At 71.2% G+C, this 53,689-nt stretch carries 48 protein-coding genes, 3 tRNA genes and 1 other RNA gene; 21 read left to right on the forward strand and 31 right to left on the reverse strand.

The window, feature by feature from the left end:
• On the reverse strand, positions 1 to 1,057 hold a 1,057-nt coding region (locus DC432_RS10120), incomplete at its 3' end, for a glutamine synthetase family protein (protein WP_133177920.1).
• A 22-nt stretch (positions 1,058 to 1,079) separates the two neighbouring features.
• Positions 1,080 to 1,280, reverse strand: coding sequence for an SPOR domain-containing protein (locus DC432_RS10125; protein ID WP_165801240.1), 201 nt, complete (start codon positions 1,278 to 1,280; stop codon positions 1,080 to 1,082).
• Between the two features lie 96 nt (positions 1,281 to 1,376).
• Between DC432_RS10125 and ppgK the strand changes: the two genes are divergently transcribed.
• On the forward strand, positions 1,377 to 2,162 hold the full coding sequence (gene ppgK, locus DC432_RS10130) for a polyphosphate--glucose phosphotransferase (RefSeq protein ID WP_108320074.1): 786 nt from the start codon (positions 1,377 to 1,379) through the stop codon (positions 2,160 to 2,162).
• 12 nt (positions 2,163 to 2,174) lie between these two features.
• Here ppgK and DC432_RS10135 read toward each other — a convergent pair whose 3' ends face one another.
• From DC432_RS10135 to DC432_RS10160, 6 genes are all read right to left on the reverse strand, one after another.
• Positions 2,175 to 2,465: a hypothetical protein gene (locus DC432_RS10135; RefSeq protein ID WP_133177917.1), complete on the reverse strand. Its 291-nt coding sequence runs from the start codon at positions 2,463 to 2,465 to the stop codon at positions 2,175 to 2,177.
• 247 nt (positions 2,466 to 2,712) lie between these two features.
• Positions 2,713 to 3,045, reverse strand: a complete 333-nt coding sequence (locus DC432_RS10140) for a hypothetical protein (RefSeq protein WP_133177918.1) — start codon at positions 3,043 to 3,045, stop codon at positions 2,713 to 2,715.
• On the reverse strand, positions 3,042 to 3,449 hold the full coding sequence (locus DC432_RS10145; protein ID WP_116537796.1) for a hypothetical protein: 408 nt from the start codon (positions 3,447 to 3,449) through the stop codon (positions 3,042 to 3,044). The genes DC432_RS10140 and DC432_RS10145 overlap by 4 nt, the downstream gene beginning before the upstream one ends.
• A 152-nt stretch (positions 3,450 to 3,601) precedes the next feature.
• Positions 3,602 to 3,962: RNase P RNA component class A (rnpB, locus tag DC432_RS10150), an RNA gene on the reverse strand.
• A 46-nt stretch (positions 3,963 to 4,008) separates the two neighbouring features.
• Positions 4,009 to 5,715, reverse strand: coding sequence for a bifunctional 3'-5' exonuclease/DNA polymerase (locus tag DC432_RS10155; RefSeq protein WP_116537797.1), 1,707 nt, complete (start codon positions 5,713 to 5,715; stop codon positions 4,009 to 4,011).
• Between the two features lie 15 nt (positions 5,716 to 5,730).
• Positions 5,731 to 6,459, reverse strand: coding sequence for a zinc ribbon domain-containing protein (locus DC432_RS10160; protein WP_116537798.1), 729 nt, complete (start codon positions 6,457 to 6,459; stop codon positions 5,731 to 5,733).
• A gap of 100 nt (positions 6,460 to 6,559) precedes the next feature.
• Here DC432_RS10160 and DC432_RS10165 point away from each other — a divergent pair.
• Positions 6,560 to 6,632, forward strand: a tRNA-Val gene (locus tag DC432_RS10165).
• Positions 6,633 to 6,714: 82 nt separating this feature from the next.
• Here the strand turns inward: DC432_RS10165 and DC432_RS10170 are convergent.
• On the reverse strand, positions 6,715 to 7,410 hold the full coding sequence (locus DC432_RS10170; protein ID WP_116537799.1) for a DUF1345 domain-containing protein: 696 nt from the start codon (positions 7,408 to 7,410) through the stop codon (positions 6,715 to 6,717).
• A gap of 263 nt (positions 7,411 to 7,673) precedes the next feature.
• On the opposite strand from DC432_RS10170, the gene aceE reads away from it, so the two are divergent.
• From aceE to DC432_RS10200, 6 genes are all read left to right on the forward strand, one after another.
• Positions 7,674 to 10,400: a pyruvate dehydrogenase (acetyl-transferring), homodimeric type gene (aceE, locus tag DC432_RS10175; protein ID WP_116537800.1), complete on the forward strand. Its 2,727-nt coding sequence runs from the start codon at positions 7,674 to 7,676 to the stop codon at positions 10,398 to 10,400.
• An 85-nt stretch (positions 10,401 to 10,485) separates the two neighbouring features.
• A complete protein-coding gene (locus tag DC432_RS10180) occupies positions 10,486 to 11,697 on the forward strand; it encodes a PucR family transcriptional regulator (RefSeq protein ID WP_116537801.1) in 1,212 nt (403 codons plus the stop codon).
• Positions 11,698 to 11,917: 220 nt separating this feature from the next.
• Positions 11,918 to 12,838: an ACP S-malonyltransferase gene (locus DC432_RS10185; protein WP_116537802.1), complete on the forward strand. Its 921-nt coding sequence runs from the start codon at positions 11,918 to 11,920 to the stop codon at positions 12,836 to 12,838.
• Positions 12,835 to 13,839 carry a beta-ketoacyl-ACP synthase III gene (locus DC432_RS10190; protein WP_108320053.1) on the forward strand — a complete coding sequence of 335 codons (1,005 nt, stop codon included), beginning with the start codon at positions 12,835 to 12,837 and terminating at the stop codon, positions 13,837 to 13,839. Before DC432_RS10185 ends, DC432_RS10190 begins: the two co-directional genes overlap by 4 nt.
• A 67-nt stretch (positions 13,840 to 13,906) precedes the next feature.
• Complete coding sequence (locus DC432_RS10195) at positions 13,907 to 14,155, forward strand: acyl carrier protein (RefSeq protein ID WP_108320051.1); 249 nt, start codon at positions 13,907 to 13,909, stop codon at positions 14,153 to 14,155.
• A 68-nt stretch (positions 14,156 to 14,223) separates the two neighbouring features.
• Positions 14,224 to 15,462, forward strand: coding sequence for a beta-ketoacyl-[acyl-carrier-protein] synthase family protein (locus DC432_RS10200; protein WP_116537803.1), 1,239 nt, complete (start codon positions 14,224 to 14,226; stop codon positions 15,460 to 15,462).
• Positions 15,463 to 15,626: 164 nt separating this feature from the next.
• On the opposite strand, the gene DC432_RS10205 is transcribed toward DC432_RS10200, so the two are convergent.
• The 3 genes from DC432_RS10205 to DC432_RS10215 form a co-directional block, all read right to left on the reverse strand.
• Positions 15,627 to 16,130, reverse strand: a complete 504-nt coding sequence (locus DC432_RS10205; RefSeq protein WP_108320047.1) for a DUF3145 domain-containing protein — start codon at positions 16,128 to 16,130, stop codon at positions 15,627 to 15,629.
• Between the two features lie 129 nt (positions 16,131 to 16,259).
• Complete coding sequence (locus DC432_RS10210; protein WP_116537804.1) at positions 16,260 to 17,129, reverse strand: hemagglutinin; 870 nt, start codon at positions 17,127 to 17,129, stop codon at positions 16,260 to 16,262.
• A 176-nt stretch (positions 17,130 to 17,305) separates the two neighbouring features.
• On the reverse strand, positions 17,306 to 17,893 hold the full coding sequence (locus DC432_RS10215) for a hypothetical protein (protein WP_116537805.1): 588 nt from the start codon (positions 17,891 to 17,893) through the stop codon (positions 17,306 to 17,308).
• A 145-nt stretch (positions 17,894 to 18,038) separates the two neighbouring features.
• Here DC432_RS10215 and DC432_RS10220 point away from each other — a divergent pair, with 145 nt between their 5' ends.
• A complete protein-coding gene (locus DC432_RS10220) occupies positions 18,039 to 18,713 on the forward strand; it encodes a response regulator transcription factor (protein ID WP_116537806.1) in 675 nt (224 codons plus the stop codon).
• Complete coding sequence (locus tag DC432_RS10225) at positions 18,710 to 20,143, forward strand: sensor histidine kinase (protein ID WP_165801242.1); 1,434 nt, start codon at positions 18,710 to 18,712, stop codon at positions 20,141 to 20,143. Before DC432_RS10220 ends, DC432_RS10225 begins: the two co-directional genes overlap by 4 nt.
• 146 nt (positions 20,144 to 20,289) lie before the next feature.
• Here the strand turns inward: DC432_RS10225 and DC432_RS10230 are convergent, their stop codons facing one another.
• Positions 20,290 to 20,631 (reverse strand): ATP-dependent DNA ligase, encoded by a 342-nt coding sequence (locus tag DC432_RS10230; RefSeq protein ID WP_207770799.1) that lies wholly within the window; start codon positions 20,629 to 20,631, stop codon positions 20,290 to 20,292.
• A 304-nt stretch (positions 20,632 to 20,935) separates the two neighbouring features.
• On the opposite strand from DC432_RS10230, the gene DC432_RS10235 reads away from it, so the two are divergent.
• From DC432_RS10235 to DC432_RS10245, 3 genes are all read left to right on the forward strand, one after another.
• Positions 20,936 to 22,339, forward strand: coding sequence for a hemolysin family protein (locus DC432_RS10235; RefSeq protein ID WP_116537807.1), 1,404 nt, complete (start codon positions 20,936 to 20,938; stop codon positions 22,337 to 22,339).
• Positions 22,336 to 23,358: a CNNM domain-containing protein gene (locus tag DC432_RS10240; protein WP_116537808.1), complete on the forward strand. Its 1,023-nt coding sequence runs from the start codon at positions 22,336 to 22,338 to the stop codon at positions 23,356 to 23,358. The genes DC432_RS10235 and DC432_RS10240 overlap by 4 nt, the downstream gene beginning before the upstream one ends.
• 186 nt (positions 23,359 to 23,544) lie before the next feature.
• Positions 23,545 to 24,363, forward strand: coding sequence for an SDR family oxidoreductase (locus DC432_RS10245; protein ID WP_116537809.1), 819 nt, complete (start codon positions 23,545 to 23,547; stop codon positions 24,361 to 24,363).
• A 181-nt stretch (positions 24,364 to 24,544) separates the two neighbouring features.
• Here DC432_RS10245 and DC432_RS10250 read toward each other — a convergent pair whose 3' ends face one another.
• Both DC432_RS10250 and DC432_RS10255 read right to left on the reverse strand, forming a co-directional pair.
• Positions 24,545 to 25,441, reverse strand: coding sequence for a zinc-ribbon domain-containing protein (locus tag DC432_RS10250; protein WP_207770800.1), 897 nt, complete (start codon positions 25,439 to 25,441; stop codon positions 24,545 to 24,547).
• Between the two features lie 132 nt (positions 25,442 to 25,573).
• A tRNA-Ile gene (locus DC432_RS10255) sits at positions 25,574 to 25,647 on the reverse strand.
• Positions 25,648 to 25,781: 134 nt separating this feature from the next.
• On the opposite strand from DC432_RS10255, the gene DC432_RS10260 reads away from it, so the two are divergent.
• Positions 25,782 to 26,237 (forward strand): hypothetical protein, encoded by a 456-nt coding sequence (locus DC432_RS10260; protein WP_116537810.1) that lies wholly within the window; start codon positions 25,782 to 25,784, stop codon positions 26,235 to 26,237.
• Between the two features lie 81 nt (positions 26,238 to 26,318).
• On the opposite strand, the gene DC432_RS10265 is transcribed toward DC432_RS10260, so the two are convergent.
• A complete protein-coding gene (locus DC432_RS10265; protein WP_243393094.1) occupies positions 26,319 to 27,284 on the reverse strand; it encodes a DMT family transporter in 966 nt (321 codons plus the stop codon).
• A gap of 41 nt (positions 27,285 to 27,325) precedes the next feature.
• Between DC432_RS10265 and def the strand changes: the two genes are divergently transcribed.
• On the forward strand, positions 27,326 to 27,892 hold the full coding sequence (gene def, locus DC432_RS10270; protein WP_116537811.1) for a peptide deformylase: 567 nt from the start codon (positions 27,326 to 27,328) through the stop codon (positions 27,890 to 27,892).
• A gap of 50 nt (positions 27,893 to 27,942) precedes the next feature.
• Here def and DC432_RS10275 read toward each other — a convergent pair whose 3' ends face one another.
• From DC432_RS10275 to DC432_RS10290, 4 genes are all read right to left on the reverse strand, one after another.
• A complete protein-coding gene (locus DC432_RS10275) occupies positions 27,943 to 29,247 on the reverse strand; it encodes a glutathionylspermidine synthase family protein (protein WP_116537812.1) in 1,305 nt (434 codons plus the stop codon).
• On the reverse strand, positions 29,247 to 29,621 hold the full coding sequence (locus DC432_RS10280) for a tRNA-dihydrouridine synthase (RefSeq protein WP_116537813.1): 375 nt from the start codon (positions 29,619 to 29,621) through the stop codon (positions 29,247 to 29,249). The genes DC432_RS10275 and DC432_RS10280 overlap by 1 nt, the downstream gene beginning before the upstream one ends.
• Before the next feature lie 93 nt (positions 29,622 to 29,714).
• Entirely contained in the window at positions 29,715 to 30,644 is a 930-nt protein-coding gene (gene glsA, locus DC432_RS10285) for a glutaminase A (protein ID WP_116537814.1), read from the reverse strand.
• A 55-nt stretch (positions 30,645 to 30,699) separates the two neighbouring features.
• Positions 30,700 to 33,168 (reverse strand): acyltransferase, encoded by a 2,469-nt coding sequence (locus tag DC432_RS10290; protein ID WP_243393095.1) that lies wholly within the window; start codon positions 33,166 to 33,168, stop codon positions 30,700 to 30,702.
• A 136-nt stretch (positions 33,169 to 33,304) separates the two neighbouring features.
• On the opposite strand from DC432_RS10290, the gene DC432_RS10295 reads away from it, so the two are divergent.
• From DC432_RS10295 to DC432_RS10315, 5 genes are all read left to right on the forward strand, one after another.
• Positions 33,305 to 33,823, forward strand: coding sequence for a DUF2231 domain-containing protein (locus DC432_RS10295; RefSeq protein ID WP_116537815.1), 519 nt, complete (start codon positions 33,305 to 33,307; stop codon positions 33,821 to 33,823).
• Positions 33,824 to 33,978: 155 nt separating this feature from the next.
• The gene (locus DC432_RS10300) at positions 33,979 to 35,535 is read left to right on the forward strand and encodes a serine/threonine-protein kinase (protein WP_116537816.1); all 1,557 of its coding nucleotides are present in this window, start codon (positions 33,979 to 33,981) and stop codon (positions 35,533 to 35,535) included.
• Between the two features lie 166 nt (positions 35,536 to 35,701).
• A complete protein-coding gene (locus DC432_RS10305) occupies positions 35,702 to 36,730 on the forward strand; it encodes a LacI family DNA-binding transcriptional regulator (protein WP_116537817.1) in 1,029 nt (342 codons plus the stop codon).
• A 117-nt stretch (positions 36,731 to 36,847) separates the two neighbouring features.
• A complete protein-coding gene (locus DC432_RS16625; protein WP_207770801.1) occupies positions 36,848 to 40,999 on the forward strand; it encodes an endo-1,4-beta-xylanase in 4,152 nt (1,383 codons plus the stop codon).
• A 137-nt stretch (positions 41,000 to 41,136) separates the two neighbouring features.
• Positions 41,137 to 42,222, forward strand: a complete 1,086-nt coding sequence (locus DC432_RS10315) for a hypothetical protein (RefSeq protein WP_116537819.1) — start codon at positions 41,137 to 41,139, stop codon at positions 42,220 to 42,222.
• Positions 42,223 to 42,267: 45 nt separating this feature from the next.
• On the opposite strand, the gene DC432_RS10320 is transcribed toward DC432_RS10315, so the two are convergent.
• From DC432_RS10320 to recO, 8 genes are all read right to left on the reverse strand, one after another.
• Positions 42,268 to 42,343: transfer RNA gene (locus DC432_RS10320), tRNA-Asn, on the reverse strand.
• Positions 42,344 to 42,405: 62 nt separating this feature from the next.
• On the reverse strand, positions 42,406 to 43,179 hold the full coding sequence (locus DC432_RS10325; protein ID WP_116537820.1) for an ATP-binding cassette domain-containing protein: 774 nt from the start codon (positions 43,177 to 43,179) through the stop codon (positions 42,406 to 42,408).
• A 46-nt stretch (positions 43,180 to 43,225) separates the two neighbouring features.
• Positions 43,226 to 45,067 (reverse strand): DNA primase, encoded by a 1,842-nt coding sequence (dnaG, locus tag DC432_RS10330; RefSeq protein ID WP_116537821.1) that lies wholly within the window; start codon positions 45,065 to 45,067, stop codon positions 43,226 to 43,228.
• Positions 45,067 to 46,401: a deoxyguanosinetriphosphate triphosphohydrolase gene (locus tag DC432_RS10335; RefSeq protein WP_116537822.1), complete on the reverse strand. Its 1,335-nt coding sequence runs from the start codon at positions 46,399 to 46,401 to the stop codon at positions 45,067 to 45,069. Before DC432_RS10335 ends, dnaG begins: the two co-directional genes overlap by 1 nt.
• Entirely contained in the window at positions 46,391 to 47,557 is a 1,167-nt protein-coding gene (dusB, locus tag DC432_RS10340) for a tRNA dihydrouridine synthase DusB (protein WP_116537823.1), read from the reverse strand. Before dusB ends, DC432_RS10335 begins: the two co-directional genes overlap by 11 nt.
• Positions 47,558 to 47,638: 81 nt before the next feature.
• Entirely contained in the window at positions 47,639 to 48,322 is a 684-nt protein-coding gene (locus DC432_RS10345) for a DsbA family oxidoreductase (RefSeq protein ID WP_116537824.1), read from the reverse strand.
• Between the two features lie 49 nt (positions 48,323 to 48,371).
• A complete protein-coding gene (locus DC432_RS10350) occupies positions 48,372 to 49,175 on the reverse strand; it encodes an isoprenyl transferase (RefSeq protein ID WP_116537825.1) in 804 nt (267 codons plus the stop codon).
• Entirely contained in the window at positions 49,172 to 49,900 is a 729-nt protein-coding gene (gene recO / locus DC432_RS10355) for a DNA repair protein RecO (protein WP_116537826.1), read from the reverse strand. The genes DC432_RS10350 and recO overlap by 4 nt, the downstream gene beginning before the upstream one ends.
• Positions 49,901 to 49,973: 73 nt before the next feature.
• Between recO and DC432_RS10360 the strand changes: the two genes are divergently transcribed.
• Positions 49,974 to 50,681 carry a trimeric intracellular cation channel family protein gene (locus DC432_RS10360; RefSeq protein ID WP_116537827.1) on the forward strand — a complete coding sequence of 236 codons (708 nt, stop codon included), beginning with the start codon at positions 49,974 to 49,976 and terminating at the stop codon, positions 50,679 to 50,681.
• 9 nt (positions 50,682 to 50,690) lie between these two features.
• On the opposite strand, the gene DC432_RS10365 is transcribed toward DC432_RS10360, so the two are convergent.
• The 3 genes from DC432_RS10365 to DC432_RS16420 all read right to left on the reverse strand — a co-directional run.
• Positions 50,691 to 51,479: an MOSC domain-containing protein gene (locus DC432_RS10365; protein WP_116537828.1), complete on the reverse strand. Its 789-nt coding sequence runs from the start codon at positions 51,477 to 51,479 to the stop codon at positions 50,691 to 50,693.
• A gap of 84 nt (positions 51,480 to 51,563) precedes the next feature.
• Entirely contained in the window at positions 51,564 to 53,324 is a 1,761-nt protein-coding gene (gene leuA, locus DC432_RS10370) for a 2-isopropylmalate synthase (protein ID WP_116537829.1), read from the reverse strand.
• A 150-nt stretch (positions 53,325 to 53,474) separates the two neighbouring features.
• The coding region (locus DC432_RS16420; RefSeq protein ID WP_165801243.1) for a GNAT family N-acetyltransferase at positions 53,475 to 53,689 on the reverse strand (215 nt) is incomplete at its 5' end.

The raw sequence follows: 53,689 nt of genomic DNA on the forward strand, positions 1-53,689 counted from the left end.
GCATGAGCGCGTACGACAGGTACGGGTTGGCCGCGGAGTCCAGGGCGCGGTACTCGACGCGCGTCGACTGTCCCTTGTTCGGCTTGTACAGCGGCACGCGCACGAGCGCGGAGCGGTTGTTGTGGCCCCAGCAGATGAAGCTGGGGGCCTCGTCGCCGCCCCACAGGCGCTTGTACGAGTTGACGAACTGGTTGGTGACGGCCGAGATCTCGTTGGCGTGGCGCAGCAGCCCCGCGATGAAGTGACGGCCCACCTTGGACAGCTGGTACTGCGCACCCTCTTCGTAGAAGGCGTTCATGTCGCCCTCGAAGAGCGACAGGTGCGTGTGCATGCCGCTGCCGGGCTGGCCGCTGATCGGCTTCGGCATGAAGGTCGCGTAGACGCCCTGTTCGATCGCGACCTCTTTGACCACCGTGCGGAAGGTCATGATGTTGTCGGCCGTGGTGAGAGCGTCGGCGTAGCGCAGGTCGATCTCGTTCTGGCCGGGGCCGCCCTCGTGGTGGCTGAATTCGACCGAGATGCCGAGGTCCTCGAGCATGCGCACCGACCGGCGACGGAAGTCGTGCGCGGTGCCGCCGGGGACGTTGTCGAAGTAGCCCGCCGAGTCGACCGGCTGCGGACGGCCGTCCGCGCCCAGCTGCGACGACTTCAGCAGGTAGAACTCGATCTCGGGGTGCGTGTAGAACGTGAAGCCGGCGTCGGCTGCCTTGGCCAGTGTGCGCTTGAGCACGTGGCGGGGGTCGGCGACGGCGGGTTGACCGTCGGGCGTGGTGATGTCGCAGAACATGCGCGCGGTCGGGTCGATCTCACCGCGCCACGGCAGGATCTGGAAGGTCGTGGGGTCGGGGTGCGCGAGCAGGTCGGACTCGTACGAGCGCGTGAGGCCCTCGATCGCCGATCCGTCGAAGCCCAGTCCCTCGGTGAACGCCCCCTCGACCTCGGCCGGGGCGATCGCCACCGACTTCAGCGTGCCGACCACGTCGGTGAACCACAGGCGCACGAACTTGACGCCGCGCTCCTCGATCGTGCGCAGGACGAAATCGCGCTGCTTGTCCATCGTCATCCCTCGTTTCGGTGGGTCAGCGAGCCGAGCTCGAGCCCCAGTCGTCCTGTGCCTCTTCGTCGGCCCACTGCTTCGCGCGCTTCTTCATCAGCTCGGGAGCGGCGGCCGCCTCTTCGGCGGTGTCGAACGGGCCGGCGCGATCGATCGCGGGCGACTCGAAGCCCTGCTCGACCTTGCCGGTCTCGAGGTTGTACCAGTACTTCTTGTCGTCGCTCACGATGGCTCCTCACCTGGGTCGTGCGTCCCGGCGCAGAACGCCGGTGCTCCCCCGATCCTACTGATGCCGACCGTGCGGCTGGATAGGCTGAGGGGTATGGCAACGAATGCGTCGCGTGCGGTCGGAGTGGACATCGGTGGAACCGGCATCAAGGCCGGGATCGTCGACCTGGATGCCGGGGAGCTCATCAGCGACCGGGTCAAGGTGTCCACCCCCGCCGGAGCCGAACCCGCCGACGTCCTCGCCGCGGTGAAAGAGGTTCTCCAGACGCTCGAGGCGCCGGCGGATCTGCCCCTGGGAGTGGCCTTCCCCGCGATCGTGAAGGGCGGACGCACGCTGTCGGCCGCGAACGTGTCGAAGGCGTGGATCGGCTTCGAGGCCGAGAAGTTCTTCGAGCAGGGGCTGTCGCGCGACATCCACTTCGCGAACGACGCCGATGTCGCCGGCATCGCCGAGGTGCGGTACGGCGCGGCCAAGGGCGTCGAGGGCCTCGTCATCCTGACGACGCTCGGTACGGGCATCGGCTCGGCCATGATCTACGACGGCGTCCTCGTCCCGAACAGCGAGCTCGGCCACCTGCAGCGCGCCGGTCACAAGAAGGATGCCGAGCACTTCGCCGCCTACTCCGCGCTGGAGCGCGAGGAATTGTCGTGGGAGAAGTGGGCCAAGCGTCTGCAGTGGTACTACGACTACGTCGAGTTCCTCTTCAGCCCCGACCTGATCGTCGTGGGCGGCGGCGTGTCGAAGCACTCCGAGCACTTCTTGCCGCTGCTGAAGCTGCGCGCGCCGATCGTCCCGGCGAAGCACCGCAACAACGCGGGCATCATCGGCGCGGCCTCGCTCGCCGTGCCCGTTCCCGAAGCGCTTCCCGCGGTCAAGTAGGCCGCGTCGCCGTCACGCGGCATCCACCTGGCGCACGCTCACGGCGTTGCGCCAGACGACCGGCGCCCAGTGCCCGCCCTCGCAGGGCACCTCGAGCATGACGACCCGGTCGTTGCCGCCCGTCGCCCACGCCGGCTCGCGCGTGGCCGCGCGGTTGGGCCAGGTGATCCACGCCCACACCGCGCGCTTGTCGGCGTACCACTCGATCGGGCGCGAGCCCCAGGTCTCGGGCTGCAGCGTGCAGGGGGCGATGGATGCCAGAACCCGCGCGACCATTTCGTCGCTGACTCTCGTCGACCCCATGCACCGGACCCCTTCCCCGGCCGAGTCCGAGTGTAGAACATATGTCCGACACTGAGGTGGGGTGTGGACTCCCCGCCTCGACGAAGGTGACCCCCCTGGGCGCAGGGGGCGCACAGGAGGGTCTGCAGGGTATTCGGCGCGCGGCGGCGATCGGGTTGGACGGGTGCGTTGTGCGGCCAGAGATATCACCCCAGGGACGGTTCGATTTCGTCCCGAGTTCGGCGCCGTGATGGTCGCGGCCATCCCGTCAGGGCATCGTCAGCGTCTTCACTCCGTCGCCGTTTGCGGGGGTCGACAGCGCCTGCGTGTAATAGGCCTCTTCGAGCGGAATGCAGATTCCGATGAGAATCCATTCCGATTCCGTCTGCGCGAGATCGTCGTAGTCGTTCCAGCGGTGATCGCCGCGTTTCTCGGGGAGCGGCACGTACAGACGGAAGGAGCCCGCGTACGGATGCTCCGCCGTGAACTCGACCGTCACCCCGCCGGAATCCGGTGTCAGGCGGGTCAGGTGAAAGGCTCGCAGATACTGGCCGGGCCCGAAGCTGTCTCGGAGGGGCGTGAGGAAATCGAGTTGCGTCACCCGGCGACCTCCCGGACCCAGGCCGGGCAGACCGTTGGCCCTTCGCAGTACGCGGTGATGACGCCGCGGGGCGCACCATCGTTCAGTCTTACGTCGCTCATCACTACCCGCACATCCATCGACCGCGCAGGAGACGCAAACTGGCCGAGACTTTGTGCAACTGATTCTTCCGGCTCGGCGCCGAGCAGGTCGTCTTGAATGTCCTGCCCGACCTTCTCGGCGTTTTCGATGAGTTCGCCCACAGGCATGGTGTCTCCGATTTCGGAATCGGCCAATCCCATGACTGTGACTGTGGTGGGGTCTTCCACGACCACGTCAGTGGGATCGAAGTCGGCGGCGTGACTCGGTGACGCGGCGGCAGGGGCCGTGGCAACGGCGACGGCGAGGGCAAGGGCTGCGGACATTTCACGCGGAAACACTCCGAACCAATCCTTCCGCGAGCCCCGAGCGGGCTCGCATCAGCGAGAAGCTAGCGACGATCCCGAGCCCCTCTCCTGCCGCCCGGCTGAACAGCGCGCCGTGAGTCGCAAGGAGCCGCGAACTGCTGCATGAGGGGCGAATGGGCCGGCCTGTACGCCGGGTTCTGTCCGGGGGCGTGAGCCCCGTGGACGGTCATCTCTCTCGGCGACACGTTGCCGTGCCGCTCCAGCGGCCTACCCGGGGACTCGGCGAGCCGCGTCTGCATCCCCTGTCTGGCCTTGCTCCGGACGAGGTTTACCTGGCGGATCGTGTCACCACGACCCCCGGTGGTCTCTTACACCACCCTTTCACCCTTACCCGCGCGAGGCGGGCGGTCTGCTCTCTGTGGCACTGTCTCGCGGATTGCTCCGGGTGGGTGTTACCCACCGTCCTGCCCTGTGGAGCCCGGACGTTCCTCGGCACGGGCGACCCCGTGACGCGACCGTCCAGCCGACCCATTCGCGAGGTCGAGTCTACCGGCGCGGCGCGGGCGCCTCCGACGGCTCACCCCTTCGCGGCGGTGTCGCCGATGCGCAGGTCGAGGGGGAAATCGATGGGGAACGTCCCGAACAGCAGGCGCCCCGCCGTGGCGGCGGCCTCACGGACCGCGTCGGCGACGGCATCCGCCAGCTCCACGGGGGTGTGCACGACGATCTCATCATGCAGGAAGAACGCGAGGTGGGGTCGGCGCGCGAACACCGGACCGGACGCCACGGCCGCGGTGACGGCATCCGGAACCGAGAACCCCGCCAGGCGGGTGCGCAGGTCGGCCAGCCACGCGAGCGCCCACTCCGCGGCCGTGCCCTGCACGACGAAGTTGCGGGTGAAGCGTCCGCGGTCGCGGGCGGACCGACGCGCGCGCGTCTCGTCGATCCCGGATGCCGCGGACGCGCTCGCCTGCGATTGCAGCAACCGCCATGTTTCGCCGGCGGCCGGAGAGGTGCGACCGAGCCACGTGTGCACCACGCCGCCGTCTTCTCCTGTTCGCGCGGCCTCGTCGACGAGGGCCATCGCCCGGGGAAAGGTGCGGCGTAGGCGCGGAAGGAGCCGGCCGCTCTCGCCGGTCGTGGCGCCGTACATCGCGCCCAGCATCGCGAGCTTGGCCTCGGCGCGGCTCGCCACCGCGCCCCTCTCGACGATGCCCGCGTACAGGTCGCGACCGGCCGCGGCCTCGGCGAGGGCGGTGTCGCGCGCCATCGCCGCGAGCACGCGCGGTTCGAGCTGGGCGACGTCGGCGGTCACGAGCGTCCATCCCGGATCCGCGCGCACGGCGGTGCGCAGCGCACGCGGAATCTGCAGCGCCCCTCCCCCGGACGACGCCCATCGCCCGGTGACCACCCCGGCGGGGACGTACACGGGGCGGAACCGATCGTCGCGCACCCACTCGTCCAACCATGCCCAGCCGTTCGCGGTGTACAGGCGCATCAGCTTCTTGTAGGCGATCAGGGGCGCGACGGCGGGGTGATCATGCTCGGCGAGCTCCCATCGCGACGTCGACTGCACGAGCAGTCCCGCGCGGTGCAGCGCGCGCAGGAGCTTCGGCTGCGAGTCGAGCGACACGGAGGCATCGCCGAGCGCAGCGCGGACGGCCTCGGCCGCCCGCTCGATCCGCACGGGCGGGCCACCGGGGCGTCGTGAGCCCAGCTCGCGTTCGAGCAGCGCTTCGTGCGCGGCGCGGCTGTACGGGACGCCGGCCGCATGAAGCTCGGCGGCGATGAGTGCGCCCGCGGACTCGGCCGCGCACAGCAGGCGCAGGGCCCCCGCCGAGGTGCTGTCGCGGATGACGGCGAGCTGACGTCCGTATTCGGCGGTGGCCGCGTCGACGCTTTCGGGGATCCCGGATGCCGCTTCGCCCAGGTCGAAGAGCGTGTCGCCGGTCGCGGTGGTGGAGGCGGCGGCATCCCATTCGACATGCGTGCGCAGGCCGTGGTCGTCGGTCACCGAGACAGCGTCGCGCAGGATGCCGTGCACCAGCCGCAGGTCCCAGGCTCGCGCGACGCGCACACCGGCGTCGAGCAGTCGCGGTGCGAGGCTCGCGCTGTCGGCCCACACCCATCGGATGTCGCCCTGCGCCTCGCGTGCGGCGACGGTCTGCGGGAGTCGGTCGGTCGGAACCTCGACGGAGGTCGTCGGCGCGCCCGTGGCATCCGTGTCGACGAGGGCGAAGAGGTCGCCGCTCGTGCGCCCGATGACGACCGTGTCAGACGGCACGGACGCCCGTGGGGGTCATCGCGATTCTTCGGTGCGCACCAGGATGGCGCCGCACTCGGGGCAGAACACGACCTCGTCGGTCTGGGCGCGGCGCACGGTGGCCAAGTCGCTGGGCGGCAGCACCATACGGCAGGCTTCGCACGCGCCGGCGCGCAGCAGGCCCGCGCCGTTGCCGCGGGAGGACAGACGCTCGTACAGGCCGAGCAGGTCGGTGGGGACGGCGGCCGCCACCGCGTCGCGGTCACGGCGTGCGCCCTCGAGGCGCGTGGTAGCGTCGGCGACGGTGGACTTGGCGTCGGCGCTCAGCTGGGCGCCCTGCGCGTTGGTCTCGGCGATGAGCGCCTGCTGCTCGGCGACCGCGGCGTCCGCGGCCTCGAGGCGTTCCATGAGCGCAATCTCGATGTCTTCGAGGTCGCCCTTGCGGCGCGTCAGCGACGCCAACTCGCTCTCGAAGCCCTGCGCCTGCTTCGGGTTGGTCGACGCCGCCAGGCGCTCGGTGTCGCGCGCGATGCGGGCGTCGACGACGGCGACGTCGGACTCGAGGCGCTTCAGCTCGGCGGTGATGTCGTCGCGCGTGTTGGCGCGCGCCGACAGCTCTTGCGTGAGCGTCGCCCGCTGCGCGATGAGCTCGCGCACGCGCTCGGCCTGCGGCGGGTTCGCCGCAACGCGCTCGTCGCGGCGGATGCGGGCGTCGAGGTCGGCGAGATCGAGCAGTTTGCGCTGGTCGGCGGGATCGGCATTCACGTGCTCAACGCTACCCCGGGCCTCCGACATCCGCGGCACGCCCGTGCCCCGTCCGGTGGCGTGGTCCGACGGACGCGCGGCGGTAGACTCATGGCATCCAGGGCCTTTAGCTCAGCTGGTAGAGCGCCACGTTTACACCGTGGATGTCGTCGGTTCGATCCCGGCAGGGCCCACCTCACGTCACGACGCCGGGATGCATCCCGCGCTCACTGCCGCCCCACCCCCCATCGCCTTCGGGCGCCGCAGAGGGCCCGCTCAGCTCAGGATGTTCACGCTGCGCGCGATCACCAGCGCCAGCAGCACGAAGCCCGAGATCGCCTGCACCATCATGAAGAGCTTGGCGCGGCCGGTCAGGGGCATCACGTCGGTGGGGCTGAAGGCCATCGCGTTGGATGCCGAGAAATAGAGGTAGTCCACGTACCCGGGCGCCCAGTCCGCGACGTCCGACGAACGGCGCGCGACCTCGCTGACGGCGTCGCGGTCGGAGTCCTGCGGGAACTGGAAGTCCGCCGCCGGCAACTCCGCGCGCGCGTCGCGGCGACGGGCGATCGGCCCCCCGCGGTCCATCTCCCAGTACACGACCGCGTAGCCGATGACGTTGATCGCCCAGACCTGCGCCGCTCCGAGCAGCGTCGCCGCTCCGCTGCCCTCGCCGCGCAGCAGCTGCTGCAGCAGCAGCACGAGAGCGATCTGATTGGCGACCAGCAGCAGCGCGGTGAAGGCGATCGCGAAGCCGCGCCCGATGCGCGACGGCCGGGTCAGTCGCGACGGGTTGGTCACCACCATCGGGATCACGCACAGCGCGCCGACCCCGACGACGACGTACCTCAGGATGCCGGATGCCTCGCTCGGCAGGAAGGCGTATAGCCCCGCGCCGACGGCGAGGGCGATCAGCACCGGCCACCGGTGCTCGGGGCGGGTGCGGAACCCCGCGGCGTCCTGGGTGCTCACGGGCTCAGGCTAGACCTCTCGGAACGTCCCTCCCCCGGCCGCGGGGAGGTCCCGGCATCCGTCATCGGGAGTTCGCAGGTGGCGCTCGACATCTCGACATCGAGTGGACGGGGCGACGCGATCGCCGCGGCGTCGCCCGCGCGCATCCGATGTCGGCGCGACTCGCTAGGCTGGACGTTGGTTGATTGTGCGGAGCGAACAAGGGTTGCCGCACTCGTATGGCGATTCTCTGGCATGACCTGCCAGACGACGAAAGGTCTTCCGTGACTGTTCACGACCAGGATCCGTATTCGCAGGGGCCGCAGGACAGCGACCCGGAAGAGACCGGGGAGTGGCAGGAATCCCTCCGCCAGCTCGTCCAGGCCAAGGGTCCGGCTCGCGCTCGCGAGATCATGCTGAGCCTTCTCAAGGGCTCGAAGGAACTGCACCTCAACGTGCCGATGGTTCCGACCACCGACTACATCAACACCATCTCGCAGAAGAACGAGCCCGACTTCCCCGGTGACGAGGAGCTCGAGCGCCGCTACCGCAAGTGGATCCGCTGGAACGCCGCGGTCACCGTGCACCGCGCGCAGCGCCCCGGCATCGGCGTCGGCGGCCACATCTCGACGTACGCCTCGTCGGCGGCGCTGTACGAGGTGGGCTTCAACCACTTCTTCCGCGGCCTCGACGACCCGTCCGGCGGCGACCAGATCTTCATCCAGGGCCACGCCTCGCCCGGCGCCTACGCCCGCGCGTTCCTCGAGGGGCGTCTGACCGAGGCGCAGCTCGACGGCTTCCGTCAAGAGAAGTCGGCCGCGCCCAACGGCATCCCCTCCTACCCGCACCCCCGTCTGATGCCGGAGTTCTGGCAGTTCCCGACGGTGTCGATGGGTCTGGGCCCGATCAATGCCATCTACCAGGCGATGTCGAACAAGTACCTGTCGAACCGCGGGATCAAGGACGTCTCCGACTCCCACGTGTGGGCCTACCTCGGCGATGGCGAGATGGACGAGGTCGAGAGCCGCGGACAGCTCCAGGTCGCCGCGAACGAGGGTCTCGACAACCTGACCTTCATCATCAACTGCAACCTGCAGCGCCTCGACGGACCCGTCCGCGGTAACGGCAAGATCATCCAGGAGCTCGAGAGCTTCTTCCGCGGTGCCGGCTGGAACGTCATCAAGGTCGTGTGGGGTCGCGAATGGGACGACCTGCTCGCCCGCGACACCGAGGGTGCGCTGCTGAACCTGATGAACACCACGCCCGACGGCGATTACCAGACGTACAAGGCCGAGAACGGCGCGTACGTCCGCGAGAACTTCTTCGGTCGCGACCCCCGCGCCCTCGAGCTCGTGAAGGATTACACCGACGAGCAGGTCTGGGGTCTCAAGCGCGGTGGCCACGACTACCGCAAGGTGTTCGCGGCGTTCAAGGCCGCCAAGGAGCACAAGGGCCAGCCCACCGTGATCCTGGCCAAGACCATCAAGGGCTACGGCCTCGGCCCCCACTTCGAGGGCCGCAACGCCACGCACCAGATGAAGAAGCTGACGCTCGACGACCTCAAGTCGTTCCGCGACGCGATGGACATCCCCGTCACCGACGCGCAGCTCGAAGAGAACCCGTACCAGCCGCCGTACTACAACCCCGGTGAGCAGGACGAGACGATCAAGTACATGCTCGAGCGTCGTCGCGAGCTCGGCGGTTTCCTGCCCGAGCGCCGGACGACCCACGTCGGCCTGGAACTGCCCGGGGATGCCGCCTACGCGCTGCCGAAGAAGGGTTCGGGCACGCAGGACGTCGCCACCACGATGGCCTTCGTCCGCCTGCTGAAGGACCTTCTGCGGGTCAAGGGCTTCGGTCACCGCATCGTGCCGATCATCCCCGACGAGGCGCGCACCTTCGGTATGGACGCGTACTTCCCGACCGCGAAGATCTACAACCCCAAGGGTCAGCACTACACCTCGGTGGACCGCGAGCTGCTGCTGGCGTACAAAGAGAGCCCCGAGGGGCAGATCATCCACGTCGGCATCAACGAGGCGGGCGCCCTGGCGGCGTTCACCGCGGCCGGCACGGCGTACGCGACGCACGGCGAGCCGCTGATCCCGGTCTACGTCTTCTACTCGATGTTCGGCTTCCAGCGCACGGGCGACGCCCAGTGGGCCGCCGGCGACCAGATGGCGCGCGGCTTCATCATCGGCGCCACGGCCGGCCGCACCACCCTGACGGGTGAGGGTCTGCAGCACGCCGACGGCCACTCGCAGTTGCTCGCCTCGACAAACCCCGCGACCGTGTCGTACGACCCGGCCTACGGGTACGAGATCGCGCACATCGTCCGCTCGGGTATCGAGCGCATGTACGGCGGCGAGCACCCCGACCCAAACGTCATGTACTACATGACGGTCTACAACGAGCCCTACATCCAGCCCGCGGAGCCCGAGGGGGTCGACGTGGACGGTATCGTCCGCGGCATCCACCACATCTCCACCGGCGAGGGCGACGGGCCCCGCACCCAGCTGCTCGCCTCGGGCGTCGGTGTGCCGTGGGCGCTCGAGGCTCAGCGTCTGCTCAAGGACGACTGGAACGTGAAGGCGGACGTCTGGTCGGTCACCTCGTGGTCGGAGCTGCGTCGCGACGGCCTCGCCGCCGACGAGCACAACTTCCTGCACCCCGACGAGGAGCCCCGCGTGGCCTACCTCACCGACAAGCTGAAGGAAGCCGAGGGTCCCGTCGTGGCCGTCAGCGACTGGATGCACGCGGTGCAGGACCAGATCCGCCAGTGGGTCCCGCAGAACTACTGGACGCTCGGTGCCGACGGCTTCGGCTTCTCGGACACCCGCGCCGCGGCCCGTCGCTTCTTCAAGATCGACGGCCCCTCGCTCGCGGTGCGCGCCCTGCAGGCGCTGGCCGAAGAGGGCAAGGTCGACCGCGCCGTCGTCGGCCAGGCCATCGAGAAGTACCGCCTGCACGACGTCAACGCCGGCACCAGCGGCAACGCGGGCGGCGAGGCCTGATCACGTGAGGTCCTCCACCGACGGGCCCGGTTCCGCCCCCACGGGCGGGGCCGGGCCCGACCGGTCTGCGGCCGCCGCGGCCGAGGTGGCGCAAGAGAAGGCCGAGACGCTCGTCTGGCTGCGCCGCATCTCGGGCGATCTGGCCACCGCGACCATCCAGCGGCTCGAAGAGACGCTGCCCTGGTACGCCGAGATGCCGCCCGCGCGGCGCTCGGCGGTGGGTCTCGTCGCACAGGCCGGCATCACCTCGTTCCTCAAGTGGTTCGAGGAGCCCGCGTCGACCCCCGCGATCGCCGCCGACATCTTCGCCGCCGCTCCCCGCGAGCTGCTGCGCAGCGTCAGCCTCACCCAGACCCTGCAGCTCGTGCGCGTCACGGTCGAGGTGATGGAGGAGCGGGTCGCGGGGCGCAGTGAGCGCGTCCGCGAGGCGATGCTGTCGTACTCGCGCGAGGTGGCCTTCGCCGCGGCCGACGTCTACGCGCGTGCCGCCGAAGCCCGCGGCTTGTGGGATGCCCGTCTCGAGGCCCTCGTGGTCGACTCGATCCTGACCGGTGAGGCCGACGACGAACTCCCGAGCCGCATCGCCGCCCTGGGCTGGCACGGCCACGGCGAAGTGTCGGTGCTCGTGGGCACGACTCCCCCGCAGCTGGACGTCGACCAGGTGCGCCGCACGGCGCGCAAGCTGGGCGTCGACGTGCTCATCGGGGTGCAGGGGTCGCGCCTCGTCCTGGTGCTGGGCCGCGCCGACCTGCCGGCCCGCGCGGGCGACGACGTCACCGAACTGCCGTTCACCGAGATCGCCAAACGTCTCGAGCCGAGCTTCGGCTCCGGGCACCTCGTGCTCGGCCCCGCCGTGCCCGCCCTCGTCGACGCGGGCCAGAGCGCGCGAGCCGCCCTCGCCGGGTTCGCCGTCGCCCGGGCCTGGCGTCATGCCCCGCGCCCCGTCGAGGCCGATGATCTGCTGCCCGAGCGGGCGCTCGCGGGTGACGCCGTCGCCAAGCAGACCCTGGTCGACCGCGTCTACCGCCCGCTCCAGGCGCACAGCGCCGACCTCGTCGCGACGCTGTGGAGCTACCTCGACAACGGTCGGTCGCTCGAGGCCACGGCGCGCGAACTGTACGTGCACCCGAACACGGTGCGCTACCGCCTCAAGCGGGTGTCGGAAGTGATCGGGTGGGATGCCACCGGCCCCCGCGAAGCGCTCATCCTGCAGACCGCGCTCATCCTCGGCTCGATCGGCACGGACGCGACGCGACGCCGCGGCCTCGCGGGTCGGCGCCCGGCCCCTTCGCGCTGACCCGCCCCCGTCCCCGTCCCCGTCCCCGTCCCCTCCCCCCCCCGGGGGGACCTGCCTGTTGAGTGTCCAGGACACGCCGCCGGCGACTCGCGCATCGCGGCGTGTCGTGGACACTCGACGGTGAAGAGGCCGCGCTGATGCACGGCGCGCACAAAGACACGCCGCATATCTGTGTCGATATCTCCAGAAGCGGGCGCTCGATCCTTGGCAGGATGGAACGGTGATCATCGCCGTCTTCCCCGGACAGGGTTCGCAGACCCCCGGCTTCCTCTCGCCCTGGCTCGAACTCGACGGAGTGCGTGAGCGTCTCGAGACGTTCTCGGAGCAGGCGGGCGTCGACCTCGTCGCCGCCGGAACCGACTGGGATGCCGACCGCATCCGCGACACCGCGGTCGCCCAGCCCCTCATCGTGGCGGCGAGCCTGCTGTCGTGGTCGGCCCTGCGGCAGCGCACCGACGCGGCCGTCGCCGGGGTCGCGGGACACTCCGTCGGTGAGATCGCCGCGCTGGCGGCATCCGGAGTCCTGCACGACGACGACGCCCTGCGTCTGGTCGGACTGCGCGGCCGCGCCATGGCCGAAGCCGCCGCGGCCGTCGAGACGGGCATGAGCGCCGTGGTCGGCGGGGACGAGCAGGCCGTGCTCGATCGCCTCGCGGAACTCGGCCTCACCCCCGCCAACTACAACGGCGGCGGACAGATCGTGGCCGCCGGAGAGCTGCCCGCCCTGTCGGAGCTGGCCGGCGAGACTCCCCGCGGCGCCCGGGTCATCCCGCTGCAGGTCGCCGGAGCCTTCCACACCCGTTTCATGGAGCCCGCCGTCGAGACGCTGCGCGCCGCCGCCGCCGACGTCGAGGTGTCCGATCCCGCGACCACGCTGTGGACGAACTCCGACGGCTCGGTCGTCGCCGAGGGGCGCCGCGCCCTCGACCTCGTCGTCGCGCAGGTCGCCTCGCCCGTCCGCTGGGACCGCTGCATGGCCTCGTTCGCCGAGCACGGCGTGACCGGCATCATCGAACTGTCGCCCGCGGGTGCACTCACGGGGCTCGCCAAGCGCGCCCTGCGCGGCACCCCCACCGTGGCGGTCAAGACCCCCGACGACCTCGACGCGGCCGTCTCACTCCTGAAAGAAGACCAGGCATGAGCACCCCCACCCTCCGCCAGACCCAGGGCGCGGCGCACACCCGCATCTACGCCTACGGCGCCGCCCGCGGCGAGAACTTCGTCCCCAACGACGACCTCGTCGGGCCGATCGACTCCAGTGACGAGTGGATCCGCCAGCGCACCGGCATCGTCACGCGCGTCCGCGCCGACAAGGACACGGATGCCATCGACCTGGCCGCCGCCGCCGCGCGCGAGGCCGTCGAGAAATCCGGCGTCGCCCCCGCCGACATCGACGCCGTGATCGTCGCGACCATCAGCAACCCCAAGCAGACGCCCTCGGCATCCGCGATCGTCGCCGACCGCATCGGGGCGAACCCGGCGGCCGCGTACGACGTCAACGCCGCCTGCGCCGGCTTCGCGTACGGCGTGGGCCAGGCCGACGCGCTCGTGCGGGCGGGCCTCGCGAAGCACGTCGTCGTGGTGGGCGCCGAGAAGCTCAGCGACATCGTCGACCCCACGGACCGCAGCATCTCGTTCCTGCTGGGCGACGGTGCGGGAGCGGTCGTCGTCGGCCCGAGCGACACCCCCGGCATCGGACCGACCATCTGGGGCTCCGACGGTTCCAAGGCCGACGCGGTAGGCATGAACGCCACACTCAACGAGTTCCGCGACGGTACGGCACCCTGGCCGACGCTGCGCCAAGAGGGCCCCACGGTGTTCCGCTGGGCCGTCTGGGAGATGGTGAAGGTCGCACGTCAGGCCATCGAGGCCGCGGGCATCGAGCCCGCCGACCTCGCCGCGTTCGTCCCGCACCAGGCGAACATGCGCATCATCGACGAGTTCGCCAAGCAGCTGGGGCTGCCCGAGACCGTGATCATCGGTCGCGACATCGAGACCACGGGCAACACCTCGGCGGCATCCATCCCGCTCGCCACCCACCGTCTGCTCGAGGAGCACCCCGAGCTCAGCGGCGGGCTGGCGCTGCAGATCGGCTTCGGCGCCGGACTCGTGTTCGGCGCGCAGGTCGTCGTCCTCCCCTGACGCGCACGCGTCGAACCCTAGACTGATCGGGGCCCGACAGGCCCGCCCTCAACAAACAGGAGACATCATGGCATTCACCAACGACGAGGTCCTCGCCGGACTTGCCGAGCTCATCACCGACGAGACCGGTATCTCGGCCGACGAGGTCGCGATGGAGAAGTCGTTCACCGACGACCTCGACATCGACTCCATCTCGATGATGACGATCGTCGTCAACGCCGAGGAGAAGTTCGGCGTCACCATCCCCGACGACGAGGTCAAGAACCTCAAGACCGTCGGCGACGCCGTGACCTTCATCACGTCGAACCAGTCCTGACACCTCCCGGTGGGGGCTCCGGCCCCCACCGGTCACGACCTGTCGGCCGCACCAAGGATTCCTCGCTCATGAGCACACCCCGCATCGTCGTCACCGGCATCGGAGCCACCTCGCCCATCGGCGGGACGGCCCCCGAGAGCTGGTCCGCCCTGCTCGCCGGCACCTCCGGCGCCCGTTCCCTCGAACACGAGTGGGTCGAGCAGTACAACCTGCCCGTCACGTTCGCCGCCGAGGCGCTCGTACGCCCCGAGACCGTGCTCGAGCGACCCGTCGCCAAGCGGCTCGACCCCTCGTCGCAGCTCGCGATGGTGGCCGCCAAAGAGGCGTGGGAGGATGCCGGCTCGCCCGACATCGACCCCGAGCGCCTCGGCGTCGACTTCGCCACCGGGATCGGCGGCGTCTGGACGCTGCTCGACGCGTGGGACACCCTGCGCGAGAAGGGCCCGCGTCGCGTCATGCCGATGACGGTGCCCATGCTCATGCCGAACGCGGCCGCGGGCAACCTGTCGCTGCACTTCAACGCCCGCGCGTTCGCGCGCACCGTCGCCTCGGCCTGCGCCTCGAGCACCGAGTCCATCGTCAACGCCGTGCAGCACATCCGCGACGGCCTCGCCGACGTCGTCATCGCCGGCGGTACCGAATCGGCGATCCACCCGATCACCATTGCGTCGTTCGCGTCGATGCAGGCGCTGTCGAAGCGCAACGACTCCCCCGAGACCGCCTCGCGTCCGGCCAGCATCGACCGCGACGGCTTCGTCATGGGCGAGGGCGCCGGTGTGCTGATCCTCGAGACCGAGGAGCACGCCAAGGCGCGCGGGGCCAAGATCTACGCGTCGATCGTGGGCGGCGGCGTCACCGCTGACTCGTACCACATCACCGCGAACGACCCCGAGGGCCGCGGTGCCGCCCGTGCGGTGCGCATGGCTCTCGAGATGGCGGGCGCCTCGCCCGACGACGTCACCCACATCAACGCCCACGCCACCTCGACCCCCGTCGGCGACCCGAACGAGTACCAGGCGCTGCGCGCCGTCTTCGGGGAGCGGGTGGACGAGATCCCCGTGTCGGCGACCAAGGCCTCGACCGGTCACCTGCTCGGCGGGACGGGTGCCCTCGAGGCGATCTTCACGGTCCTGGCCCTGCAGAACCGCGTCGCCCCGCCCACGATCAACCTCACCGAGCAGGACCCCGAGGTCCCGTTCGCGCTGTCCGGCTCCACCGTCGAACTCGGCGCCCGAGACCAGCTCGCGATCAGCAACTCGTTCGGCTTCGGCGGTCACAACGCCGTCGTCGCCATCGCCTCGGTCTGAGCGACCCCGAACGTACCGACGCCCCCTGGCATCCCTCCGACTGCGATCGGGGATGCCAGGGGGCGTCGGTGTTGTCGGACGGGCGATACGCGGTCCCGGTGCCGGGGGCGATCACCGACCTCCGGTAATGGCGCCTCGCGCGTCCGACGGCTCTGACGGGCTGCTCACCCCACTTTGTGAAGCCAGACGATCTGCTGGTCGTCGCCGGCGTGACGGAACGGCTCGAGCTCCTCGTCCCAGGCCGAGCCGAGCGCGACGTCGAGCTCGCGCTGCAGCTCGAAGGCGTCTCCGGCGGCGACCTCCATGGCGTACCGCACCCGGTCCTCGCCGATGACGACGTTGCCCGAGGCGTCGGTCTGGGCGTAGTGGATGCCGAGACCCGGCGTGTGCATCCACCGGCCGCCGTCGCTGCGCGGGGTGGGGTCCTCGCTCACCTCGAACCGCAGGTGCTCCCAGCCGCGGATGGCGCTGGCGAGGGCCGCGCCGGAGCCGACCGGGCCCTCCCAGTAGAACTCCGCACGGCGGCTGCCCGTGAGGACGGGCTGATCGGTCCAGTCGAAGTTGACGGCACGGCCGAGAGCGCGTCCCACCGCCCACTCGAGGTGGGGGCACAACGCGCGGGGCGCGGAGTGGATCAGGATCACTCCGCGCGAAGACGTGATCGCCATGGTTTCTCCTTCGTCAGGTACGTCTTCCCCTACGACCTGTGATGGAGCACGGCGAGTGTTCGGTTGTCCCGGCCATTATCGCCCGCGCATAACGAAATCACAACACTGTGATCCGCCGATGGGGGCCGCTCATCCGAACCACAGGGCCCAGTACAGGGCGAAGTTGCGATTGCCGTAGGCGGAGCAGGCGTCGCCGGTCCCCCAACGGGCGGCGAGGGCCGCAGGATTGGGCTGGTACGGCGTGTAGTTGTACAGCGCGGCGGTGGCTTCGTTCGTGATCTGGACGTCGGTGCCGCCGCACGCCGGGTCGGGTGAGAACGCGATGTAATGCGTCCCCGGCTGGCGCATGAAATCCGAGGCACTGTACGACTTGAGGTCGGTGGCACCCTGGGCGACCTGCTCGGCGAAGCCCGAGGCGCCCTGGTCGCAGGGGGCGTCGTCGGGGCAGCGCGCCCCCATCGCGGCCCCGAGCTGCTCATCGCTGGGTGCACGCGCGGCGCGGCCCGACACGAGGCTCTGCTCCTTCTGCAGCGTGACGAGCAGGACCTTGGCCGAGATGCCGCATGCGCGCTGCACGCGATCGATGAGCTCGGCGGCCGTCAGCTCCCCGCCGTCGAAACCGTCGCAGACGGTCTCGCCCGTGGCGGTCGAGACGACCGGTTCGCGCGGAGAGACCGTGAGGTTCAGTCGCGCGAGGCATCGGTCGGAGCGGCATCCGTCGACCTGATCGTCGAGGAACCGCTGGATCTGTGCGGCATCCATCGCATCGCCGTCGTAGAACGCCTCGTCGCTGATGAGGGTGCCCGGATCGAACCCCGAGAGATCGACCGCCTCGCGGCGAAGCTCGGTGTTCCACGCCGCGGTGAGCGAGAACAGCGGCGTGATCGCCAGAGCAAGAAGAGCGACCAGGACGGCTGCCACCGCGCCGAAGGCGAGACGGCGGCGACGCAGCTGGCGCTGACGAGCGGTGCGGCGGCGCCGCGATCGAGTCTTCGCCACCCCTCGATCGTGCCGCACCGCGCTGACCGCACGCTGCACGTCCGTGACGTGGCGCGTGGGTCAGCGCGGTGCTGCCGGCGTGAGCCGGTCGATGCGACGCGAGGCTGGCCGTCAGCGGGGCGGGTCGCCCGGCGCGGGTGCGACGGGCCGGCGCCGTTGCGGTGGCCGGACGCGGGTCAGCTGCCGGGGATCGGCGTCGGCTGGGCGCCGTCGGCCGGCGGGGTGGGGGCGGTGCCGTCCGCGGGCGGGGTGGGTGCGGTGCCGTCCGCCGGAGGGGTGGGCTTCTCGCCCGCGGCGGGCGGGGTGGGGGCCGTGCCGTCCGCGGGGGGCGTCGGCTTCTCACCGTCGCCGAGAGGACCCTTCGGCCCGTGACCGGCGGGTCCACCGCCGGGGCCGCACTCCGTCGGGGCTGAGCCGCCCTCGGGGGCGGCGGGCGGAGTCGCACCGTCCGCGGGCGGGGTGGGGGCGGTGCCGTCCGCGCCGGGCGTCGGAGCAGTGCCGTCGGCGGGGGCGCCGGTGGGGGTCGAACCGGGGGTGGGTGCCGAGCCGGGGCCGGTCGAGCCGCCGTCGGCGCTGGGGGCCGAGGTGGCCGCGGCGAGCGGGGTCGCGCCGTTCTGCGCGGCGAGGGCGGCGGTTCCGCCGGTCAGGCCCGCGGCGACGATCACGGCGCCGGCGATGAGCGCCGGTCCGCGCCACGAGCGGCGGCGGGGTTCGGGGGTCTCCTCGTGGCGAGGGATCGGCAGGGTGGGGTTGTCGTCGTTCATGTCTTCTTCCCGTGCCGGTGGCGGTCACCGGCTCTGAGACCAGATTTCGGGCCGGGACTGAAGCGAACCTGAAGCCGGGGGCACCCGGGCGTTCGCATACGCAAGCCATACTCCCCGTCCAGGAGTCGTCCGTATCGTCGGGCGGATGTCCTCTCCCGCACGCGTGCTCGTCCTCGATGACGACGAGACCATCCGCCTCGCCGTGACGACCGCACTGCGGGCCGACGGTTTCGTCGCCGAGGCGGCCCCCGACGGCACCGACCTGGACGAGCGGTTGCGCGCGTTCCGCCCCGACCTGGTGATCCTGGACTGGATGATGCCCGGGCCGAGCGGCATCCGGTTGCTCCCGGTGGTGCGCGAGGCGGGAGACGCGGCCGTCATCATGCTGACCGCGAGGGACGAGGTCGACGATCGGCTGCGCGGCTTCGCCGAGGGCGCCGACGACTACGTCGTCAAGCCGTTCACGATGGCGGAGCTCGTCGCGCGGTCCACCGCGGTGCTCCGCCGTCGCGGACGGCTCCCCCAGACCATCTCCGTGGGTGATCTCGTGGTGGACCCGAACGCGGCGACCGCGCACCGCGGTGGCGCGGCGCTCGATCTGACGGCGACGGAGTTCCGACTGCTGCACCTGCTGGCCGACAGTCGGGGGCGAACGCTGTCGAAGGCGCAGATCCTGACGCAGGTGTGGGGGTACGAGGACTACGACCCGAATCTGGTCGAGGTGCACCTGAGCGCCCTGCGCCGCAAGATGGAGCAGAACGGCCCACGTCTGATCCACACGGTGCGAGGGCTCGGGTACCGCCTGAGCGTCGCGCCGTGAGGGCGCGGGAGGCGACCGCGCCGCTGCGGTCGGGGTCGCTCCGGCGGCGGACGATCGTCGCGGTGCTCGCCGTGGTCGCGCTCCTGCTGGTCGTGCTGGCCGTCGTGGTGGACCTCGCCCTCGGGGCCCGCCTGCGCGGGCAGATCGAGGAACGGCTGCGCGATCGGGCCGCGGCGGCCGCCTCGCTGGTGGGCACCGTCGATGACGCCGACCTGGCGGAGCGTCTGTCGGATCAGGGTCTCGCCGTACGCATCGACAGCGCGGGCGGCGGGTCGGTGGTGGCAGGGCCGAGTCCGGATCAGCTGCGTGAGGGGCCTCCCGGCCCCGGAGGGCCCGGCCCCGGCGACCGATCGGAGCCCTCGCCGAGCGCCTCGACCAATGGGGTGGAGGTCGTGGCATCCGCCGTGTCGGGAGACGATCAGCTCGTCACGCTGAGCTCGACGCTGAGCGACGGATCGACGCTGACGCTCACCGCCTCGGCGGTGGGCGTCGGCGAGACCCTCGTCCAGGTGCGGTGGATCGTCGCGGTGTCGTCGGTGGGTGTGCTCGTGCTCGCGGCCGGGGCCGTCACCCTCGCGGTGCGACGGAGTCTGCAGCCCCTGGACCAGGTCTCGCGGGTGGCCCGGGCGATCGGCGCGGGCGAGCGGGAACGCCGGTTGCGGCCGACGCGCTCCGATACCGAGATCGGTCGCGTGGCCACGGCGCTGGACGACATGCTCGACGACGTCGTCGGGGCGGAGCACGCCGCGCGCGACGCCGAAGCCCGGCTGCGGGCGTTCCTGTCGGATGCCGCGCACGAGCTGCGCACCCCCGTGGCGGGCATCCGCGCGGCGGCCGAGACCCTCGTCCGCGCCGATCTCGAGGGCCCGGATCGCGAGGTCCTCGCCGCGCACGTCGCCCGCGAGGCGGCGCGGGCGTCGCGCCTGGTGGACGACCTGTTGACGATGGCCCGGGTCGACCGCGGCCTCGAACTCGTGCGCGCGCGGGCGGACCTGCGCGACCTGGTGCGGGCCGAGGCACGTCGGGTGCCACTGACCCACCCCTCGCTGACGGTGCGGGTCGACGTCCCCGACACCGTCATGCCCGTCGACGTCGATGTCGACCGCATCGCGCAGGTGCTGTCGAACCTCGTCGAGAACGCGGCTCGGGCGACCGCAGGACGCGGGACTGTCGCGCTGACCCTCGTCCGCGACACGGATGCCGGGACCGCGACGGTCCGCGTGACCGACGACGGGCCGGGGGTGCCGGCCGCCGAGCGCGAGCGCATCTTCGACCGGCTCGTGCGCCTGGACGAGGGGCGCGAGAAGGCGGGCGGCGTCGGGCTGGGACTGCCGATCGCCCGGGGGATCGCCCGCGCGCACGGCGGCGATGTGCGGTGCGTCCCCGTCCCGGTGGGCGCACGGTTCGACGTCACGCTGCCCGCGGGGTGACGCGGGCCGCGCCCGCCCGCGGCGCGACGTGGCCCGCCGACGGCGGACGGCCCGACGCGAGCGCCCACCGAGCGCGGGCGGCGCGAAGTCGGATCCGGCGACGGCCGGCGGCACGACGCGAGCGCCCGCCCTCGGCGGGGCGGTCGTCAGGACGCGGTTCGTCCGCTCGCGGTCTGACGCGTCGGCGTGGGCTGCGGCGCGATGCCCGCGGCGGTCAGCGTCAGACCGTCCGCACCGCTGGCGTCGTGCATCATCTGGTCGACGAGCGCGCGATCGATCGCGGGTTCGCGCCCCCCGTAGAACTGCATGACGAGCGCGTTCGAGGCGTGGATCCACAGGCTCGCCTGGCGAATCCCCTCGTTCACCGGCAGCTGGAGCATGAAGCCCTCGTTGCGGCGCAGCTTGTTCATCACGACGATGCGGAGATGGGTGAGGATGCGGTCGTCGATGTCGAACGATGCGCGGTCTCGATAGATGAGGCGTCCCACGGCGGGTCCTTTTCTGGCGCGTTGAAGCGTACCGGTAGAGCACGGGCGGGACCACGCTGGGAGGCGAGGCAATGCGGGGACCTCCAGTATCTCACTTCGGCGGCGCCGGCGGGGCCCTCACCGATATATCGGTGGAGCGGGGCGAATGCTCAGTTTCCGCGGCTTTCCGGGCGATATCGTCGAGGGGATCTGCGATCACCGACCCACGAGAGAGAACACCCGTGAGCCCCCACCGCACCTCTGCCTCCACCGATCAGGAGGGTCGATCTTCGAGCCCTTTCCAGGTGAGAGGGGGTGAGATCTGATGCTGGCTGCGGCCCTGACGCTTCTGTTGGGGATCATCGTGACCCTGGCGATCATCGTCGCCTGCGGATTCTTCGTCGCGCAGGAGTTCGCCTATATGTCCGTCGACCGCGCGCGCCTGGCCGCGCGGGCCGAGAAGGGCGACGCGCAGGCGAAGCGCGTTCTGGCCATCACCAAGCGGACGTCGTTCATGCTGTCCGGCGCACAGCTGGGCATCACCGTGACGGGACTGCTGATCGGCTACGTCGCCGAGCCCCTCATCGGCGAGTCGATCGGGACCCTGCTCGGCGGCGTCGGCGTCGACCCGGCGGTGTCGGTGCTCATCGGGACCGTGGGCGCGCTGCTGCTGGCGACCGTCGTCACGATGATCTTCGGCGAGCTGTACCCCAAGAACCTCGCCATCGCGAGCCCCGAGCCGCTGGCCCGGGCGTTGGCGGTGCCCACGCGCATCTACCTGCTGCTGTTCGGCTGGCTCATCACGGTGTTCGACGTGGCCGCGAACGCTCTGCTGCGCCTGCTGCGCATCGAGCCCCTCGAGGACGTCGACGAGAGCGCCACCGCGCGCGACCTCGAGGCCATCATCGAAGAGTCCCGCGTGAGCGGCGACCTGCCCGACGATCTGTCGATGATCATCGACCGCATACTCGACTTCCCCCAGCGCGATGTCGAGCACGCGATGGTCCCCCGCTCGCAGGTCGGTTCGCTCGCGCCCGACACCACCGTCGGCGAGGTGCGCGCGCTCATGGCGACAGGCCACACGCGCTACCCGGTCATCGGCGACGAGGACTCCCCCGTCGGTGTCGTGGAGCTCATCGACATCCTCCGCGAACAGCCCGCCGACGACGCGCCCGTGGCCGCCGTCATGCGCGCCGCGGTCGTCATCCCCACGTCGATGCTGCTGCCGGTCGCCCTCGACCGCATGCGCCGCTCGCGCAACGAGCTCGCGTGCGTCGTCGACGAGTACGGCAACTTCGACGGCATCCTGACCATCGAAGACCTCACCGAAGAGGTGATCGGAGAGCTGTCGGACGAGCACGACGCCGAGGTGACCGAGGTCGCCGCGGTCGGCGACGCCGCGTGGAGCGTGCCCGGCGACCTGCACCTCGACGAGCTGGAGCGTCTGATCGGCCACGACCTCGCCGAGAGCGACGTCGAGACGGTCGCGGGCCTGGTCATCGACGCGCACGGCGATCTGCCCCCCGTCGGCACCGTCGTCCGCATCGATCTGCCCGAGCGCCCGAGCGAGAGCGTCCAGGGCATGGACATCGAGCGCTGGCTCACCATCCAGGTGCGCGAGGTCGACCGCCACGTCCCCTCGCAGCTCGAGGTGCAGCTCGACGAGGTGGACCGGGATGCCGTGCCCGCCGGCGAAGACGGCGCACGCGACGAGGAGGTGGCCCGATGAACGGCTGGACCGTCGCCCTCATCACGACCGGCTTGATCATCGCGAGCGCGTTCTTCGTCATCGTCGAGTTCGCCCTGCTCGCCGCGCGTCGGCACCGGCTCGAAGAGCAGGCCGCGACCAGCGCCTCGGCCCGTGCCGCGTTGCGCGGAGTGAACGAGCTCACCGTCATGCTCGCTTTCGCGCAGCTGGGCATCACGGCCTGCACCTTCTTGCTGGGAGCGATCACCAAGCCGGCGATCGACTACGCCCTCGCGCCGGTCTTCGAGGCCTGGGGCCTGCCCTACGTGCTCGCCGACATCATCGCGTTCATGCTCGCGCTCATCGTGGTGACCTTCCTGCACCTGGTGATCGGCGAGATGGCCCCGAAGTCGTGGGCGATCGCGCACCCCGAGACGGCGGCGAAGGCCACCGGCATCCTGGCCCGCGCGCTCACCTGGCCGCTGCGTCCGTTCCTGCTCTGGATCAACCACATCGCGAACCGACTCGTGAAGGCGTCGGGCGTCGAACCCGTCGATAAGGCCGCCGCGGGCGGTCAGGACGCCGACACGATCCGCGAGCTCGTGGCGCACTCGCGCCAGGCGGGCACGCTCGAGCAGCAGTACTCCGAGCCGATCGCGCAGGCGATCGCGCTGGGGACCCTCACGGTCGGCGACATCGTGCGCACCGACCGACGCCCGACGGCGGTTCCCGCGGATGCCACGGTCGCCGACATCCAGGCGGTCGCCGCCTCGTCGACCCACCTGCGCATCCTCGTGGGGACGGGCGCCGCGTCTCGTGTCGCCCACGTGCGCGACACGCTCGCCGTCGCCCCGCAGACCCCCGCGCGCGACATCGCGCGAGAGCCGCTGATCCTCGCCCCCGATGCGTCGGCGTACGATGCGCTCGCCCGTATGCGTCGCGGTCGAGTGCAGCTGGCGACGGTGGTCGACGGCGACAGACTGCTCGGCGTCGTCACCCTGGACGATCTGCTGCGCGAGATCCTGCCGGGGCCGGAAGAGGTGGTCGTCGCCGCGCGGTGAGTCGCGGCATCCACTCCCCCTCATCCGCCCGCCGCCCGCGGGCACGCGCATCCGGCGCGGTCCCGTGGGCGGCGGGCGTTCGCGCTCGCGGAGACGGTGTGCGGGGACTGTCAAGCCGTCCGGAAGCCAGAGGGGCGCGGCGTACCGTCGCGTCCGTTCACCCCCTCTCTTTCGGTTAGGACTTCCATGAGCAAGATCTGGTTCATCACCGGCGCCTCCAAGGGCTTCGGCCGCGAGTGGGCCGAGGCGGCCCTCGAACGAGGCGACAGCGTCGCCGGCACCGCCCGCGATCTGGACGACGTCACCCAGCTGGTGGACGCCTACCCCGACACCTTCCTGCCCCTGCAGCTCGACGTGACCGACCACGCCGCCGACACGGCCACGGTCAAGGCCGCGCACGAGCGCTTCGGCCGGCTCGACGTCGTGATCAACAACGCCGGCTTCGGCCACTTCGGCATGGTCGAGGAGCTGGCCGAGGACGAGGTGCGGGCGCAGCTCGAGACCAACTTCTTCGGCGCGCTCTGGATCACCCAGGCCGCTCTGCCGATCATGCGGGCGCAGGGCTCGGGCCACATCATCCAGGTCTCGAGCATCGGCGGCATCAGCGCGTTCCCGTCCGTGGGCGTGTACCACGCGTCGAAGTGGGCCCTCGAGGGCCTCTCGCAGTCGCTCGCCCAGGAGGTCGCGGGATTCGGCATCCACGTCACCCTCATCGAACCCGGCGGCTACTCGACGGACTGGTCGGGACCGTCGGCGAAGCGCAGCGACGAGATCGAGGCCTACGCGGAGGTGCGCGAGCAGGCGTCGAAGCGTCCGTCCGCGGCGGACCCGGGAAAGCCCGAGGCCACCCGCTCCGCGATCCTCAAGGTGGTGGATGCCGACAACCCGCCGCTGCGCATCTTCTTCGGCAAGGCGCCCCTGGGCATCGCCGAGCGCGACTACGAGTCCCGTCTGCAGACCTGGCGCGAGTGGCAGCCCGTGTCCGAGGAGGCGCACGGCTCGTGACGGGGCCGTGCCTGCGCAAGGTGGGCTCAAGATCAGCGCAATCACCGCAAGATCGCGACCTGCGCCTCTAACCTGGCGAAGCGGACGACGCGTCGTCCCGCCCCTTCCCGGCTTCGGACCCGAAGCGCGGCCGGGAAGGGGACACCTCGCGGGCCGTGGCGCGCGCCCCCTCGCCGCCTGCTCAGAGAACGTACGCGTCCACGAGCAGCGCACCGCGGATGCTCCTCATCGCGTCGATCAGGCGGTCCAGCGTGCGACCGTTCCACGCCGACAGCTGCAGGTCGTTCGGCCCGAGCGGCTCGAGAGCACTCGTGCGCAGCCGGATGACCTCCCATCCCGCCGTGCGGAGAGCCCGATCCTTGCGGCGGTCCGCGATCTCGCGCTTTCCGACGTGCTCCAGTCCGTGGCGGCCGATCGTGTCGTACTCGACGGCGACGCGGAGTTCGGCGAAGACGAAGTCCGGCCACACCTCGAGATGCTGGAAGAACGGCTTGGCGACACGTACGGCGTTGAGCCCCTGGTCCAGCGAAAGGCGCTCGCGCAGGTCGGAGCGGATGCGATCCTCGACGGCCGACGCCGGAGCGGGCGCGCACGAAGAGGTGAAGGCCGTGCCCACGGGCACGTCGGGGGTTTTCGCGCAGAGTGGCGGCGCGGCTGGTCGGTGGCGCGGTCGCAGGACCGCGGCGGCCGTGACGGCCGGGGCATCGACCGACGCCCGCATCGGCAGCGCCACCGCCCGCCGGGGATTCGCCTGCTCGCTGCACTCGGGGCACCACGCGCTGCGGCGGCGCTCCCGGCCGGGGCGCAGCCTCTGCTCTTCGGGCGTCGCGGCGAACCGATGCCCCGCGTCGCACTGCCACAGCAGCAGGACGTCGGCCGCGGGCGGCACCTGGCTGAGCGCGATCCCCGCGTTGAGGTCGGGGTGGTACTGGCGGATGAGCGCGGGGTACGCCGCCCAGGCGTCTCGATACGCGCCCACGGCATAAGGCACGTCGAGTCCCTTCGACCACTGTCGTCGGGCCCACCAGGTCTGCACGCGTTCCGCCACGGCGGTGAAGCTAGCGTCGACCTCCGACATCGAGCGAGGCTCCGGGCTCGACCCGAGGCGATCACCGCCGCCAGCGCGGCCATGATCCGTGGGCGCGCCCGCATTGGACAACGGGTCGACCCGGTGATGGAGGTCTACGAGTCCGCGATGAACTCCGTGTCGTAGGGCGGGTGGGACTTGAACCCACGATCGTCGGGTTATGAGCCCGCTGCCTTGACCAGCTTGGCCACCGCCCCCAGCGATGACGAGCCTACCGGCATCCGGTTGTCCACACCGCGCTCCCTGCTCCACGAAGCCGCGAGGGGTGTGGTGAGGGTGTTCATGAGCTGACACGAGGGGGCCCCGTGGCGAGCGCCCGCGCGTTGGGGGAATGATGGGGATCAGCATGATTCGCACAGGACTGACCGTCGTCACCGTCGCTCTCGTGTTCGGGCTGACATCCTGCTACGGCGGGCCCAGTGCCGCCGACCGGGAGGCTCGCTTGACAGCTGCCCTCGAATCCGGAGGGAGCGGTGTCGTCGGCGCGAAGGCGGTCATCACGCCCTCTGCCGCGGGCGGTCTGACGGTGACGGTGCGGCTCTCGCCCGAGGGGGTGGAGCCGGGCGGGCGAGAGGTCGCCGCGACGACTCTCTCGCGTGTTCTCGACGTGACGGCCGACAACGCCGCAGACATCAGGGCCACGAGCCTGTATCTGTACGCGGAGGACCAAGCCGGCGACGACTTGTCCTTGCGCGACGCCGCGACGGATCTGGGGCTTCAGGAGTCGCTGAACGGGGACTCGCTGACGCTGGTGGCGGAGGAGTGGACGTCCTTCGCCGAAGAGTGACGGGCGCCTGCGCCCCCATGACGTGGCTGCCCCTCGCGTCAGGACGAGGAAGAGTCGTCGCGAGTCCCGACGACGACCGTCTCAGTTCACCCGCGGCTTCGCGCGCTTGCCGTCCGCGGTGACCTGCGGGTGGTGCTTCGTCAGCTGGATGACGCCCCAGGTCGCGATGGCGCCGGCGATGACGAAGCCGATGAGCGCCCACGCCGGGGCCGTCGACGCCTCACCGAGCACCAGCAGGCCGATGAGCACCGCGACGATCGGGTCGATCACGGTGAGGCCCGCGATGACGAGGTCGGGCGGGCCGACCGAGTACGCGGTCTGCACGAAGTACGCGCCGACCGCGACCGCCGCGAGGAGCGCGACCAGGCACAGCAGCGTCAGCCACTCGAAGTCGCCCGCCTGCGCGCGGCTGATGACCACCTTGGCCAGTGTCGCGACGAAGCCGTAGATGACACCCGCGGCCATGATGTAGAACAGCGCCTGCGCGCGACGGCGGACGAGGATCCAGAAGACCCCGAACACGATGACGACGACCGCCAGGATGCCGAGGATGATCAGCAGTTCGCGTTCGGTGATCACGTGCTCGGTGGCGAAGAACGCCGCGATCGTGACGAACACGAGGATGCCGCCGACGCACAGCGCGATCGCGACGAGGGACTGCCGCGTCGGTTTGTGACGCGAGACGCGGGCGTTCAGCACGGTGGTGATGACGAGGGCGATCGCCCCCAGCGGCTGGACGAGGATCAGCGGCGCCACCGACAGGGCGGACAGCTGGCACACGATCGCCAATCCGAGCATGACCGTTCCGGCCACCCAGGACGGGCGCGTCAGCAGCGAGGTGAGCTGCGAGCGTGAGAGGCCGCCGGTGGTCTTGCCGCCCGACAGGCGTTCGACTTTCTGCACGCCGCGGTGCTGGTACTGCGCGCCGAACGACATGAACACGGCACCGAGAAGGGCCAGCGGGATGCCGAGCAGGATGCGCGGGTCGCGGAACACACCGACGAGCTGGTCGATTCCGTCGCTGAGGGTGGCATCGAGCGGAGTCACCCCTCGACGATAACCGCAGCCCCGCTGGATAGGCTGGAGACGTGGCCGTACTCCCGATCCGCATCATGGGCGATCCCGTGTTGCACGCTCCCGCTGCCCGCGTCGACGAGATCACCGACGAGGTGCGTCAGCTCGTCGCCGACATGTTCGAGACGATGGACGCCGCTCCCGGCGTCGGTCTCGCCGCCCCGCAGGTGGGCGTGGGGCTGCGCATCTTCACGTACACCTACGAGGACGACGAGGGTCAGCCGTGGCGCGGCGTCGTCATCAACCCCGAGCTGTGGATCCGCCCGCTCGAGCCCGGCTACCCCGACCCGGATGAAGAGAGCGAGGGGTGCCTGTCGTTCCCCGGCGAGCGCTTTGCGCTGCGTCGTTCCGAAGCGGCGCTGCTGACAGGCACCGATCTCGAGGGTCACGCGGTGCGCATCGAGGTGACGGGGTGGCGTGCGCGGATCCTGCAGCACGAGTTCGACCACCTCGACGGTGTCCTGTACGTCGATCGTCTGGACGACGAGGATGCGCGGGTCGTGGCCAAGATCGCGAAGAAGCGCAAGTGGGGCAAGCCGGGAGCCTCGTGGATGCCGGGGGTCGACGACATCGACGCGTGAGCGTCGTCACGGGTGCGGCGCCGGGGCGCGGCATCCGGAACCGTTCCGGCTCAGCCCTCGATGATGTTGGGGGCGAAGCGGCAGTAGTAGTCGGTGATGGGTCCGTCGGACTCGCGGATGCCGACCCCGTACGCCTCGTCGTCGACGACCCACGACCCCAGGACGGGGTGGTTGCTCCCCCGCGCGCCGGGGAAGTCGGGCAGCTCGTGGTACTGCTGCCAGACGCGTTCGCGTCCGAGTCCCTCGCGGCGGTACTCCTGCCCGTTCGAGGTGACCGTGCCGTCGGCGCGGTGGACGCGGATGCCGTCGCCCTCGCGGCCGAAGACGGGTTTGACGACGAAGTCGCTCATGCCGTTCGGGCCGTCGGCGTAGGCCGGCAGCAGGTTGGGGTGACCGGGGTACAGGCGCCACAGGGCGACGAGCAGCAGTTTGTTGGACAGCAGCATCTTCCACGCCGGCTCGTACCAATGGCCGAAGAGCCCGCGGCCGGCGATGAGCAGCGCGCCGAACTCCTGGTCGCCGGTGACCCGGTCCTCTCCCGAGACGAGGTCCTCCCAGGGGTAGAGCTTGAAGAGGTTGCGGATGACGGGGAACTGCGTGCCCGGTTCGTCGCCGGGCAGGGCGGCGATGCTGCGGGACGAGCCCCACGGCTCGGGGACGCCCACGAACTGGCGGGCTCCGTGGTGCCAGCCGATGTCCTTCATCTCGATGCCGGTGTGCTCCCACCCGGCCTCGGCGGCGAGGTCGCGCATGTAGGCGACGGTGTCCCAGTCCTCGCCGTAGGTGTCGGCATCCGAGTGGGCCACGAACAACCGCCCGCCCTCGCCCTCGTTCAGCGAGCGGTGCAGCAGGGTGCGCCACCGGGCGACCAGGGCCTCGTGCAGACCGTTCCACTGGTCGGTGCCGGCCGGCACGGCGCCGCTGGCGATACGGTCCTGCAGCCACATCCACTGCGTCACCGACGCCTCGATGAGGCCGGTGGGGGTGTCGGCGTTGTACTCGAGCATCTTGGCCGGTGAGCCGTCTCCGGCGTAGGCCAGGTCGAAGCGCGCGTAGACGTCGGGTTCGGCCTGCTCGAGCGACCACTGCGCGAACTCGAACGCCCGCGGGGGCAGTCCGAGGGTGCCGAGTTCGCCCGTGGCGAGGTATCGCGCCGCTTCGCGACTCATGCGGTGCAGCTCTTCGGTCTCGCGCTCGAGCTGCTCGACCTCGGGCAGGGTGAAGACGTAGGCGGCGCCGTCGTTCCAGTACTCCACCGCCGAGCCGTCGTCGCGGACGGAGCGCGAGTAGATCAGACCCGACTGCTTGATCGTGCGCTCCCAGTCGGGGCGCGGGTCCATCTCGATCCGGTGCATCAGCCGCCGAAGCCTCCGCCCGAACCCGACCCGCCGAAGCCGCCGCGCGACACGCTGTCGCCGCTGCTCGAGATGCCCTTCGCCGCGGTGCGGCCGGATGGCAGCGTGTCGGTTCCACCCGATACGGGCTGACCGACGGCGGGGATCGTCCGGCTGCTCGTACCCAGGGGGAGGAAGTACCACCCGGCTCCCCCGCCGTGGTTGTTGCAGTCGTCGTCGGGCAGACGCTTCTCGGTGGCGTTGTCGCGGCAGATCTGCGCGTAGTCCTCGGAGACGTTCGTCCCCTGCCCGCAGCCGGTGAGCGTCGCGGCGAGCGCGGCGACCACGCCGACGGTGACGGTGCGGGAGGCGCGGCGGCGCGCGTGCGGATGCATGGGGGTTCTCCTCGGGGATGCCGGTTCGTCGGCTCCTCGGCGATGCTCTCACACCCGGGTGGCCGCGGGCGTCGGGAGCCGGTCCGCGTCGGGTCAGCGCGCGAAGGCGTGGAGGTGGAGCTCGTCGCTGAGGGCCTCGCTCGCGAGGCGGCCTCGGACGCTCGTGCCCTGCTCGTCGAGGGGTGGACTGACGACCGCCGCCCCGAGGCGCCCCCGCGCGGCCAGGACGACACCGCCCGAGACGCTGGATTTGGCGGGGACGCCGACGGCGCGCATCCACCGCCCCGATCCGTCGTACATCCCGCAGGTCGCCATGACCGACACGACGTCGCGGGCGACGCGTTCGGGCACGACGCGCGCCCCCGTGCGCGGATTGACCCCTCCCCCGGCGAGGGTGGCCCCCATGACGGCGAGGGTCTCGGCATCCACCAGCGTCGCACAGGCGCGTGCGTACACGGCGACGGCGTCGTCGGCCGACGCCCGCAGTTGGCCTTCGGCGCGCAGCAGGTGGGCGAGCGCGTGATTGCGGTCGCCCAGCAGATGCTCGTCGTGGGCGATGTCGTCGTCGACGTCGAGTTCGCGTCCGGCGAAGGCCGCGAGACCGGCGGCGATCCGGTCCATGCGCTCCTCGGGGCCCGCGCCCCTCACGAGCGAGGCGGTGACGATGGCGCCGGCGTTGACCATGGGGTTCGGCGGGCGCCCGGTGCCGCTCTCGAGCAGGATGGCGTCGAAGGACTCCCCCGTCGGCTCGATGCCGACCCGGTCGAGGGCTCCGCCCTCGGTGTCGAGCAGCGCGAGGGCGAACAGGAACGGCTTGACCGCCGATTGCACGCTCACGGTCACGTCGGCCTCGGTGCTGACGCGCACCGTGCCGTCGGGCAGGGCGAGTGCGATGCCGCAGAGGCCGGGGTCGGCGCCGGCGAGGGCGGGGATGCTGTCGTCGACCCGGCCGTCCCGGTCGTGCCGCACGCGTTCGCGCAGCGCCTCGACGTCGTAGCGGGAGGGATCGGGGTTCGGGGTCACTCCCCCAGACTCGCAGGCATCGGGCGGGCGCGCCCGGGGTTGCGTTCTCCGGCGCTCAGTACAGCCCGCGGTCGGCCAGCGCGGCCCGCAGGATCGGAGTCAGCCGCTCCGCGAACGCCGGGGTGACGTGCGTGTCGTCGTAGCGGACGGGCGTGTCACCGGCGAAGGCGGGGCAGATCCCCTGCCAGCAGGTGAACGGCAGAGCGCTGATGGCGGCGTCACCGGTCGTCGCGGCCTGCGCCTCGGCGGCGGTCTGCATCTGCGTCCACACGTCGTCGACCGCCGAGAGGCAGGCGCTCGGTCCCGTCACCGGCGAGAAGCAGCGCCCGAGATCGGCACCGTGCGGCGGGGGCGCGAGGTACACGGTGCGCCCCGGCGGCGCCCAGGCCGAGACCAGGCGGGCGGTGGCGGATGCCAGGTCGCCGGCGCCCAGGTCGCGTCCGTCGACCGAGCGGGCCAGGGTGAACGCGTTCGACACCACCACCAGGTCGGCGGGTGCGGCCGACACCAGGGCCGACACCTCGCGCTTGCGCGCGTCGCAGCCGGCGGTGACCGCCGGGTCGCGACTCTCGATCAGGACGTCGGTGAAGCGGCATCCGTACATCCCGACGGTCGTCACCCGCCACGCACCCCCGCTCTCGGCCGCGAGCCGTGCGAACGCGGGAGCGTAGGCCATGGCGCTGGAATCGCCGACGAGGTACAGGTGGTGGGCGGCGCCGGGGTCGCCCCACGAGCAGGAGTCGGCATCCGGAGCGCGATCCGGGGTGAAGCAGTCGTGGGCGGGGTTGGCCGACGAGGAGTCGCGCAAAGCCTGGTCGAGCGAGGGATGGAGCGTCGGCCAGGCGTCGGCGGTCGTCGCGGCGGCGAGTTGGTCCTGAAGCGTCGCGAGAGCGTCGCCGGCGTCGACAGCCGCCTCGGTCGACGCGGGCGCTACGGTCGGCATACCCGGCAGGGCTGGTGCGCCGTAGGCGAGGAGCACCGCGAGGACGGTCGCGCCGGCGCCGATGACCAGAGAGGTCAGGGCCATCGCAGCGCGCGGTGCGAAGCGCTCGCGCCACGTCGCCCAGTCCTCGGTGGCGGTGGCGGGTGTCGCGGGGGTCGCGGGGGCCACGGGGGACGCCGCGGTAATGGCCGGCGCGGATGCGCCGGGGGCAGGCGTCTCGGAGGACGGGTGCGCAGGGGCGGTGCCGGGGCGACGGGTGTCGGGGACGGTCGCCGGTGCGGCGAGGGTCGGACTCGCGGCGGCGGGAGCATGTCCCCCGGCGGCGGGAGCGCGACCCGCGGCGGCGGGAGTCGTAGGGCGCGAGCCGGGGTAGTACCGCTGACCGGGCACCCATCCGGGCGGTCGCGAGGTGAGGGCACTCGCGCGAGCGGGTACGGCCGCCGCCGGCGAGGCGGAGGGGGTGGACGGAGCCGGTGGCACGGCCACGGGTCGACCGTCTTGACGCGTGGCGAGCGGCCACGGCAGGCGATGGAGCGGCTGCTCCACGCCGAGGTACGTCGCGACGGTCAGCACCGCGATCCCCAGGGCGGTGATGGCGAGGGCAGCGGGGCCGGGGGGCAGGACGACGCCCGCGAACACGATGACGGGCAAATGCCACAGGTAGAGCGAGTACGACACGTCCCCGATGGCGACGGCGACGGGGTTGGACAGCGGGAACAAGTGGCGGTGGCGGGGGTCGCCGGCCACCCCGCCGGCGATCACCAGGGCCGCCCCGGCCACGGGCAGCGCCGCCCACGGCGCGGGGAAGGGTTCGGTGGGGTCGACGACGAAGAACGCGGCGACGACGACACCCAGGCCCGCCCACGCCATCGCACCGCCCACCGCCGGGTGCAGGCGGCGGAGCGGTCCGCGGGATGCCGCGAGCATCGCGCCCACGGCGAGTTCGCCCACCCTGGTCGTCGTCGAGAAGTACGCCATGCTGGCGTCCACGGGCGTCAGTAGGACCGCCGCGGCCCCGGAGAGGGCGATCACCGCCAGCGCGAGGACGGCGACGGTCATTCGACCCCCGCGTCCGCGGCGGATGGTTCGCGGCAGCAGCATCGCCGCCCCCAGGACCATCACGGGCCACGCGACCGAGAACTGCTCCTCGACCGAGAGCGACCAGAAGTGCTGCAGCGGTGACACGTCGCCCGCGGCGAAGTAGTCGCGGCCCTCGAGTCCGAAGCGCCAGTTCGAGACGAGTCCCACCGCGGCGAGCGCGTCGCCGACCGTCCTCTCGGCACGGACGACCGAGAACAGCGCGAACCCGGCGGCGACGACGACGGCCATCACGAGCAGGGCGGCGGGGAGCAGGCGTTTCAGGCGCCGCGCGAAGAACGTCGACAGCCGGATGGTCCCCGCGACGCGCAGCTCGGAGAGAAGGATGCCGGTGACGAGGAATCCCGAGAGCACGAAGAACACGTCGACGCCGACGAAGCCCCCGCGGGGCCACCCCGTGAGATGGGTCCCCACGACCGCCAGGACGGCGATCGCGCGCAGACCCTGCAGATCACGCCGCACACGCGACACGCGAGCGATCACAACAGCTCCCTCCGGCCGCGGGAACCGGCCGCAGAGAGCTTAGTGGAAGCGCTCCCACGACGGGTGTACGGCAAGCACCGACCCCGCGCGAAAGCAAGCCCCGTTCTGCGCGACGTCGCGGTGCTTTCATGAGCGCATGTGGCAGATCGCGGGTCTTCCCGCTCATCCCTTGCTGGTGCACGCCGTGGTCGTGCTCATCCCGCTGGCGGCGCTGATGGTCGTCCTCGGCAGCGTCTGGCCGGCGGCGCGTCGCCGTCTCGGCATCCTCACCCCGATCGTCGCACTCGTGGCGCTGATCTTCGTGCCGCTGGCGAAAGAGGCCGGAGAAGCCCTGGAGCGGCAGGTGCCGGAGTCGGCGGTGCTCGAGCGGCACACCGAGCTCGGCGATCAGCTGCTGCCGTGGGCGATCGGCCTGTTCGTCGTCGCCGCGGGGCAGTGGGTGTGGTTCCGGGTACGCGATCGTCGGGCGCCTCGTTCGGCCGAGCAGCGTGCCGCCCCCGGTCGCTCGCGCGTGCTGACGCTCGTCATCGCCGTCGTCGCGGTCGCGGTGTCGGTGGGCACCACCGTCTCGGTCGTGCAGGTGGGCGATAGCGGCGCGCGTGCGGTGTGGTCGAGCGACACCGGCGGGACGCCGTCGGGCGGCGACGACGGCTGAGACGCGGACCGGCGGGCATTATGCGCGTCGGCACCCCCGCTCGCCACCCCCGTCCGGCGCGCACCACGTGTGCATAGTGTCGGCTCTCGGAGGGATGACCGCACGGCATCCCCCCTCGCTGCTCGCCCCCGCGGCGCCTCCTCCCGAAGGACCCGATGAGCCACGCCCCCGACCTTCCGATGCCTCACGCGGGCGACATCCTCGGCGGGCGCTACATCCTGCGCGAGCGCATCGGTGCGGGAGGGATGGGCCGCGTCTTCCGCGCCCGTGACGAGGTGCTCGCTCGAGACGTCGCGATCAAGATCTTCCACCTCGACGGGGGCGATGACCCGGCGCCCATCCGGCGGCTGGCCGAAGCACGCGCGCTGGCCGCTCTCGACCACCCCTCGCTCGTCACGCTCTACGACGCGCGGCTGGGAGCGGGTGATCACGTCTACCTCGTCATGGAGCTCATCGAGGGGCCGTCTCTGCGCCGGCGCATCGAGGACGGGCCGATCCCCGTCGCCGAGGTGGCCGGCTTCGTCCGCGATCTGGCGGGGGCGTTGGCGACGGTGCACGAGGCCGGTATCGTCCACCGCGACGTCAAGCCGTCGAACGTGCTGCTGCGGCCCGTCCGCGGACGCGAGGTGCCCTTCGAGGCGGTTCTCGCCGACTTCGGCGTCGCCCACCTGATCGACGCGACGCGGTTGACGACGCCGGGAACGGTCATCGGCACCGCCGCCTACCTGGCGCCCGAGCAGGTGCGCGGCGAGCCGCCCCGCGCCGAGTCGGACGTCTACGCCCTGGGTCTGCTGGCGATCGAGGCGCTGACGCGTCTGTCGCCGTTCGGTGCCGGGACTCTGCAGGAGAGCGTGCTCGCGCGCCTCGCCCGCCAGCCCGAGGTGCCCGCCGGCCTCGGCTACGAGTGGCGGTCGCTGTTGACGGCGATGACGGCGACCGACCCCGACGCGCGGCCGCGCGCGGCGGATGTGGCCCGGCGCGCCGCCGAGCTCGCGCCCGACGCGCCGGCGCCGGCCGCGCTCGGGTCGATCTCGCGGGCGGATGACGAGACCCGCGCGCTCGATGAGCTGTTCGCCCCCGCGGTGGTGTCGTCGGCGTCGACCCCGGTACCGGCCCGCGAGACGACAACCGCTGCGGCTCCCGGTTCGCGCGCCCGTCGAGAGCGGGCCCGGGGACGCGGCTGGGTGTGGGCGGGCGCAGCCGCGGCGGCGGCCGTCGTCGTGGGCGGACACGTGCTGGCCTTCTCGCTTGGCTCCGCGGGCGGGGCGACCACGGATCGTCAGCCCGCTCCCACGTCGAGCGCGACCCCGGCCCTGGCCGAGCGCTCCGCACCCGATCCGACCCCCAGCCAGGCAGTGCTCCCGGTTTCGTCGACGGATGCCGACACCCCGCCCGCGCCGAGCGCGCCGGTCGACGTGGTGGCCGATCCGATCGCCGACACCGCTCCGACGACTCCCTCCGCTCCGTCGCCCGTCGAGACGAACCCGGCGCCCGGCACCCCGGTCGCGCCCGAGAGCGGTTCGCCCGGCGGCGGGGTGCCCACGAGCGCGCCGTCCCCGGCGGCGAGCGCGAACCCCGGTCCGGGCATCGCCCCGGGCGCCGGGTCGGGCCCCGGCCGATCGGACCAGGCCCCCGGGCACGTGACACCCGTCGGCAATCACGGGAACGGCAACGGTCCGAAGCCCTCGCCCACCGCGACGCCCGCGGGATGAGGGCGCCGGAGCGCGCGGTCGCGCGCGGTGGATCCGTCGAGTGTCCAGGAAACGCCGTGCGGTGTCGCGGTGGTGCGGTGTGTCTTGGACACTCGACGGGGGGCGGGCACGCGGTGGGCGGTCGAAAGCTCACGTAAGTTTCGCGGAACGGGCGTAAGCTGCGGCGATGCGAAGCCCCGATTCCCGTGAACGCGTCCGCCTGAGCGACATCGCGGACGAGGCGGGCGTCTCCGTCGCGACCATCTCGAAGGTGCTCAACGGCCACGGCGACATCTCGCCCGCGACGCGCGCGCGGATCGAGGGTCTGCTCACCGCGCGCGGGTACGTGCGGCGGTCGCAGCGGGAGCGCCCGCCGGGCGGTCTGATCGAGCTCGTCTTCCACGAGTTCGAGGCGAGCTGGTCGATGGAGATCATCGCGGGGGTGCAAGAGGTCGCCAAGGAGCAGGGTCTCGCGGTCGTCGTCACCGAGAGCGGCGGGGCGCACTCCCTCGGCGAGCAGTGGATCGAGGGCGTGCTGCGGCGTCGGCCCGCCGGCATCGTCCTGGTGGCGTCGGCCGTTCTCGCGCGTCAGCGCGCGCGGCTCGCCGCTCGTGGCATCCCCTCGGTGGTCGTCGATTCGGCCGGGGACCCGCCGGCCGACGTCCCGTCGGTCGGATCCGCCAACTGGGCCGGAGGGCTGGCGGCGACGCGGCACCTGCTCGAGCTCGGTCATCGGCGGATCGCGGCCATCACCGGCCCGAGCGACATGCTGTGCTCGTTCGCGCGACTGGACGGGTACCGCTCCGCGATGGCGACGGCCGGTCTCGACGTCGATCCGCTGTGGGTGCGGTTCGGCACCTTCCACGTCGACTTCGGCCGCGACGCGGCGCGGGAGATCCTGGCGCTGCCCGATCGTCCGACCGCCGTCTTCGCGGGCAACGACCTTCAGGCGCTGGGGGTCTACGACGCCGCTCGCGAGCGCGGGCTGCGCGTGCCCGAGGACCTGTCGGTGGTGGGGTACGACGACATCGCCCCGGCGCGGTGGGTCAGCCCGGCGCTCACGACGGTGCACCAGCCGCTGAGGAGGATGGGTGTCGAGGCCGCGCGGATGCTCCTCGACCCCTCGGCGCGGACCGCCGCGGGCGGTGTCGCCCGCGTGGAACTCGCCACGCACCTCGTCGTCCGCGCCAGCACCGCGCCCCCGCGCGAGGGCTGACCGGCGCCGTTCGAACTTTCGCAGAAGTTTCGTCGCGTTTACGTAACGACGTGGTCCGCGAGCTTCTCTGCGCGACATAAGTTGTGTGCCACAACCTATCCGCGCAAAGGAGCGCTCGTGCCACGACGCCTATTCACCCTGGCTTCCCTCGCAACAGCGGGAGCCCTCATCTTCGGCGGCGCCGCGGCACCCGCGAACGCCGCCCCGACCACCGTCAGCTCCGTCGACTTCACCGACGGCACGACGGGCGACTGGACCCGCAGCGGCGGAACGGATGCCACGCTCAGCGTCGTCGAGCTCGACGGCGACACCGTGCTGCGCGTGAGCGACCGCGACGCCGACTACGTCGGCATCCAGAGTCCGACCGGGATCTACGAAAGCGGCGAGACCTATTCGTTCTCTCTGCGGCTGCGCCTCGCCGCGGGTACCCCCGACACGAGCGCTCGCCTGGTGATGAAGCCCGCGTACACGTGGATCGGCAACACCGCCGTCACGGCGGCCGGGTGGACCACGATCAGCGGCACCTTCACGGCGCCCGCCGGCGACGTGTCCGCTCTGCAGGCATACATCGGCACCTCCGACATCCCGGGGACGCCCGCCTACACGTACTACGTCGACGACATCGTCGTCACCACCGAGGGCGCGGATGACGGCGGCACGACGCCCGACGTGGCGCCCGGTGGCGCCGTGGACCCCTCCCCCACGCCGGTCGCGGCCGCGCAGGGCGAGGGCGACGTCGCGGCGCTGACCTTCGACGACGGCCCCAACCCCGACACCACGCCCGCGCTGCTCGACTACCTCGCCGAGAACGACATCCGCGCGGTGTTCTGCGTGATCGGGCAGAACATCACGGCACCCGGCGGCGCCGACCTGTTGCGGCGCATCGTCGCCGAGGGCCACATGCTGTGCAACCACTCGACGACGTACGACGATATGGGCTCGCTCACCACGGCGCAGGCCGCCGCGCGCATGGCCGAGAACCTCACCATCATCCGGACGACGCTCGGCGACGACGACCACCCGGTGCCGTTCTTCCGCGCCCCCAACGGCTCCTGGGGCAACACCCCCGCGGCCGCCGTCTCGCTGGGGATGCAGCCGCTGGCGGTGGTCAACACGATCGACGACTGGCAGACGCAGGACGTCCCCACCCTGACCGCCAACCTGCGCGCGGCTCTGAAGCCCGGCGAGGTCGTGCTGGTGCACGACGGCGGCGGCGACCGCGCCGGCTCCCTCGCGGCCGTGCGCACGGTGGTCTCGGAGCGTCTGGCCGAGGGGTGGACCTTCACCCTCCCCGTCGGCGCGACGACGACGGCCCCCGGCGGGGATCCGCAGCCCGGAACCGTGCTGCTCGCCTCGGACTTCGACTCAGGCGACCTCGGCGGATGGGCCCCCCGCGCGGGGTCCGACACCTCGGCACCGCGGGTGGCGATCGTCGACGGCGGCGCCGACGACACGGCATCCGCCGCGCAGGTCGATCAGCGCACGCACGAGGGCGACGGCATCCAGCACGACGTCACCGGGCTGCTGCAGCCCGGGCGCACCTACGCGGTGAGCCTCGCGGTGCGCTTCGCACCCGGGAGCGCCACCGGCCAGGGCCTCACCCTGTCGGCACGCACCGTCGCGCAGGGCGCGCAGAACTTCGCCAACCTGCTGCAGATCGAGAACGCCTCGGCGACGGGCTGGACCACCGTGCGCGGCGAGTTCACCGTGCCCGCGTACGATTCGGCGGCCGAGATCTACGTCGAGTCACGCTACAACAGCGGCAACACCTCGACGTTCCTCGTCGACCAGGTACGGGTCTCGGTTCCCGAGGCGACGCAGGTCGACACGAGCCTGACCCCGGTCAAGGACACCGTCAACTTCCCCCTCGGCGTCGCGATCGATTCGCGCGAGACCAGCGGAGCGGCCTCTGATCTGCTGCGGCACCACTTCGACCAGATCAGTCCCGAGAACGCGATGAAGGTCGAGGCCTGGTACACCGGACCCGACCAGTTCGCCCGCAACGGCGAGGCCACCGCGCTGCTCGACTACGCGCAGGCCAACGACCTGCGCCTGTACGGCCACGTCCTGGTCTGGCACTCGCAGACGCCGGACTGGTTCTTCCAGGACGGGACCGGGCGCGAGCTGGGGACCTCGGATGCCGACAAGCAGCTGCTGCGCGACCGGTTGCGCACGCACATCTTCGACGTCGCGGCATCCATCTCGGACGACTACGGCCCGTTCGGGTCGGACACCAATCCGCTCGTGGCCTGGGACGTGGTGAACGAGGTCATCTCGGACCAGGCGACGCCCGACGGTCTGCGCACCAGCCGCTGGTACCAGGTGCTGGGTGAGGAGTTCATCCGCCTGGCGTTCCAGAACGCCGACGAGGCGTTCAACGGGGAGTACGCGGCGCCGGGCACCGACCGCCCCGTGAAGCTGTTCATCAACGACTACAACACCGAGATCGACGCCAAGGGCGCGCAGTACGAGGCGCTCGTGAAGCGGTTGCTCGCCGCCGGGGTGCCCATCGACGGCGTCGGACACCAGTTCCACACCTCGATCAACACCCCGCTCGCCGCCCTGCGCGGCGCGCTGGAGCGTTTCGAGGGTCTGGGCCTGGCCCAGGCGGTCACCGAGCTCGACGTGACGATCAACCCCGCCGACGAGCCCAATCGGGTGCGCCAGGGGTACTTCTACCGCGACGTGTTCGACCTGCTGCGCGAGTACCAGGCCGAGACGCCCGCTGCGGAACGGCTCTTCTCGGCGACCGTGTGGGGTCTCACCGACACGCGCTCGTGGCGCGCCGAGCAGCAGCCGCTGCTGTTCACGGGTGGTCTGCAGCCCAAGCCGGCCTACTACGGAGCGATCGGCGACGACGCGGGGCTGCCCCCGCTGGTGACGACGGCGAACGTCTTCGAGGGCGACGTCTCGCCCGAGGCCGGGTTCACCGACGCTCCCGAGTGGCGCAACCTGCCGCTGGCGCCCCTGACCTCGGACGCGGGCGGGTGGCAGGCGCGGTGGAACGCCGACCATCTCGCGGTGATCGTCCGGTCCGCGCAGACCCCCGACCGTGTCGCCTTCACCTACGGGGGCCGGGATTACGTCTACGCCGAGGGTTCGGCGGACTCGGTACCGGGAGCGCAAGAGGTCGTCGACGGCGTGACCTACACGCTGGCCCACCTGCCCCACTCGGGCGTCGCGGTCGGGCAGAGCGCCGACTTCGACGTGCGGCTGGAGCGCGGCGGTGAGGTCGTCGGCGCGTGGAATTCCCCGGGGGCCACGGGACGGCTGTCGTTCCTCGAACCGCTGTCGTTCGTGCAGGTGCCCGAGGGCACCGCGCCCACGGTCGACGGACAGAGGGATGCCGCGTACGACGACGCGCCCGTGGCCCTGACCGGCCGCACCGTCGAGGGCGCCGCCGACGGCGCGAGCGCAGAGGTGCGCACGCTGTGGAGCGGCAACACGTTGTACGTGCTCTACGACGTGACCGATCCGGTGATCGACCTCTCGGCCAGCGACCCGTGGCAGCAGGACAGCGTCGAGCTGTTCCTCGACCTCGGCAACACCAAGGCCGGTGGCTTCGGCCCGAACGACACCCAGATCCGGATCTCGGCCGACAACGTGCTGTCGTTCGGGTCGGGTGACACCGCGACCCAGCAGGCGCGTGTGGCGGCCAGTGCGACCACCCGCACCGACACGGGATACCGCGTCGAGGTGGCGATCGAGCTGACCGGGCAGTCTGGCGGACAGAGCGACGTGCCCCTCGGCGGTCTCGGGACGGTGCACGGCATCGACTTCCAGGTCAACGACGGGCGTCCCGGCGGTCGTTACGCGGTGAAGACGTGGGCCGATCCCACCGGTACCGGGTACCAGAGCACGGCTCGCTGGGGCGTGGTCGAGTTCGTCGCCGAGGCGACGGACCCGGGGACCGATCCGGGGACTGACCCCGGTACGGACCCGGGGACTGACCCCGGTACGGACCCGGGGACTGATCCCGGGACGGACCCGGGGACTGATCCCGGGACGGACCCGGGTACCGATCCCGGGACTGACCCCGGGACGGACCCGGGCACCCAGCCCGGCTCCGGTGCGGGCACGACGCCCGGCACCGACTCGGCCGCTTCCCCCACCCCGGGGGCTGCGGGAACGACCCCGCCCGTGCGGGGTGCGGCCGGCGGATTGGCGATCACGGGTGCCGCGGCACCCGGCCTGGGCATCGCGCTCGGCGCCCTGCTGCTGATCGGCGGGCTGATCGCGATCGGAAAGCGACGCGCTCAGCGTCGCTGAACGCTCAGAAGACGACAGAGGGGGCGGCCGCGAATGCGGTCGTCCCCTCCGTCACGCCGGAGCATCGGTGGTCACACAGAACGCACGTCGCGGCAAGCCCTGTCGAGACGCGTCCGTCGACGGTTGACTTCGATCTCGTGGGCCAGACGTGGGTTCGTGTCTCCGGGATCGTGACGACGGTCGCGTTCGGCGTGCTCGTGGTGGCGGGCATCGGATTCCTTCCTACCGGGGGCGCGACGAGCCTGATCGCTGCGACGGCGATCGCGATCGGTTTCGCCGGCGCCGGCTACGGCATGCTTCGGCTGACGCGCTCGAGCGGCATCGCCGTACGTGCCACGGCATCCGCTCGTCCTGACCAGGAGCAGGCTCAGCGTCGCGGCCGACGAGCCGTCCGGGTCCAGAGCATCGTCTTCCTCATCTTGGGGATCGGGATCTTCGCGATCCTCCTGCTCCTCGGTGGTGAGGACGACGGCGATCCGCGTCTCGTCGTCGGCGGGGTGGTCCTCATCGTCCTGGGGGTCAGCGGCCTGGTCGTGTCGGCGCGTGCGGAGCGGCCGCGGGCGCAAGACCTCGATGTCGACGTCGAGCTCCGGCGCGAGCCGGACTCCCCCGTCCACGTCGGCGGGTGGCAGCGGGTCACGCGACGGGATCTCGCGTCGGTCCTGGCCATCGCGGCGCCGGGGGCGGGGCTCGCCGTCTTCTTCGCGTGGCAATCGGTATCGCTGTTCTTCTTCACCATTCACCGGCTCGACGGGGCCGGTCTGCTCATCGCGGCGGTGCTGATCTTCGTCGCGGCGGTCGGGGTGTCCGTCACGGTCGTTTCGCGGATCGCGCCCGAGGTGTGGATCGACGTCGACGGGCAGCGCGTGCGATCGGGATCGCGCATCGTGGCGTGGGACGAGATCATCGCCGCGCGGCTGAGCGGCACCGCCGCATTCATCGGCGGGACGCGAACGCTCATCCTGACGCTGGAGGGGCCGAAGAAGACACGCTTCCCCCTCATCCTCCGCCGACGCGGTCGACTGATGCTGACGGGGCGCGAACGTGAGGCCGTTCTGGCGCTGATTGATGGCGCGGCCATCGATCTTCCCCGTGCGCCGGAGGATCCCAAGGGGAAGTTCTCACGGATGCTGTTCCCCTCGCACCTCGACGTCACCCAGGCGCGCGACCTCGTCGCTCGTCCCCCGCGGTCCGACGAGGACCTCCCCGTCCCGCTCGCCTGACGCGGAAACGACGAAGGCCCGCCTCTGACGAGACGGGCCTTGCGTTGGCTCCCCGGCTTGGACTCGAACCAAGAACCTATCGGTTAACAGCCGATTGCTCTGCCAATTGAGCTACCGAGGATCATGCTCACCGTGCGGCGGGCAACCCCACGATACTAACAGGATCCGCGCGCCGCGAAGAAATCACGGCGCCGAAATGCGTCGCTCGGGCGTGCCGTCGGGCGTCCACTGCACGCCCTGGTCGCCGTGGCCGAGCCCGATCGCGTGCCCCGCGTGCAGCACGAGCACGTCGGCATCCAATTCCCGCGCCGCCTCAGCGTCGTTCGTGACGATCAGCGAGGCCATGCCCCTCTCGTCGCGGCGACGGGTCAGGGCGGCCCGCGCCGCGGCGCGCACCTCGAGGTCGAGGTTCGCGTACAGATCGTCGGCGACGAGCAGACGTGGCTCGAGGACAAGAGCCCGCGCTAGGGCCACGCGCTGGCGCATGCCGGCGCTGAGCTCGTACGGATACTTCGGGGCGGTACCCAGCGGCAGCTCCATCTCGTCGAGCAGGGTCGCCACCCGCACCGCGAGGGCGCGGGTGTTGACCTTGCGGTCGCGACTGGTGATCGGCTCCGAGATGACGTCGTGCACGGTCAGCCGAGACGGCAGCGCGGCTCCCGCACCCTGCGGCAGGTATCCCGTGTGGAACACCCACTCGCGGCGCGCCCGGCCGGGCCGCCGCGCCGAGATGCCGTGCACGCGCGCGTCGCCGCCGACGACGGTCAGCCCGTCGTCGGGGTGACCGGCCAGCAGCGACACGAGCGAGGTCTTGCCCGAACCGGTCGCTCCCCGCACCACGAGCGTCCGCCCGGCAGGGAGGGTCACGGTGATCCCGTCGATGACGCGCACGCCGTTGCGCGCGAGCGAAAGGTCGTCGGTGCGGATGGCGACGTCGGTGTCGAGGGACCGGGGCATGCCCTCATCCTCACCCACCCGGCGCGCGTGCACCAGTCGACGCGGCTCAGCTGACGACGAGTCGTTGGCGGTCGGCATCCAATTCACGCAGTCGCAGCCGCAGGCGCCGGCCCTCTTCGCTGTCGGCGGGGACCCGCTGGATGCCGCGCAGCAACTCGTCCTTCTCGCGCTGGAGCTCGCGCACGAGCAGCCCCCGGGCGAGGTCGTTCGCCGAGGCGACGGCTCCCTCTTCGGTGCGCGCGGGGAACTCGGCGGTCAGCAGCTCGGCCGCGAGCGAGCGGAAGGGCTCGCGCACCGACTCGACGGCGGTGACGGCCCAGCCGGCCTGCGACAGATCGGTGGAGGCCAGGGCGCTGCGCACGGCCTCGAGCGCGGGGTGGCCGAAGGGCGTCTGCAGCGCCCGCAGGAAGATGTCGGGGTCGATGCGATGGCCGTACTGCAGGAAGGCCATCATCGCCCCCCGCTCGAGCGCCACGTCACGGGTGTGCGGAAGGGATGCCATGGTCACCGACACCGCGATCGGAGCCGGCTCGGCCGTGCGCTGCGCGTCGCGCTTCTCGGCGCGGTCGGCTCCGCGAGCGGCGCGCTCGACGGCGGACTGCACCTCGGGGATGTCGAGGCCCAGGCGACGCGCGAGCACACGGACGTACCCGGGCCGCAGGGCGGGGTCGCGGATGTCGGCGACGATGGGAGCGGCCGCGTTGAGGGCGCCGGCGCGCCCCTCGACGCTGGAGAGGTTGAAGTCCTTGAGGCGCTGGTCGATGACGAATTCGAACATCGGGGCCTTGGCATCCATCAGCGCACGCACGGCGCCGTCGCCGCGCTGCAGGCGCAGGTCGCAGGGATCGAGGCCCTCGGGTGCGACGGCGACGTAGGTCTGCGCGGCGAACCGCTTCTCGTCGGCGAAGGCGCGCAGCGCGGCCTTCTGCCCCGCCGCGTCGGGGTCGAAGGTGAAGACCACCTCGCCCGAGGCGCTGTCGTCGCCCATGACCCGGCGGAGAACCGTGATGTGGTCGCTGCCGAAGGCGGTGCCGCACGAGGCGATCGCGGTGGTCACCCCGGCGAGGTGGCACGCCATGACGTCGGTGTAGCCCTCGACGACGACGACGCGATGCGAGCGCGAGATGTCGCGCTTGGCCAGGTCGAGACCGTAGAGCACCTGCGTCTTCTTGTAGAGCGGGGTCTCGGGGGTGTTGAGGTACTTGGGGCCCTGGTCGTCGTCGTAGAGCTTGCGCGCCCCGAACCCGATGACCTGTCCCGTGATGTCGCGGATGGGCCACACGAGCCGCCCGCGGAACCGGTCGTAGACGCCTCGCTGCCCCTGCGACACCAGGCCGGCCTGCAGCAGCTCGTCGCGGGTGAATTTCTGCGCCGACAGGTGGTCGAGCAGGTGGGACCACCCCTTGGGGGCGTAACCCACGCCGAAGTGCGCGGCCGCTCCGGCGTCGAAGCCGCGGTCACCGAGGAAACGGCGGCCGGTCTCGGCCTCGGGCGTCATCAGCTGCGCGCGGAAGTACTCGGCCGCGGCGGCGTTGGCGGCATACAGGCGCGAGCGCCCCGACGTCTCGGGGGCCGCTCCCCCGTCCTCGTAGTGCAGCGTGTAGCCGACGCGTGCGGCCATGCGTTCGACCGCCTCGGTGAACGACACGTGATCCATCGCGCGCAGGAACGAGTAGACGTCGCCCGATTCACCGCAGCCGAAGCAGTGGTAGTACCCCACCTGCAGCCGCACGTTGAAGCTCGGGCTGCGCTCGTCGTGGAAGGGGCAGAGTCCCTTCATCGAGCCCACACCGGCGGGCTTGAGGGCGACGCGCTCGCCGATCACGTCGGCGATGTTGACCCGCGCCTTGACCTCGTCGACGTCGGCCTGCCGGATGCGTCCCGCCATCAGGCATCCGCCCCGCGCGACGCGCGGGCACCGGGAGCCCAGACGCCGAGCTCGGCGGCATCCACCTCGCCCACCAGTCGCCCGTGCCACGAGATCGCGAGCTGATCGGTCAGGCTCGCGACCTGATCGACGACGACCCGGCGGCGCGCGGTGTCATCGACCGCGGCGGCGAAGTCGGGGGCGTGCAGCGCGTCCAACGCGCCGGGGTTCTCCCAGAGGGCGGATGCCAGGCGCTTCAGCACGTGGCGCTGCTCGCGGTAGAGGACCTTGCGGCCGTCGATCGACACCACCGTCGCGCCGATGATGCCTTTGAGCACCGCCATCTCGACCTCGACCTCGGCCGGGACGATGACGTGCGCGCGGTAGCGGGTGAGCTCGTCGGCGGGATACGCCTCGCGCGTCGCGGCGGTGGCGGCGCGGGCGAAGCGCCCGATGAGGTCGGAGGTGAGGTTCTTGAGCCGGGCGAGGGCGGGGCGCGTGCCGTCGAAGGAGTGGATCCACTCGGGCATCGCCATCAAGCGTTCGAGGCCTGCCGACAGGTCGTCGCGCACGAAGTCGTACCCGACCCAGCGCTGGATCGCGTCGAGCAGTCCCTCGCGGCCCACGCGCGAGGCGAGGCGCGCGGGGTCGACGTAGCGGTTGACCACGGCGTCCTCGAAGTCGTGCACCGAGTATGCGATGTCGTCCGAGAGGTCCATGACCTCGGCCTCGATGCAGCGCTGACGGGCGGGGGCGCCGCCGCGCATCCAGTGGAACACCGGCTCGTCGTCGGGGTACACGCCGAACTTGAGGCGCCCGCCCGGGTCGGGGACGGGCTCGTCGACGGTCCACGGGTACTTGCACGTGGCGTCGAGGCTGGCGCGCGTGAGGTTGAGGCCGAAGGGCTCGCCATCGGCACCGAAGACCTTCGGCTCGAGGCGGGTAAGGATGCGCAGCGTCTGCGCATTGCCCTCGAAGCCGCCGATGCCGTGCGCCCACTCGTTGAGGGCCCGCTCGCCGTTGTGACCGAAGGGCGGGTGGCCCAAGTCGTGGCTGAGGCAGGCGGTGTCGACCACGTCGGGCGACAGCTGCAGCGCGGTCGCGAGCTCTCGGCCGACCTGCGCGACCTCGAGCGAGTGCGTCAGGCGGTTGCGGGCGAAGTCTGCGGGGCTCGCGGGGCTCAGCACCTGCGTCTTGGCCGCGAGGCGGCGCAGGGCGGCGGAGTGCAGCACGCGGGCACGGTCACGGGCGAAGTCGTCGCGCTGAGAGCGGTGGCGTTCGACGTGGAAGCGCCCGGCGTCGTCGTCGTCGTAACCGGCCGGGCGGGCGGCCGTCGCCGACGCCTCAACCACCACTGTGGTGCAGCTCCGCGTCGGCGAGGGCGCGACCGGCGTCGTGACCGATCTCGCGGGAGTCGAGCCACCCGTCGGGTAGCGCCGGGCGCTTGGGCGTACCGGCGCGACCGCGCTGGCCCTCGGCGGCGGCTCCGGGATACGGGGCGTCGAGTTCCATCGTGGCGAGGAGCTCGTCGATCTCGTCGAGCGTCGAGGCCGTCGCGAGGCTCGCGCGCAGCTCGCCGCCGACCGGGTACCCCTTGAAGTACCAGGCCACGTGCTTGCGGATGTCGCGGCATCCGCGGCCCTCGTCGTCGAAGAACTCGACGAGCAGCTCGGCGTGGCGGCGGAACGCGCGCGCCACGAAACCGAGCGTGGCGTCGACGGGCTCGCCGTGCGCGGCGCCCGGGCCGCCGAGGGCGCGCGCGAGGTCGCCGAAGAGCCACGGGCGGCCGAGGCAGCCGCGACCTACGACGACGCCGTCGCAGCCGGTCTCGTCCATCATGCGGACGGCGTCGTCGGCCGACCAGATGTCGCCGTTGCCGAGCACGGGAACGCTCGTGACGGTCTCTTTGAGCTTCGAGATGGCGGCCCAGTCGGCGTGGCCCGAGTAGAACTCGCTCGCCGTGCGGGCGTGCAGGGCGATGGATGCCACTCCCGCCCCCTCGGCGATGCGACCGGCCTCGAGGTAGGTGAGGTGGTCGGCGTCGATGCCCTTGCGCATCTTGACGGTCAGCGGCTTGTCGCCCGCGGCCTTCACGGCGCGCTCGACGATCTCGCGGAACAGCGAGGTCTTCCACGGCAGAGCCGCACCTCCGCCGCGGCGGGTGACCTTGGGCACGGGGCACCCGAAGTTGAGATCGATGTGATCGGCGTGGTCTTCGTCGACGATCAGTCTGACCGCGGCCTCGACGGTCGCGGGATCCACGCCGTAGAGCTGAATCGAGCGCGGCGTCTCGGACTCGTGATGCCGGATGAGCCGCATCGTGGTCTCGTTGCGCTCGACGAGCGCGCGCGTCGTGATCATCTCGCTCACGTACAGACCGGCACCGTATTCGCGACACAGACGTCGGAACGCCGTGTTCGTGATGCCGGCCATGGGAGCGAGCACGACGGGGGCGTCGAGTTCGATGTTGCCGATGCGGAGCGTCCGCGCCGGAGCCAAAGCCGTATTCACTGTCTCATTCTCCCAGACGGTTCCACGCGGCGGTGCCCGCCCCCGCAAGAGTCGGGAACGGGCACCGGTGTGCAGAAGGCGTCACGCGTCGGCGGTCTCCACGGACTCGCGGCGTTCTCCCCAGACCTGACGGGCGATCTGGGTGAAGGCCTCGACCGGCTGTGCGCCGCTGACGCCGTACTTGCCGTCGATGACGAAGAAGGGCACGCCCGAAATGCCGAACTGGCGGGCCTGCTCCTGATCGGCGCGGACGGCCGCGCGGAATCGCTGCGACGTCAGCGCCTCACGGGCGGCGTCCTCGTCCAGACCCGCTTCGACGGCCAGGGCGATCAGGTCGTCGTCGCGACCCACGTGCTTGCCCTCGAGGAAGTACGCCGACATCAGGATCTCGGCGAGCTCGAGCTGGCGACCGTTCTCCTTCGCGAAGTGCAGCAGCTCGTGCGCCTTGACGGTATTGGTGTGCTGGAGGATGTCGAAGCGGTACGCGAGCCCCGCCTCGGCGGCGACGCCGGTCACCCGGTCGAGCATCTCGCGGGCCTGCTCGGGAGAGATGCCCTTGTGCTGCGACAGGTAGTCCACCTCGCCGCCGTGGAAGTCCTCGGGGGTGTCGGGCGAGAGCTCGAACGAGTGGTACTCGATCTCGACGACCGGGGCGTCGTCATCGGCGGCCGTGGCGGCCAAACCGTTCTCGAGGTTGCGCTTGCCGATGTAGCACCAGGGGCAGGCGATGTCGCTCCACACGTCGATCTTGATGGCATCCGTCATATCGCGTGCAACTCCTTCGATCGTGGATCTATTCCGCCGGCGGCATCCGTCAGGCGGTGGGGGCGTCGACGGCACCGCCGAAGCGGCGGTCGCGCGATAGATACAGCCCGATCGCGTCCCACAGGTGGGTGCGGCGGAAATCCGGCCAGAGCGTGTCGAGGAAGACCATCTCGGCGTACGCCGACTCCCACAGCAGGAAGTTGGAGGTGCGCTGCTCGCCGCTGGAGCGGACGAACAGATCGACGTCGGGCATGTCGGGCTGGTACAGGTTCTTGCGGATGAGCTTCTCGGTCACGGCCGAGGGCTTGAGCTTTCCGGCGGCGATGTCGTCGCCGATGCGGCGCATGGCATCCACGATCTCGACGCGGCCGCCGTAGTTGACGCACATCGTCAGCGTAAGGGTGGAGTTCGCCTCGGTCAGCTTCTCGGCGTGCTGCAGCTCTTTGATGACCGAGCCCCACAGGCGCGGTTTGCGGCCCGACCAGCGGATGCGCACCCCCCACTCGTTCAGCTGATCGCGGCGGCGATGCAGCACCTCGCGGTTGAAGCCCATGAGGAAGCGCACCTCGTCGGGCGAGCGCGACCAGTTCTCGGTCGAGAAGGCGTAGACCGACAGGTGCTTCACCCCGGCCTGGATGGCGCCGGCGACGACGTCGAGCAGGGCGGCCTCTCCGGCGCGATGCCCCTCGACGCGCGTGAGTCCCTGCCGGTTGGCCCAGCGGCCGTTGCCGTCCATCACGATCGCGACATGCTCGGGCACGGCGCCCCTGGGATAGGTCGGCGGGTACTCCCCCGTCCAGTCCAGCGGGCGGTAGGGCACGGCGTCGCGATGCGTGAACGGCTTGGGTGTCATTGATGCGACTCCAGGTGCGAGAGCGAACGGATACCCCGTTCGAGATGGAACTGGGCGTAGGCGGCGACCAGGCCCGAGGCCGCGGCGGTCGTGCGGCCGGGGGCGGCGTCGATCGTGTCCCACTCGCCCGCCATCAGGGCGCGCAGCATCCCGACGGTGTCGGGGGCCACGCGCGGGGATCCCGCCGGTGCGCAGGTGGAGCAGACCATACCGCCGAGCTGGGGCAGGAAGTAGTCGTGGTCGCCGACCGTGCCGCACCGCGCGCACTCGGTCAGCCCGGGCGCCCAGCCCGACAGCGCCATCGCGCGCAGCAGGTACGAGTCCAGCACGCTCCGCTCGGAGTGCTCGCCGCGCGCGAGCGCCCGCAGGCCGCCCACCAGCAGCAGGTACTGCTGCGGTGTGGCCTCGGCCTCGTTGAGCCGGTCGGCGGTCTCGACCATCGCGCTGGCGGTGGTGTACCGCTCATAGTCGACGACGATGTCGGCGCCGTACGCGCCGAGGGACTCGGCCTGCTGCACGATGTCGAGGTTGCGGCCCTTGAACAGCTGCACGTCGGCGACCATGAACGGCTCGAGGCGCGACCCGAATTTCGACGAGGTGCGGCGCACGCCCTTCGCCACCGCGCGGATCTTGCCGTTGCGACGGCTGAGGAGGGTGAGGATGCGGTCCGCCTCCCCCAGTTTGTGGGTACGCAGGACCACGACTTCGTCGCGGTAGGTGGGCACATTCCATTATCCGCCCGGCTGCCCGTGAGCGGCCTGCGCGCCGCGCCCGTCCCCGCCGACGCGGAACGGGAGAATGGATGCCGTGGACACGCCGACCTTCGTCATCCCGCTGTGGGCGGACCTCACCGCTGTCGCCCTCGGCGGCGTGCAGGGGGCGCTCTTCGCGTCGGGGTTCCAGGGGCAGCGACGTCTCGATCTGCTCGGCGTCGCGATCATCGGCATCCTGCTCGGAATGGGCGGCGGTCTCATCCGCGACCTGCTGCTCGGCTTGACGCCGGCCACGCTGCAGAGCAACTGGTACCTGATGACCGCCACCCTCGCCTCGATCGTGGGGATGCTGCTGTCGGGGATCTTCCAGCGGCTCAACCGCGCGATCGTCATGCTCGACGCGGTCGTGATCGGTCTGTTCGGCGCCTTCGGCACGTCCAAGGCCCTGGCCCTGGGGATGCCGGCCGTCCCGGCCGTGTTCGTGGGCGTGCTGGCCGCCGCGGGCGGCAGCGTGCTGCGCGACGTGCTGATGGGCCTGCCGGTGGCGATCATGCACGTGGGCTCGCTCTACGCCGTGGCCGCCGGTGGCGGGTGCGCGGTGCTCGCGACGGCCGCGGCCTTCGGTGTTCCGCTGCCGATCGCGGCCGTCATCGGGGTCGTCGTGACGACGGTCATCCGCGTTCTGGCGGTGCTGTTCGACCTGTCCCTGCCCGAGCAGCGCAAGCTCTACCGCCGCAAGGTCGCGGTCGAGACGACCGGCATCCCGGTCATCCGCCTCGACGACGCGGAGTGAGCCGCCGACTCACGCGGGGGGCAAGGGGGTGACCTCGTCGCCGACCCGGATCTCGCCGCCACCGTCGGCGGGGAGCAGCAGGATGCCGAGGGTGGCCTCGTCCTGGCCGAACTCGCCCGTCAGCACGCGGAGCAACCGGGCATCACGGACGCCCGTATCGGGGTTGGCGGTGATCGCGGCGCAGCGTTCGATCGGCTTCTGCACCTCGAACACGACCTCGCCGATCCGCACCCGTCCGGCCCAGTCGAGCTCGGCCCACGGCTCCGTTCCCGAGACGACGATGTTGGAGCGGAACCGGCGATCGTCCACCGGGGCGGGCACCGCGGCATCCACCGCTTCGACCGACGCGGCGCCGTGCAGCGAGATGAAACCCTGCGGGCGGTCCTGGAAACGCGCGGTCCGCCCGTCGCCGAGCAGACCGAGGGGCAGGATGCCGTCGGCGTCGAGCAGTCTCGCGTCGCTCGTCGTGCGCAGGTAGGCGGTGACAGCGTCGGCCAGACGGGTCCGGCCCGCATCGCTCAGATCGGCCGTGACGTCGATGTCGCCGACGCGCAGACGCAGCGTCCGCGCTTCGTCGTCGAACGCGAGGTCGACGCGGGCGAGCGTCGGGAACGTCATCAGGGCTAGCCCCCGACTTTTCGGGAACGTCGCGTCCTCGGGTTCGACCGCGTCGGCGAAGCGGAACACCAGGGACCGGTCGCCCTGCACGCGTCCGTCGTCCTGGATGATAAGGCTCTCGCGCCTCTCGGGCGTGAAGCCCTTCACGGGGTAGCGGTAGAGGGCATCGACGCGGATCACGTGTTCATCCTGGCATCCCCGCCGTCCTGTCCCGGGAACGGCGAAGCGCCACCGTCCGACGGGGACGGCGGCGCTTCGCGGGACTCAGACGCCGGCGAGGGCGGACGCGGCCTGACGCGTGCGGATCGCGCGGTTGACGCCCGACACGATCGCCTTGAGCGACGCGGTCGAGATGTCGCCGTCGATGCCCACGCCCCACAGGCGCTGGTCGTCGACCTGCAGCTCGACATACGCCGCGGCCTGCGCGTCGCCGCCCGAGCTGAGGGCGTGCTCGACGTAGTCGTAGAGCGTCACGTCGAAGCCCTGCGAGCGGACGATCTCGAGGAACGCGGCGACCGGGCCGTTGCCCACGGCCGAGGCGGGGTGCGTGGAGTCGCCGTCGCGCAGCGACACGTCCAGGTGCACATCGCCCGACATGTCGCTCGACGAGCGGGTCGACAGCAGCTCGAAGCGACCCCAGCGCTGGTCGTCGTCCTTCGACGGCAGGTACTCGTCGGTGAAGATGTCCCAGATCTGGCTGCTCGAGACCTCGCCGCCCTCGGCGTCGGTGCGCGCCTGCACCACCCCCGAGAACTCGATCTGGAGCTTGCGGGGCAGGTCGATCGCGTGGTCGGCCTTGAGCAGGTAGGCGACGCCGCCCTTACCGGACTGCGAGTTGACGCGGATCACGGCCTCGTAGGAGCGGCCGAGGTCCTTGGGGTCGATCGGCAGGTAGGGAACCGCCCACTCGATCTCGTCGACGGTCTTGCCCTCGGCGGCCGCGCGGGCCTCCATCGCCTCGAAGCCCTTCTTGATGGCGTCCTGGTGCGATCCGCTGAAGGCGGTGAACACCAGGTCACCGGCCCAGGGGCTGCGCTCGGGCACCGGCAGCTGGTTGCAGTACTCGACCGTGCGCTTGACCTGGTCGATGTCGCTGAAGTCGATCTGCGGGTCGATGCCCTGCGTCAGCAGGTTGATGCCCAGGGCGACCAGGTCGACGTTGCCCGTGCGCTCTCCGTTGCCGAAGAGGCATCCCTCGATGCGGTCCGCCCCGGCCAGGTACCCCAGCTCGGCCGCCGCGACGGCGGTGCCGCGATCGTTGTGCGGGTGCAGCGACAGGATGACGTTCTCGCGGTGGTTGAGGTGGCGCGACATCCACTCGATCGAGTCGGCGTAGACGTTGGGCGTCGCCATCTCGACCGTCGCGGGCAGGTTCAGGATGACCTTGCGCTCGGCGGTGGGCTGGAAGACCTCGAGCACCTCGTTGCAGATGCGCAGCGCGAACTCGAGCTCGGTGCCCGTGTAGCTCTCGGGCGAGTACTCGTAGTAGACCTCGGTCTGCGGGATCGTCGCCTCGTACTGCTTGCACAGGCGGGCGCCCTCGAGCGCGATGTCGACGATGCCCTGCTCGTCGGTGCGGAACACGACCTCGCGCTGCAGCACCGAGGTGGAGTTGTAGAGGTGCACGATCGCCTGCTTCGCGCCGGCGATCGCCTCGTAGGTGCGGGCGATCAGGTGCTCGCGGGCCTGCGTCAGCACCTGGATCGTGACGTCGTCGGGGATCAGGTCTTCTTCGATCAGCTGACGGACGAAGTCGAAGTCGGTCTGGCTGGCGCTCGGAAAGCCGACCTCGATCTCTTTGTAGCCCATCTTCACGAGCAGATCGAACATCACGCGCTTGCGCTCGGGGCTCATCGGATCGATGAGCGCCTGGTTGCCGTCGCGCAGGTCGACGGCGCACCAGCGGGGTGCGGTCTCGATGCGCTTGGACGGCCACGTGCGATCGGGCAGCTCGATTCGGATCTGCTCGTGGAACGGACGGTACTTGTGCACCGGAGCGGAGGTGGGCTTCTGGGTGTTCTTCATGATGTGTCGCTTCTTTAGATTCGTTCGGTGGGGCCGACGACGATCTCCGCGACGAGGAAGGCCCTTAGATCGAGGACTCGTCGCGGCAGCTAAGAAGAAGCAGGCCACCGAAGCGCATTCTGCGATCGTAGCAGCCCCGCGCGCGGCGGTTCACGCGCGGGCGCGCCACTCGCGCGCGAGCACCGCGCAGACGAGAAGGTCGCTCCACCGGCCCTTGAACTTCGCGTTCTCGACGAAATGCGCCTCGCGCCGCATGCCGAGCCGTTCCGCCAGCGCCCAGGACCGCTGGTTCTCGGCGTCGATGCGCGCGGTCACGCGACGCAGTCCGTAGACGGTGAAGGCGGTGTCGATCAACGCGCCCACCG

The organism is Microbacterium testaceum (genome assembly GCF_003075375.1).
Classification (GTDB): domain Bacteria; phylum Actinomycetota; class Actinomycetes; order Actinomycetales; family Microbacteriaceae; genus Microbacterium; species Microbacterium testaceum_E.

Excerpts from the sequence above, each read along its gene's own strand:
- DC432_RS10205 (WP_108320047.1), bottom strand. The coding sequence starts at position 16,130 with ATGGCGATCACGTCTTCGCGCGGAGTGATCCTGATCCACTCCGCGCCC.
- DC432_RS10235 (WP_116537807.1), top strand. The coding sequence starts at position 20,936 with ATGCTGGCTGCGGCCCTGACGCTTCTGTTGGGGATCATCGTGACCCTG.
- DC432_RS10245 (WP_116537809.1), top strand. The coding sequence starts at position 23,545 with ATGAGCAAGATCTGGTTCATCACCGGCGCCTCCAAGGGCTTCGGCCGC.
- leuA (WP_116537829.1), bottom strand. The coding sequence starts at position 53,324 with ATGAAGAACACCCAGAAGCCCACCTCCGCTCCGGTGCACAAGTACCGT.
- DC432_RS10325 (WP_116537820.1), bottom strand. The coding sequence starts at position 43,179 with ATGCCCCGGTCCCTCGACACCGACGTCGCCATCCGCACCGACGACCTT.
- dnaG (WP_116537821.1), bottom strand. The coding sequence starts at position 45,067 with ATGGCGGGACGCATCCGGCAGGCCGACGTCGACGAGGTCAAGGCGCGG.
- DC432_RS10360 (WP_116537827.1), top strand. The coding sequence starts at position 49,974 with ATGGATGCCGTGGACACGCCGACCTTCGTCATCCCGCTGTGGGCGGAC.
- DC432_RS10190 (WP_108320053.1), top strand. The coding sequence starts at position 12,835 with ATGAGCACCCCCACCCTCCGCCAGACCCAGGGCGCGGCGCACACCCGC.
- DC432_RS10275 (WP_116537812.1), bottom strand. The coding sequence starts at position 29,247 with ATGCACCGGATCGAGATGGACCCGCGCCCCGACTGGGAGCGCACGATC.
- DC432_RS10215 (WP_116537805.1), bottom strand. The coding sequence starts at position 17,893 with ATGAACGACGACAACCCCACCCTGCCGATCCCTCGCCACGAGGAGACC.
- DC432_RS10200 (WP_116537803.1), top strand. The coding sequence starts at position 14,224 with ATGAGCACACCCCGCATCGTCGTCACCGGCATCGGAGCCACCTCGCCC.
- DC432_RS10195 (WP_108320051.1), top strand. The coding sequence starts at position 13,907 with ATGGCATTCACCAACGACGAGGTCCTCGCCGGACTTGCCGAGCTCATC.
- DC432_RS10220 (WP_116537806.1), top strand. The coding sequence starts at position 18,039 with ATGTCCTCTCCCGCACGCGTGCTCGTCCTCGATGACGACGAGACCATC.
- DC432_RS10240 (WP_116537808.1), top strand. The coding sequence starts at position 22,336 with ATGAACGGCTGGACCGTCGCCCTCATCACGACCGGCTTGATCATCGCG.
- DC432_RS10260 (WP_116537810.1), top strand. The coding sequence starts at position 25,782 with ATGATGGGGATCAGCATGATTCGCACAGGACTGACCGTCGTCACCGTC.
- DC432_RS10280 (WP_116537813.1), bottom strand. The coding sequence starts at position 29,621 with ATGCATCCGCACGCGCGCCGCCGCGCCTCCCGCACCGTCACCGTCGGC.
- DC432_RS10145 (WP_116537796.1), bottom strand. The coding sequence starts at position 3,449 with ATGTCCGCAGCCCTTGCCCTCGCCGTCGCCGTTGCCACGGCCCCTGCC.
- ppgK (WP_108320074.1), top strand. The coding sequence starts at position 1,377 with ATGGCAACGAATGCGTCGCGTGCGGTCGGAGTGGACATCGGTGGAACC.
- DC432_RS10295 (WP_116537815.1), top strand. The coding sequence starts at position 33,305 with ATGTGGCAGATCGCGGGTCTTCCCGCTCATCCCTTGCTGGTGCACGCC.
- DC432_RS10135 (WP_133177917.1), bottom strand. The coding sequence starts at position 2,465 with ATGGGGTCGACGAGAGTCAGCGACGAAATGGTCGCGCGGGTTCTGGCA.
- DC432_RS10350 (WP_116537825.1), bottom strand. The coding sequence starts at position 49,175 with ATGACACCCAAGCCGTTCACGCATCGCGACGCCGTGCCCTACCGCCCG.
- DC432_RS10305 (WP_116537817.1), top strand. The coding sequence starts at position 35,702 with ATGCGAAGCCCCGATTCCCGTGAACGCGTCCGCCTGAGCGACATCGCG.
- DC432_RS10300 (WP_116537816.1), top strand. The coding sequence starts at position 33,979 with ATGAGCCACGCCCCCGACCTTCCGATGCCTCACGCGGGCGACATCCTC.
- DC432_RS10345 (WP_116537824.1), bottom strand. The coding sequence starts at position 48,322 with ATGACGGATGCCATCAAGATCGACGTGTGGAGCGACATCGCCTGCCCC.
- DC432_RS10250 (WP_207770800.1), bottom strand. The coding sequence starts at position 25,441 with ATGTCGGAGGTCGACGCTAGCTTCACCGCCGTGGCGGAACGCGTGCAG.